This is a genomic window from Companilactobacillus keshanensis, assembly GCF_003946205.1.
Classification (GTDB): domain Bacteria; phylum Bacillota; class Bacilli; order Lactobacillales; family Lactobacillaceae; genus Companilactobacillus; species Companilactobacillus keshanensis.
The window spans coordinates 57672-115342 of the sequence record NZ_RHOS01000005.1; the positions used below are offsets into that span (position 1 = coordinate 57672).

Sequence of the window (57671 nt, forward strand, 5' to 3'; positions counted from 1 at the left end):
GGTGAAGCATTAAAACTCGATTTAGCACCAAAAAAACTCTACACGACCTTTATACTAATTGCCTTAAGTACTAAACACATATCAAAAGATCAACAACGCGCACTGAACACCTTAGATACAGCATCTATTTTGTATTACCGTCGTTTAAAACGGGAGACCAATTTTACATTACATAAGGAGCAAGATTAAATGAAAAATATTGCTGTATATTGCGGAGCCGCATCAGGTAACAGAGATATCTTCAAACAAAGTGCAATAGATTTAGGTCACTGGATCGTAAAAAATAATTATGGATTGACCTATGGTGGCGGTCATTTTGGCCTGATGGGCGTGATTGCCGATACAGTTTTGGAAGATAATGGTTATGTTCATGGAATCATCACCGAAACCCTGAATAATCGAGATCTGACGCATGAAAAACTATCTAAATTAGATATTGTTGACGGAATGGATACTAGAAAAACGCTCATGTTAAAAGACTCCGTTGCCAGCATTGCTTTGCCTGGTGGACCCGGGACTTTAGAGGAAATATCAGAGGCCTATTCCTGGTCTAGAATCGGTGACAATAACAACCCCTGTATCTTTTACAATGTTGCACATTATTATGATGCTCTGGAACATTTTTTTGATACTATGACTGATAATGGATTTTTAGATGCATACGCTAGAAAAGCATTACTATTTTCTGACTCATTAGACGAAATAGAAAAATTCATATCGGGCTATCAGGTACCACCAATTAGACGTTTTTAATTTGTTTAAACATATTATTTTACTTCTGAGACTAATGGTACTATATTAACAGTGTCAGATAGGATAAATGAATCTCTTATCTGACTGAATACTCCTTAAATATATATATCATTTAATTTCCCCCCTCGATTGTTAAATGATAAATCCCTCCCAATTTTAAGATTAATTTGTATAAATTTGAAATATCAATAAATTCCATCAATTCCCTGATAAATAAAAAACCACACCAGAATTTTTTCTGATGTGGCTTTTTTATTTAATAAAGGCTGTAATAATTCCGGCTACAACTACCAAGGCTAATCCTGACAGAACTGCAACCATTTCTTTTTTAGTTTTCTTTTCATGTAGTACGAATATACCACCCAAAGTAGCAATAATTACGCTCATCTGAGAAAGGGTAAATCCTGTGGCCAGTCCATTAACATCAGGACGAGCTGAGATCAAATATGTTAAAGCAGCTAAAGCAAAGAAGAAACCACTAATGATATTAGTGTATGAACTCTTCGTGGTAAATGGTTTGGAATCTCGATTGCTTTTTGTAGCTAAGGCAAAAATTGTGGCAACGACGGCCATGCCTAATGCCTGTGGTAGAAATGCTTGGAATCCGTCAACATCAATTGCTTGTGGAAAAGCTGAATATCCTAGATATCCTGCTTCAGCGAGCAAGACTAACAATAGTCCTTTAACAGCGCTAGATCCACTCTCTTTAGTTTTATTCTCACCATAAGTTGTTAGATACACACCTACAATAATCAATAAAATCGAAAGGAATCCGATCATCTTAGCACTGGGATTTGACCACTCTCCTAGAACCAATACACCCCAAAGTGATGCACCGATCAACTGAAATCCAGTTGAAATAGGCATTGTTCTTGAAACACCCATTTCGGTAAATGCATAAAAGACTAATATCTGTCCCAGCGACCAGCATGCTCCAGAGATAAAGGTAAATAGAAATTCTTTACCACCAATTAGAGGAGTTTGTTTAAAGACGGCTACAACAATGGCCATTATTAATGTTCCATATGTTGCCCCAAGGATTTGATTAATCGGCTTACCACCAAATTTACCGGTCGGAACTGGAAATAGTCCCCAACCGATCATTGGCACAAGACCAATTAAAATATTTAATGCATTCATTTAAAAACTCCCTTTTTCTTAAATAAAAACGCCAATAGAAAAACTGCTAGATTTCGAAAAAATCCAGCAGTTTTTGACGATAATTGTATTATACATACTCGAGATAACGTTTTCAAGAAAATAATCTCTAAATTCACAAATATTTTTAGTGATTTTTTGTATCTTTAATTTTCATGAAATAATTTGTAAAATTGGTTTTTAGAAGTTTTCATTCAATGGAGGAACAACTTGCTTCTTGCGTGATACTACGCCAGGTAATGAGGCCTTATTATTCTCAATTTTTGTATCAAGTGATTTTTCGAAAACCGAGATAGCGCTTTCATCGCCTAATACCAACCCAGTTGTGTCACTTGTAAGAATGTTTGTGATTAATAGAATGAAAAGATTGTAGCCTTCTTTTTCATTCTCAGCCTTAATATCAGCAGTAAATTCTGATTCACGTTTCAAAGTATCAGCGATATCAACAGTATTTACTTGAGCTATTCTTACACTCTTACCGTTCATATCAAAACTCTTAGCATCCATATCAATTAATTCTTTAGTTGACTTGCTATCAAGATTTGTACCAGCCTTCAACATATCAAGACCATATGATTCATAGTCGATACCAGCTGTTTCAGACAAGCTCTTCAAAGCTGCTTTATCTTCATCGGTTGTTGTAGGTGATTTTAATAGTAATGTATCTGAAATAATAGCGGAAGCCATCAAACCAGCTAAATTAGCGGGAACTTCAACATCTTCTTCTGCATACATTTCCCAAAGAATTGTACTTGTACATCCAACTGGTTGTGCACGATAAAATAGAGGATTTGCTGTATCAAAGTTTGCAATTCTGTGGTGATCAACAACGTGAGTAACTGTTAGATCTTCAATATCATCTAAGCTTTGTTGTCTTTCGTTATGGTCAACAAGCATAACTGATTTAACTTCACCATTGGCAGCTGAAATAACACGAGGATATTTAGCATCGAACTTGTCAAAAACATATTTTGTTTCTTCATTAGGTTCACCCAAAGCAACAGCCTCAGTATTGAAACCTAGTTGATTTTGTAAATACGAATATGAGATGGCTGCAACGACAGCATCCGTATCCGGATTTTTGTGTCCAAAAACTAATTCTTTTTCTTTAGTCATTTAAAATTTCCCCTTTTCTATTTTATCTTGAAGACTTCAGACGTTCGATATAACCTACTTTATCTAAGAAACTACTCCACTCTTCAAAAAATTCATTGATTCGTGGAATCTTTTCTTTATCTTCTCGATATACAAATGATAATTCACTTGATATGGCTGGTTCAAGTGGTGTTTGATAAAGTTTTATTAATGATTCATGAGCCAAACAAAAACTGAGTGGTAACCCAGTGTAAATATTATCCGATTCTTGAGCAAACTTCAATAATTGGTAAGGTGAAGAGAATCTGGCAATAACATTTGGAGTATCAACTAGAGCATCTCTAAAATGTTCCGTTAAAAGATTGGATAGATAATAATCTTCCAAATATGCTGCCCAAGGGCGTTCTACGGCATCTTTATATGTTGCCTTGCCCTTCTTATTGATTCGGTCACTATCGTGTATCAGCATAATATTATCGGTAATAATCTTCTTAGATTTATATATCTTCCAGTTTTTTATGTTCTCATCTGGTAAATACATAATTGCTAAGTCGATCCGATTATTTTGAATGTTTTCCCAAATATCTTTTCTTGTTAACGAATTTAACTCAATTTCTATACCGGGATTGTTCTTCTTATATTCAACAATAAAATCTTCTATAACCACTGATTCAGTAGTTGCCAGTAGTCCGATACTGATTTTCCCAGTTGTACTAGAAGATTCTTGTTGAATCGTATCAGTTACTGTATTGATCGTATTAAAGATGTCGTGTGTTGCCTCAAGTAGTGATGATCCGGCATCCGTTAAATAGATCTTCTTGCCCATGCTGTAAAACAACGGTGTGCCTACAACATGTTCAATTTTTTTGATCTGTTGTGTCAAAGCAGGTTGAGTAATGCCTAGCGATTGAGCTGTCTTTGTATAGCTCATATTCTTTGTTAATTCATCGAAGTAGTTCAACGCTTTTGAACTAAAAACTCTTCTTGACTTTTCATCCAGCAATCAGAAATCCTCCTAATTATTAATATAAACTAATAATACTATATAAGTTTAACTTATTGTTTATATAACAAATTATTTTTCAATTTCATCTTTGACAAAACGGCTAGGTATTCCATCACTATCAGGATCCATAATAAATGATCCATTCGAATATCTATCTGAAACAGGATGATTCTTTTGATCTATCTCGATAAGTTTGTTTTCAGAAGTCACAACAGACAATTTGATTCCTGACGTAACGTCAGTTACAAGTTGAATTCTGTGTGGCTCACGTTTCAATTCACGCAATGTAAGAACACCACGTTTGGCACGACTAGTTATTGGTATTTCTGAAAGTTTCATTTGTTTATATGCACCACGTTGCGTCAAAATGGCAACTTTATTACTTGAATCCGTTAGGAAGAATCCAGCTAATTCATCATCATCTTTTAAATTGACAAACTTTACCCCAATGGCACGATTACCAACGACTGGTACTTCATCCAGTTCAAATGAACAGGCATATGAATGTTTAGTAAACGCGTAGACGATTCGACTAATGTCATCCACGTAATAAACATCCAGAACTCGCGTTTGATCTGATTTTAATTTAGCAAAACAGCTTGCTCGTGACTTATAAGTTCGACCAGGCAAGAGGTCATTAAAGGAAACTTGCTTAATATAGTTCTCACTCGTAGCAATCAAGAAATTACCCGGTTGTTCTAGCTTATCAAAAACAAATGCTCTTAGGATAGTTTCATCGGATGCTAAACCGATCTCTTGTGACAAATGAGATCCTGTATCCTTCCAACGACTATCATCCAACTCAAAAATCTGACGATAGATCAAATTCCCCTTGTTAGTAAAGATAAATAAATGATCTAAAGTACTTACTTCTTGATCTAAGATTGGATAATCCTCGTCTTTTAGACCATTATCATCAGTATCTGATGCTTGATATGAACGCAGACTGCTTCGTTTGACGTATCCATCATGACTAACCAACAAGCGAACCGTTTCGTTGGCCACCAACACACTAGTATCAACCTCAATTTCAGCAACTTTAGCCTCGATCTTGGTTCGTCGCTTATCGGCATAGATCTTTTTAACGTCTAGCAACTCATCTTTAATAACATTCATCAAAGTAACATGATCGTTAATAATACCGTTTAAGTAATCGATAGTTGCGTGCAATTCTTTATCTTCTTTTTCTAATTCTGTCACATCAGTATTAGTTAAACGATAAAGTTGCAAAGATACAATGGCTTCAGCTTGTTTCTCAGTAAATTGATATTCTTTGATTAAATTATTTTTGGCATCGGATTTATTTTTACTGCCACGAATCGTTTTGATCACTTTATCAAGAATAGATAAAGCCTTTATCAAACCTTCAACAATATGCAATCTGCCCTTAGCCTTAGCTAAGTCAAATTTGCTACGTCTTAAAACAACTTCTTCTTGATGCTTAACATATTCCGTTAGAATTTGAACTAAGCCGACTTGTTGCGGACGCATATCAGCGATAGCAACCATATTGAAATTATATGAGATCTGCAAATCAGTATTCTTGAACAAATAATTCAAGATACCCTGTCCATCAACATCCCTCTTTAATTCAATAACGATTGATAAACCTTGTCTGTCACTTTCATCACGTACTTCCGCGATACCATCGACCTTCTTCATAACTCTGGCTTCGTCAATTTTTTTAACTAATACAGCCTTATTTACTTCATAAGGAATCTCTGTTACAACGATTTGTGATTTATGACCACGTAAATTTTCAATAGATGTCTTAGAACGTAAGAATACTTTCCCACGTCCTGTTTCATAGGCTTCACGAATACCTTTGGCACCTTGTAAGATACCGCCAGTTGGGAAATCCGGTCCTTTAACGATTTTCATCAGATCATCCAAAGAGGCATCTGGGTTATCGATCAATTTGATAGTTGCATCGATAACTTCGCCCAAATTATGTGGTGGGATCTCCGTAGCATAACCCGCTGAGATACCGGTTGAACCATTAACTAGTAGATTAGGAAATCTAGCGGGAAGAACCTTAGGTTCTTTTTCGGTATCATCAAAGTTCCATTCTTCATCAACGGTATCCTTATTGATATCACGTAGCATTTCTGCTGAGATCTTACTTAGTCTAGCCTCTGTATAACGCATGGCAGCTGGTGGGTCACCATCCATAGAACCATTATTACCATGCATCTCGATCAAAGGTGCTCGTAATTTCCAATCTTGCGACAATCGAACCATGGCCTCATAAATTGATGAATCACCGTGCGGATGAAAATTACCCATAACATTACCGACACCTTTGGCCGATTTTCTAAAACCTTTATCATAAGTATTTCCATCAAGATACATTGAGTAGAGAATTCTACGTTGAACGGGTTTTAATCCATCACGAATATCTGGTAAAGCCCGCTCTTGAATAATCGATTTAGAATATCTCTCAAAACGATCTCCCATAATCTTCTCTAAAGAAATATCTTGAATTTTAGGAGAATTATTAACCAAATTTTATCACCTATTCCTTATTCAATAAGTCATCAACGATATTTTGATCAATTGGATCAGTATCATCAATTTTCTCTAAGATAGTGTCGCCCTCTTCAGTACCGTTGAATTTAACATTCTTTTCGATCCAATCACGTCTTGGCTTTACTTTATCGCCCATCAATGTTGTTACACGGCGTTCTGCTAAGGCAGCGTCATCTATATTAACTCTAATTAAAATTCTAGACTCAGGATCCATAGTTGTCTTCCATAACTGATCGGCATTCATTTCACCTAAACCTTTGAATCGTTGTAATTCATAACCCTTACCCATTTTCTGAATTGAATCTTTCAACTCATCTGGAGTCCAGGCATATTTGATCTGAGTTTTGGCACCTTTACCTTTTTGTAGTTTATACAAAGGTGGTAAGGCAATATATACATGTCCTGAATCAACTAGTGGACGCATATAACGATAGAAGAAAGTCAGCAATAGGATCTGAATATGTGATCCATCATCATCGGCATCGGTCATAATAATAACCTTGTCATAATTACGATCATCTAGTTTAAAATCAGCACCAACTCCAGCACCGATCGTATAGATCATCGTATTGATTTCTTCATTTTTATAAATATCTTCTAGTTTAGCCTTTTGAGTATTTAGAACTTTCCCTCGTAAAGGTAAAATGGCCTGAAATTTACGATCACGGCCTTGTTTGGCAGAACCACCAGCAGAATCACCTTCGACTAAGAACAATTCGTTTTTAGTTGCATCCTTGGATTGTGCGGGGGTTAATTTACCAGACAACAGACCGTCATTTTTCTTATTCTTTTTGCCACTTCTAGTGCTCTCGCGTGCTTTTCTAGCAGCCTCACGTGCTTCACGAGCTCTCAGAGACTTCTTTACTAAAGTTTGGGCCTGTTCACCATTCTCCATCAAATAAAAGCTCATTTGCTCATAAACTAATTGATCAACGGCCGAGCGTGCCTGAGGTGTTCCTAATTTACCCTTAGTCTGACCTTCAAATTGTAAGATCTCTTCAGGGATACGCACCGAAATAATAGCTGATAATCCTTCACGGACATCGCTACCTTCAAGATTCTTACTGTTTTCTTTAAGAAGCCCGACCTTACGAGCATAGTCATTGAATGCTTTAGTTAAACCAGACTTCATTCCTGACTCATGCGTCCCACCATCGGCGGTTCTAACATTATTAACAAACGAAATAATATTTTCTGAATAACCATCGTTATATTGACCTGAAAATTCAATCTCAATATCAGAATTAGTTCCTTCGATATAGAAAATACCACCAATAGTATCCTTGTCTTCATTCAAATACTTAACAAATGATTGGATACCGTCTTCATAGTGGAAAATATCTTCTTGTGGTTCTTCACCACGATTATCAGTAATAGTGAACTTAACGCCTTTAAGTAAGAAGGCTGATTCACGCAATCGTTCTGCTAACGTATCATAGTTGAATTTAGTAGTCTGAAAAATACTAGCATCGGGTTTAAAGCTGATAGTAGTACCATTGCTCTCTTTAGATGTTCCAGTTTTTTTCAAGGTACCAACCGGATGCCCACCATTTTCAAAGCGTTCTTCATAGACTTTATTTTCACGAACAACACGAACTGTCATCCATTCAGACAAAGCATTAACGACAGATGAACCAACACCATGCAATCCACCAGAAGTTTTATAACTATTTTCGCTGAATTTACCACCAGCATGCAGAACGGTCAAAATAACTTCGATAGTTGGTTTACCAGATGCGTGCATACCTGTTGGCATCCCGCGTCCATGATCGACGACAGTAATACTACTGTCCTTATTAATTGTTACATTTATTTCTTTTCCAAATCCTGATAGCGCTTCATCGACAGCGTTGTCGACAATTTCGTAAACTAGATGATGTAATCCACGTGAATCCGTAGATCCAATGTACATACCTGGACGTTTACGAACTGCTTCCAGTCCTTCCAGAATTTGAATCGAAGAATCATCATACGATGATTTTGGCATGCAAATCATTCCTTTTTTGTAGAATCTAAGTTAACATTTTACTATTATATCACTAGATTAAGATATTTATCTCAAGGATTGAACATATGTTCGCTCCTTTCAATTCTAACAGATTTAGTAGATAATGTCTTAGTTAGTATTTTTTAAAAGTACCATAGAGTTACAATATACCAAAAAATAAAGCTAAGAGAGTGATTTTTAGAATGAAACTTCTCGTTTGTGCAATTTTAGCCTATCTAATTGGCTCGTTTCCGACCGCTTATATCGTCGGAAAAATCTTTTTCCATAAGAATATTTTTGAATACGGCAGTGGAAATGTTGGAACTACCAACGCCTATCGTGTCTTTGGACCATTTGCAGGTACTGTTGTCTTGGTAATAGATATTTTAAAGGGAACTTTAGGAGCATTGATGCCAGTTTTCTTTAATCTTGACCATCATTGGGTCTTGTTCATCGGAATTTTCGCCGTTATTGGACATGTCTTCTCGATCTTTTTGAAATTTCGAGGCGGAAAAGCTGTTGCCACCAGTGCCGGTATTTTACTAGCATATAATCCATTGTTATTCGTGATCTGCTTTATCTGTCTAGCAACGATCGTCTATGTAACTAGTATGGTCAGTGTTGCCAGTTTAACAACTGTTTTAGTATTCACGATTGCGACATTATTCATGCACGATTGGATATTAACTACGGTTGCCCTAATAGTGACTATTATCATCTATGTCAGACATATACCTAATATCAAACGTTTACTAAAGGGGAAAGAAAATCTCGTCCCCATCGGATTACAATACAAGAAGCAACAAAAAAACGACCATTAATTGGTCGTTTTTTTATTTGATTGAAATACTGTAATAGGCTTCAAATTGATCGTCAGGGGCTAATTTATTAATACCATATTTTGTCTTAAATTGATTATCAGTATCCGTCTTGTCGGCAATTCCCCACCAAGGTTCGATGCAAACAAAATTACCTTCTTTAGGATATGGTGACCAGATTCCAACAAATTTAGCATTACCAGTATCCACGGTCAACTTATGTTCTGATTTTTCACTCTCGATCGTCAAAACAGCTGGATCGTTCAAACGATAAATAATCGCATCCTGAGCAAATATATCATGTGTAAGCTCTAGGTCCTGGTTAGCTACTTTAAATTCCTTATTCAAGTCGATATTGCTACCAATTAATGGAATACTAGTTCTCAATTCACTTGGACTGATGCCAATTCTAAAATCTTCAAAAGTTGTATCTTTCTCAAATGGCACTGAAAACCCAGGATGTGCTCCGATTGAGAAATAGATATCGTCAGTTTCAAGATTTTTGACAAGATAGCTAACTTGAATACTATTTTTTACTAATTGATAAACTACTCTTAATTCAAAATGATATGGATATTTTTTAAGTAATTCGTCATTAGTCTTCAACAAGAATACTAATTTAGAGTCAGTTTGTGATTCTAAAGTGAACTCTTGATCCCTAGCAAATCCGTGTTGATTCAATTGATACTCTTGATCATCAATAAAATAATGATCGTCTTTTAAACGTCCCACGATTGGGAATAATACTGGCGCGTGACGGCCCCAAATATCTGGATCAGCTTGCCAGATAAACTCTGATTCTTCGTTATTTTTGACACTGACCATTTCAGCACCGGTAGATTTAACTTGCATAGTCAAATAATCATTTTTTAATTGAAATATCTCCATAAATTACACCACCCTATAGGATGTAACGAGAAAGATCCTTATCGGCAACGATCTTACCGACTTGTTCTTTAACGTACTCTCTCGTAATAGTAATATCACCCATCTGCATATCTGGTCCTTCAAATAAAATATCTGAAAGGATCTTCTCTAGAACAGTTGATAAACGTCTAGCTCCGATATTTTGATTAGCGTTATTAAGATCAAAAGCAACTTTAGCGATTTCTTCAACGGACTCTTTAGTGAAGGTCAAATTGATACCATCGGCCTTTGTTAAGGCAACATATTGCTTTGTTAAAGCATTATCAGGTTTAGTCAAGATTTGAATAAAGTCACTCTCAGTAAGATCATTCAATTCAACTCTGATAGGAAAACGTCCTTGTAATTCAGCAATCAAATCACTTGGTTTGCTCTCGGCAAAAGCTCCAGAAGCAATAAATAAAATGTGGTCTGTATTAACAGCACCATATTTAGTATTGATCTGTGATCCTTCAACAATAGGCAAGATATCACGTTGAACGCCTTCACGAGAAACTTCTCCTGAGCTCTTCTTATCACCAGCAGCAATCTTATCAAATTCATCAATAAAGATAATTCCATTGTCCTGAGTTCTTTCAATAGCTGATTGGTAAATTTCATCATGATCAACACGTTTTTGAGATTCCTGTTGAATCAAAACTTCACGTGCTTCTTTAACTGGAAGAGTTCTTGTGATCATCTTTTTAGGCATCAAAGAATCCATCATTCCGCTCATGTCGATACCCATTTGACCCATTTGGTCATTCATAGGACCTACTTTACGTGATTCTTCAACTTTGATCGTTATCTCACGGTCTTCTAGCAGACCTTGGTCAAGTTGTTCCTTAACTGATAGACGTTGATCACGGATTGAATCGGTAACCTCTGAATCGCTATCTGGATCATCATCATTTCCGTTCTGACCAAGGGCATCTTGTAAACCATTAGCAGATTGTAAATTGTTCAACATTGACATAAAGTCCATGTTATTTTCTTGACGGCGTTCCTTCTTGATTCCAGGAACTAGTAATTTGACCAATTTCTTATCAACGTCACGACTAACGTCTGGTCTGATCTCATTAAATTTTTCTTTTTCTTCCATTGATACGGCTACATCTACTAAGTCTCGAACCATTGATTCAACATCACGGCCAACATAACCAACTTCAGTAAATTTAGTTGCCTCAACCTTAACAAATGGGGCCTTAACTACTTTTGCTAGTCTTCTAGCAATTTCAGTTTTACCGACACCTGTAGGTCCGATCATCATTAAATTTTTAGGTGTTATCTCTTGTTGCATTTTCTTTGGCACTTGCATACGGCGATAACGATTGTATAGAGCAATAGCAACAGCTTTTTTAGCATCTTGCTGTCCAATAATATAATTATCTAATTGTGCAACGATTTGTTTTGGTGTTAATGTCTCCATTTATTGATCTCCATTTTTAAAATTTGTCTGAAATAATGTTTTCATTCGTAAAAATATCAATCCCTGAAGCTATTTTAATAGCCTCACGAGCAATTTCATCAGCAGTCATATCACTTGCATGTCTTTGCATTGCAATGGCAGCAGCCTGAGCAAAATTGCCACCTGAACCAATTGCAACAACATCTTCATCTGGTTCAATAACCTCACCACTACCTGAAATAAGTAATAGATTATCTTTATCCATTGCGATAAGCATAGCTTCAAGCTTTTGTAGAGTTGGATCTTTACGCCAATCTTGAGCTAATTCAACAGCTGAACGTTTTAGATTACCTGAGTAAGCCTTTAGTTTCTTCTCAAGCCAATCCTGCAAAGTAATGGCATCAGCAACACCACCGGCAAAACCAATGACAACTTGATCATCAAAGATTCTTCTGACTTTGTGTGCTGATCCCTTCATAATATATTTTTCGCCCAATGTTACTTGACCATCCCCCGCAATAGCAGTGTGACCATCATGTTTTACAGCAACGATTGTTGTCATTTAAATTACCATCCTATCTTGGAAAATATTTTTTATAGTCTTTTTGTAAATGTTCCATAGTTACGTGCGTATAAATTTGCGTGGTTGAGAGACTAGAATGACCTAATAGTTCCTGGACTGTTCTCAGATCAGCCCCATGATCAAGCATATGTGTAGCAAATGTATGCCGAATCATATGAGGATGAATATCTGCCGTCAGACTAGTTTTTTTAATTACTTGGTCAAGGATATATTCGATCCCACGACTAGTTAATTCTTTACCACGATTATTAACAAAAACATATTCATGCTCTTGATGATATTTATTCATCAATTCACTTCTACCGCCATGAATATATTCTTTTAGTGCATCCTGCGAATAACTACCAAAAGGAACGTAACGATCTTTATCACCTTTACCATGAATTAAAACAATTCCGTTAGTAAAATCCAATTGACCCAATGTCAAATTTGAACATTCACTGACACGCATACCCGTGGCATACAATAATTCCAAAATTGCCGAATTACGCTGTGACAGCGGATCATCGCCCCTTACAGCTTCAAATAACTGTTGCATCTCTTTTTCATAAAAGAAATGCGGTAATTTACGTCCTTTATGTCGCAATTGTACCAAATCAAAAGGGTTGGCTGATAGATACTTGTTCTTCACTAAAAAATTATAAAACGATCGCAAGGCAGATATTCTCCTAGCAATCGTCTCAGCAGCGTAATTCTTTTCATCCAAGTACGTCAAATAGGTTTCAACGTCTACCCGATTTACCTTCGTATAGCCGTTGAAACCCCCGTTCTGCTCCAAAAAGTTAACGAAGTTATTAATATCTTCTAAATATGATTCCTTAGTCTTCACCGAATAATGGTGATTGACTAACAGATAATCAACAAATTGATCAACTAATTTTTGTTCTAACATTTATTTTTGAATGTCCTCTTCGTAATCCCCATTAGGACAGATAATTTGACGTCCGCCTTTAACCTTCTTTTCAACTAAGTAGTGACCATCTTTTGGACAATCACGGCCAACAGGCTTATCCCATGATACAAAATCACAGTCTGGATATCTGGAACAACCGTAGAAAATACGATTCTTCTTAGATTTTCTTTCAATAACTTGTCCCTTCTTACACTTAGGACAAACTACACCGATCTCTTTAACGATAGGCTTTGTGTTACGACAATCTGGGAAACGTGAGCATGCATAAAACTTACCGTAGCGTCCCATCTTAATAACCATTGGTGCTCCACAGATATCACAATCCATACCTGCTGGTTCATCTTTGATTTGAACTTTTTCGATTTTAGTTTCAGCAGACTCAAGTTCCTTAGCAAACGGTTTGTAGTAACTATCAACAACTTTGACCCAGTTTTCTTTACCTTCTTCGATCTCATCAAGTTCATCTTCAAGATGAGCTGTAAAGTCGATATTAACGATATCTGGGAAGTAATCTTGAATTAAGTTATCAACGATCTCACCTAGTTCAGTAGGCTCAAAACTTTTACCATTTAATTTTACATAATAACGTCTTTGAATTGTATCAATTGTTGGAGCGTATGTAGATGGACGTCCAACACCATTTTCTTCCAAAGCCTTAACAAGTGAAGCTTCAGTGAATCTTGCGGGCGGCTGTGTGAAATGTTGTGCCGGATTATTAGCCTGCAACGTAGCCTGATCATTCTCAACCAATTCTGGCAAAATATTATCTTTTTTGTTTGATTCAGCAGTACTTTGGTAAACCTTACGATATCCAGCAAATTTCATTTTTGAACCGTTAGCTCTAAACTTAACTCCATTTTGAGTTAAATCAACTGCCATCGTATCGTAAACGGCTGGTGTCATTTGACTGGCAACAAAACGTGACCAGATCAATTCATATAAACGATATTGATCACGACTAAGGATATCTTTTAGTGACTTAGGTGTGCGAAAAACTGATGAAGGTCTGATGGCCTCATGAGCATCTTGTGCACCCTCCTGGTTCTTATCTTGACGCTTCTTTACAGCGGCGAATGGTTCGCCATATTCCTCATGGATGAAGTCAGATGCTTCAACTTGGGCTACTTTAGAAATACGTTTTGAATCAGTACGCATATAAGTTATCAGACCAACCGTTCCTTCTTTACGGCCTAAGTTGATTCCTTCATACAATTGTTGAGCAACCATCATGGTTTTTCTTGTCTTGTAATTCAAACGACGGTTAGCTTCTTGCTGAAGGGAACTAGTTGTGAATGGAGCAGCGGGTAAACGCTTACGTTCTTTCTTAGAAACCTTCTCAACAATAAAGTCTTCGTTTTTATCTACACGAGCTAAGACATCTTTAACTTGATCATTATTCTTTAATTCGAGCTTTTTACCATCAACACCATAGAAATTAGCATTGAAGACATCTTTACCATGCTTAAAAGTTGATTCGATCGACCAGTATTCTTCGGGAATAAATTTTTTGATCGACTTCTCTCGTTCGATAACTAGCTTCAAAGCAATAGACTGTACACGTCCGGCACTAAGTCCTTTTTTAACTTTTGCCCAAAGAATTGGGGAAATTGAATATCCAACGATTCTGTCCAGAACACGTCTAGCTTGCTGAGCATCAACCAAATTCATATCAATACTACGCGGTGACTTAAACGCCTGTTTAACAGTATCCTTAGTGATTTCGTTAAATACAACACGATTTTTATCTGCAGAATCAAGACCTAACAAATGAGAAACATGCCATGCAATGGCTTCTCCTTCACGATCCGGATCGGCTGCCAGATAAACTCTTTTGGCCTTTTTAGCCTCTTTCTTTAAATCTTTGATGACCGGACCTTTACCACGAATAGAAATATATTTTGGTGTATAGTCATGATCAAAATCGATTCCCATTTGACTCTTTGGTAGATCACGAACATGTCCCAAACTTGCTACAACGTGATAATTACGTCCTAAATACTTTTCAATTGTTTTTGCCTTTGACGGTGATTCTACGATCACCAGGTTCTTTTGTTTTGATGGCACGCAAAGTGCTCCTTTCTGAATGAATCAATTAGAAAACTGTCCAATATATTAAGTATAGATTCCTGATTTGTCAATTCAAATGATACATTTTATTATTCATTTAACAAAGATTATTTTAAAATATCAACATTTAAAAGTGGTATTGCTCCATCAAAGATCAATTGATTACAGCCATCTGAGAGTTCAGAATCCACTCTCCCAGGAACAGCATAAATCTCACGATTATTTTCTAAAGCAAGGCCCGCCGTTATCAAAGCTCCACTACGGATCTTAGCTTCAACGACAATTAACTTTTGACTTATACCTGCAATAATACGATTACGTTGCGGAAAATGCCAAGGATTTGCAAAACTATCTGGTGGATATTCGCTCAAAACTAATCCATAGTTGGCAATTTGTCTCTGTAATCCCTGATTATTACGAGGATAAAAACGATTTAATCCGGTGCCAATAACCGCAATAGTATTGCCGCCGTTGGCTACGGCACAGCGTTGAGACCGTCCATCGATCCCATTTGCTAAACCGCTCACAATAGTATAACGGTCAATTAAGTTTGGTACAAGACCATCAACACAGCTTATGCCATAATTACTAGCCGATCTTGATCCAACTATTGCAATCTTTTTAGTTTTCAAAAGTTCGATCCGACCTTGATAAAACAAAAGTGCTGGCGGATTATAAATCTCCCGTAAACTTTCAGGATATTCATCACTTAAATAATTTATTGCTCGAATATTTTTAGTATCCAGACTCTTAAATAATAGAAGGAACTGATCAAATTCTTTCGTTGACCGACTTTCTTTAATAACTTTAAGGGTATCCGATTCTAGATTAGCACTTTTTATAGATTTTTTTATAACTTTTAACATATCCTGATTTGAAACTAAATTAGTTAATCGAAACTTGATCAAAATTTTTGTCAATTTATCCATAATAAAAACACCGCTTTCTTAAAATAAATTACGAAAGCAGTGCTTAATAAATTTTATTAATCTGTTTTACCGGCGAAAAACTCAAACGATGGATCGGTGTACGACCATACTTTTCAAGTGCTAATAAGTGTTCTTTAGTCCCATATCCATCATTATGAACGAAATTAAATTCCGGATATATCCTTGCATACATATTCATTAAATGGTCACGAGCAACTTTCGCCACGATACTGGCAGCACCAATACTCAATGATTTAGAATCGCCCTTGTACAGCTTAGTTTGGCCAATTTCAACTGGTATAGTCATAGCATCGACAAGAATATGATCTGGTTTAACATACAAGCCATCAATAGCCCGTTTCATGACGAGTTCAGTCGCATGGTAAATATTCTCTCTATCGATCATCTCAGGACTACCAACACCAATACTGATATCAACCGCCTGCTCACAAATCTGACGATAGAGTTCTTCACGCTTTTTAGCAGATAATTTTTTTGAGTCATCGACTTCATAAAGTGTACTATCGGTCGGCAAAATAACCGCTGCTGTGACAACGGGACCAGCTAAGGGTCCTCTTCCCACTTCATCAACACCGGCTACTAATAAATCATGATCCCAAAAAGCTTTTTCGTACTGCTTTTTAGATTCAAACTTTGCGAGTAATTCTGACCTTTTGATTCTCCTTTTTTCGAACTGAATCAACAACTTCTGAACTCCAGCTCTGGAATCAGTTTGTAAGTCCTTTAGTTGTTTTGCGCTCACACCATCTTCAAGTAGTTCTTTAACATCTTTGATGGTCAAGCTATTCTTCATAGAACTCACCTGGAACATCAAAAGTGATTCGTCCAAATCTCAATTTTCTGACATCATTGATAATCTTGCGGGATGCCTTGTCGTAATCATCTTTGTAACCGAATTTCTTAGTCAAATTCATCAACAATTCAGGAGTTGTACTATTATACAGATCCGTTCGATCGATCTCATAGGCGTCCATCAATTCATCTATATAGTAAGTTTCCATGAAGTTCAAAGCATATATTGCAACGTCATCAGGAGAATAGATTTTATCCTTAATTGCACCTGATAAGGCAAGTTTCATACCAACTTTAGGATCATCAATCTTAGGCCAAAGAATACCTGGAGTATCCAATAGATCAATCCCTAAATCCGTCTTCAACCAATTTTGATTCTTAGTAACTCCTGGTCTATTCCCAGTGACGGCAACATTTTTGCCAACAATTCGATTCAAAATAGTTGATTTACCAACATTAGGAATTCCGATACACATTGCCTTGATTCGATAGTTTTTGACTCCATTTGCTTCATACTTTGCAATTTTATCTGATAATTCACCACGAATAAGGTCTTTTAATTTACCTAGACCTTTATTGTGTTTGGCATCTAGTTCAACTGACTTAGTACCCTCTTGTTCAAAATTAACTTTCCAATCTTTAGTTCTTTTAGGATCAGCCAGATCAGATTTATTTAAAATAATAATGTGCTTTTTCTGATCAATTATCTGTTCCAAAACAGGATTTCTAGAAGAAAATGGTAATCTTGCATCAACAATTTCCAACACAATATCGACCATTTTTAGACGATCTTGGACTTGATTTTTTGCTTTATTCATATGTCCCGGATACCACTGCATCACCATAAATATTCACCTATTTCCTATCTGTGTCTTGGTATTTAGCATAAACTTCATCAAAGATAGTCATGCTGGGCAAATAGCCCGCGTTTAATTCTAAATATTCAGAGATTTTCTCGTAATCCTGCTCCTGCTTAGGAAAGGATTGATCACGGAAAGCATTGTTAGCAAATTCTGCATCTGGTTCAACGCTTTCAGCATTCCTCTGAGTCATTAAAAATTCGTAAAAACTTCGCCTCATATTTTAGTCCTTTACTGATTTTTAGTTATTTCTTCATTCATAACTAAGAAAGATAATTTATCACGCTTTAAATCAATTTTCTTAGCTCTAATGCCATATCCATCTTTTGTTGTAAACTTAGTGAATTTTAATAGAATTGTCTTATCGCTACCATTAACACTGACCCAATCAGGGACCTTGAAACTGTTCTTAATATAATTCATAACAAAAGTTATTGGTAATGATAGGTCACCAATTTTTAATTTCTTAGCTTTTAGTAATACATCCCCATTAGTTTTAGCATAAGGCTGCATAACTAAATTAAAATGGATCTTTGAGCCCAAGAATGCAATGGCCCCAGTTAATTCGGCATCTTTTTTCAATTTCAATTGATACTGTGTTTTACCATCGTTTAATGTATTTTTCAAGTAATACTGTGCCATTTTGTTGGCCTCAGTCTTGTTCATATTAACAGTAAATACTCGATCACTTGAATCGATTTTTGAGGTTACCTTGTAAGTTTCATCAGGTGCACTCATAACCTTGGTTCCAATTATACCTAAACCTACTACTAAAATTGCTACTAAAGCAATAAATGCATATTTCCAGTAATTCTTTTTCATTATTTAATCAGCCAATCTTTCGTTGTTTTACTTACTTCATCGAAAACTTTTTCAGTCATCATATCATAACCGGTACCATTTGGATGGAAATGATCCTCCTTATAAAGGTATGGATTGATTCCGGTTTTTTTAGCTTTTTTATCAACTTCTTTAGTTTGATATAGATTATTAATATCAATGAAATAAGTCAATTTTTCTTCACTTGCCACCTGTGCTGAAGCCTTGTTCCAATTTATGAAAGCTGTTTTAGCATTTTTAACATTAGCAAGATAAATACTAAAAGGATTATAAATACCTATTAAGTAAATCGGTGCATCACTATTATAGTATCTCAAATCATCCAATAAATTTTTTAATCGAGCATCAAATTGTTGCTCTTCAGCCAGAATATCCGACTCAGTTAAATCAATTCCCTTTTTCTGCAATAGATGCATAAAATCATTACCACCAACAGTTACAGTAATTATGTCTGCTTTAGGCAAATCTTCATGCATTTTTTTATCCGATTTGATCCTTGAAATAATCTGAGTGCTTGTATCACCTGAAACTCCATAATTATATGCAGAAGTTTTCACCTTATATTTAGCAGCAATTTTTCCCTTCAAACGAGTAACATATCCGCCACCGACTGATTTAGAATCACCAACACCTTGTGTCAACGAATCACCAACCGCAACAATATTGATATGTGACTTGTTAGGATCAACTTTGACTTTCTTTTTTGCTTTTTTAAGTTTACCCTTTTTAATTACTTGTGCGGTTTCCTCACTATTTTGATTATTCAAAAAATAATAGCCTATTCCACCACCTATTAATAAAACGATTATTATTATTAATATCCAAATATTTCTTTTCTTCATATATAATCCATCTTTCAAAAAAGAGGGTAAGACAGAATTTATCTCTCACCCTCTTTGTATATAAATACGATCAAAGATCGTTATGTTTACTCTGTATAAAATTCAATGGCGAAAGCACCTGAACCAGCATGTGTGGCAATAACAGGACTTGTCACTCTAATTAGTAAAGGAACATCAGGAACGATTTCCTTGAGCTTTTCCTTCAATTCGTTAACATAGTCCAACTTATCAACATATGAAATACCGATAGCCTTAATATTTTCAAGACTTTTAATTTCTTCCATGACATTGTTCATGTATTTTTCGATTGTCTTTCTACCACGACCACGTTTAGCAATATCTAAACTATTATTCTTCAAAGTTAGAACAACATTAATATTTAATAGTGTTGATAGTGTGCTAGCAAAGCGGCTTAAACGTCCACCACGCAAGATGTTTTCGATACTTGTAACACCCATATATAAACGAGTATCGTCACGAACCTTTTGGATAGCGGCCTTGATTTCTTCGATCGACTTGCCTTCTTTTGACAATTGAGCAGCCTTGATAACTTGAAATGCCAAAGCACGATCAGTAAATTCTGAATCGACCACTTCCATATGTTTGTCAGTCATTTCAGCAACTTGTCTGGCGGCATTAACAGTTCCACTGATAGCTTCGGTCATATTGATGGAGAGAATGTCAGTATAATCTTCCGGTACCGCATCAATGACCTTCATAAAGGTACCAATTGATGGTTGCGAAGTTTTAGGCAATTCTTTTGAAGAATCCATTTCTCTAACAAACTCTTCACGCGTAATATCAACACCGTCAGTATAGGTGTTGTCATCGATATTAATCGTCAAAGGCACAACGCCAATGTCATACTTATCGATTTCCTCTGAAGTTATTTGAATTGATGAATCGGTGATGATTTTTACTTTACTCATTTTATCCCTCTTTCACGATATAGGGTTTCGCATTGTTTATTGGTTAAAGTATAACAGAAATTAATCAGAGTATTATACTGGTGCACCAAAGTTTTCAGCTATTTTATTTGTTAAAACATATTTTCTCAAATAAATATTAACATCACATATCATTATATTATACTTGCAACGAATATTGAAAATAAAAATAAGCTCTTAACCAAATTTTAGTTAAGAACTTAAAAATAATTTTTGTTAATTTATCTTGATTGGAACTTCTCTTTTGTTGAGTTTATGTCTATTAAGAATAATTGAAATAACTTTAAAAATAATTGAACGTCCAATATCCATAAAATAGCAAACCGTCATGATCCCTAGTACAGCTATAAATCCATAAAAATTCATCTTGATTAAATTCGTAGTATTGCTAAAGGTAAAATAATTCCACATTTTGGTTAAAACAAAGATATTTTCAGTTATCAGATAAACCGCGAACATATGCTTAGCTACTTGATTGATCACGCCATTGAAGTGTGCTTTAAATGTTATAAATATCAAAAATAATCCCAATGAACAGATCAGAGCAAAGAATCCTGTATAAATGTTTGTATAGCGATTTTTAGAGAAGACAATATCATAGTACATTTTCCCATAAATTATCGCCAAATTAACAACGAATAAAACTATTCCAATGAGATAATTCCAATTGGATTTTTTAACAAACTTACGAATATAGAGTCCCACTAGGTAAGCTGTTATTAGGATTCCTAACCCAACTGACTCTGAAGCAACATTATTGTTGATTAATGGGAAAATACTACATGAAGCAATCAAAATAACCAACAAATAGATAAATCTGCTTCGACTAAGATTTGCTACCGCTCTATTGATGTACGGTAAAAATAACATCAATAATATATACGCTGTAACAAACCAATAATGATTGAAGGTCAACGGCATAATTGATTTCCAAATACTATAATTCTCTTTCAATGGCATTTTTAGATAAATTGCTACAAGAAAAAATAATATGCTGTAAAAATAAAGTTGCGTATATATAGAAACCGCCTTCCTCAAAGTTCGTTTCTCATCATACTCCTTGCTTCCTAAGTAGTAGCCCGTGATCATTACGAATGCATAAACACCTATATCACCTAAAGGTAGATAGAAGAGTGAATAAAAAGCATCCGACAGCTGATTGTTAGCTATCAGAGCGTCGCTGCCCCCCCTTTGCTCCATAAGCTAAAGTGATGCAGCGTAATAAACAGCATGCTGACAATACGTAAAAATTCAATATTACTATTCCTCAAACGATTAGTATTCATCAATAATCCTCAATCTTTAAATTAAGAAAAACTTTATCATATTGAATACAGTAAAAATATTGACGGATTGACAAGCCATTTTTTTGAAATAAAAAGTATTTATATAATGATAAATCATACACAAAAAAAGTACTGTCATCTGAACAGTACTAATCTAGATTTTCCCAAAATCCCTCAATTGTTTCTTTTAACTGTGGTAACGATCGAATCTTCTTATAATTTTGCCAATGATCAGGAAACAATGTTGTATACCGAGTATTAGCGAATCTTTGGTCCAGCAATAAAATAATTCCGACATCTTTATTGCTTCGTATCAGTCGTCCTGCAGCTTGTAAAACATTATTCATCCCCGGCAACTGGTAAGCATATGCAAATCCCTGCCCGTTATCTTGATCATAATAATTACGGATCAAATTATTTTCTGAACTCAACCCTGGTAAGCCGACACTAACGATTCCAACACCAATAAGGCGGGTCCCGTTTAGGTCTATTCCTTCTGAAAATATCCCACCTAAAACGCAAAATCCCACTAGTGTTTCTTTAGGATCTACTCGAAATTGTTCAAGAAATTGCTGACGAGCAATCCCATCCATTTCATTTTGCTGTTCAATAATTCTTACATCTGGACAAGTCTTTTCAAAGGCATCCTCAATTTGTCGCAAATATCCATATGAAGGAAAGAAGAATAAATAATTGCCCGTTTTAGCTTCAATCATGGTTTTCAAACTAGATACGATGGAACTTTCACTGTATTTTCTTTGACTATAAGTTGTCTGAATATATTGTGTCACTAAAATATCTTGATTCTGTGGGGGAAATGGTGAAGGTAAACGATATGCCAAACTATTATCGATCCCGCCAAGAACGTTTTGATAATAATCCATTGGTGTCAAAGTTGCCGAAAAAAGAACTGCACCAGATCCCAATTTCATCGAATTATCCAAGAAATCACTGGGATCAAGGCACAATTGTTTCACTACCACAAGATTACCATCCAAAATGATTCTTGTATGATAAGTGTCATTGTACAAATTGCCAATTTTAACAAAGGTCAAACAATTAAAAAAATAGTCTTGAACTGCCTTGGTCAACTCGGAAGGTTTTTGCTGCTGCATCCAATCAGTAATGAATTCATCAAATTTTCGGAAGACTTTTAATAATTTTTCTGGTGCCTCATCAGTAATATACTCATCCTGATCTTCTAAATCATCTGTAATTTGCTTAAAACAGCGATTAACTTTTTTGAGTTGCTTCTGCAAATTTTCACTGGCCTGTGTTTTATCTTTTTTAGCCAGCCTTAATAAATTAGCAATCGGTTGATTACTGATTTCTGCAGAATACATATCACGAGATCGACTGACCAAATTATGTGCTTCATCGATCAAAAAGAAGTTATCAGGATCACTTTCGGTAAAGAAACGTTGTAAATAAACTAATGGATCAAATAAATAATTATAGTCGCAAATAATAACATCACAAAAAAGTGAAGTATCCAACGAAAATTCAAACGGATCAAGCGTATGTTTACGAGCATACCTTTCGATAACTGGTCGAGTTAAAACATCTTCATGTGTCAAAATATCTTTCAAGGCTGGTTTGAGTCGATCATAATATCCGATCATATAAGGATTCTCTTCCGGCAAAAGATCTTGTTCTTCAGCAAATTTAATCTGTTCCTTGGCGGTCAAAGTAATACTTTTTATATGCAGACCGTCTTCTTCCATCATCTGAATAGCCTCCTCAGCTACATGACGAGTACTTTGTTTAGCCGTCAGATAGAACAGTCGCTCGATCATATCTTTACCCATGGCCTTAACTGCTGGGAAAATAGTTGAAATAGTTTTACCAGTTCCAGTTGGTGCCTCAACAAACAATCTTTTCTGAAGATAAATGGTTTTATAAACCGCTCCGGCAAGTTCGTGCTGTCCAGTACGAAATTCTGAAAATGGAAAAGGCAGATTTTTAATAGATTCATTACGAGTCTTACGCATATCAGTGCGTAATTTTAACCAATACTCGTACTCATCGATCAACTTATTAAAAAACTTAGTTAATTGTGCTTTGCTAAAAGCCTTTTTGACTCTAGTTATTTTTTCGTTAGTAACCTGAAAATAGGTCAACTGTAAAGTTACTTCTTGATAATCCTCATCTTGCAACAATAGATAGCCATATACTTTGACCTGACCCCAGTATAAATCGTTAGTATTTTCGGTTAAGTCCTCGTATGATTGATCTGAAGTCTTGATCTCCTCGATCAAGGCCCCGTCATCAGAAGTTTGAATTCCATCCGCGCGACCAGAAATTACATATTCTTGATCGTTCATGGTAACAGCTTTTTTTAAATAAACTTCACTTTCATAGTCAGGTGGCCGGTGGCTTTGAAGTTTCCGGTGTATCCTAGCTCCGGCTAAGGCAGTATTTTGACTATTTTTGGTTTCAACTAGATCACCTTTTCGCAAAACAAATTCAACTAGTTGTCTAATTCCGATCTTAGTTGTCATACTGCTACCCTCCTACTTGAAATCATCATTTATCATTATAAAACACACGTTCGTAATTGTCTGTAAAAAAAGAGACTGTATTCTAAATCAGTTATTATCGATTTTTATGTATTATAATGTAATTAACTAATCTGAAAGTAGAGATCTTCAAATTGAGTAAAATTAAGAAAGCTTTCTCCAGAAGATATATCATCACCAATGAGGTATTCAGTGCAATCACGCACGGTATCGGTATTATTCTGGCTATCATTGGTGCAGTATTTTTATTGATCAAAGGATTTAAGAGCGGTGATGCTCTGACAATAACGGCTTATTTTATCTATGCGTTCACATTATTCTTCTTATACTTGAGTTCAACCTTATTTCACAGTTTGTACTTCACCAAAGCACAGCGAGTCTTCCAAATTTTTGACCACAGTTCAATTTTTCTATTGATTGCTGGCACGTATACTCCATACTGTTTATTAGCTCTTAGAGGTACAGTATTCGGTATTGTGATTCTATCGGTCATCTGGGTCTTAGCAATTTTTGGAATACTTTACAAAATCTTCAATGTTGGTAAGTTCAAATACTTCGAAACACTTCTATATGTTCTAATGGGTTGGGCCATTGTCGTTGCGATGAAGCCACTCTATCAATCCATTGGCGCAACTGGCATTTGGTTATTAGTATTTGGTGGCATCGCATTTACTTTAGGAGCCGGTGTCTACCTGTTAAAGAATCTCAAATATGTACATGTGATCTGGCATATTTTTGTGATGATCGGTACGACATTGATGTTCTTTTCAGTTTATCTATATGTCAATTAATTGAATAATTTAAAAAACCGTTCAGTCGAAGAATTTTCGATTGGACGGTTTTTTATTGAATCATTATTATTCATGAATTAGATCTCACTATTTTCGTTGATAAGTTTCAAAAACATATGGATACAAGTTCTTATCATCCACGGTACCAGATTTTTTTTCAATCAATTTAAACTGACTATAATCCAAATATATCATCTTAACATCCCCATCAAATTCATGATCGATCCGAGTAACATAAAGTCGATCAACGATATCCTTGAAGGTATTAAAAATTTTGCTACCACCAATAACAACTATTTCAGAATCATCTTCATACTTAGACAACTCCGAAACATCAGTTATCAAAACAGCCGGATCACTAACTTGATAATTAGGATTTCTCGACATCACAATATTTAAACGCTTTGGTAACGGTCCATTAGGAAAACTTTCATAAGTCCTGCGACCCATAACGATAGTTTTACCGATCGTCAATTCTTTAAAACGTTTCATATCATTTGGCAAAGTCCAAGGCAATTGACCTTTATAGCCAATAACGTGATTTTTATCTTCGGCCCACAAAAAGCTGATCATATCTATCTCTCCTTTAAACGGCGACGGGTGCCTTGATTGCTGGTGCTGGATCGTAACCGATCAGTTTAATATCTGTTGTATCAAGATCAAAAATACTCTTGTCGGAATTTATTTCCAGCTTGGGGCCTTTAACAGGTTGTCTCGACAATTGCAATTTAACTTGTTCAATATGATTTGAATAAATGTGCGCATCTCCAAGAGTATGAATGAATTCTCCTACTTCTAGTCCAGTCTCTCTGGCAATGATATGTGTCAGTAAAGCATAACTAGCAATATTAAATGGCACACCTAAGAATAGATCACCACTTCTTTGATAGAGTTGGCAGGATAACTTACCGTCATTTACATAAAATTGGAATAGCGTGTGACACGGAGGCAATGCCATTGTAGGAACATCTTCCGGATTCCATGCACTAACGATCAACCGACGTGAATCTGGTGTGGTCTTTATTTGTTCGATCACATTCTTGATTTGATCGATAAACCCACCCTCACGTGTTTGCCAATGACGCCACTGAGAACCATAGACAAATCCCAGATCACCATATTTCTTTGCAAAATCATCATCAGTTAGTATCTTTTGATCAAAGGATTTTTTTTCAACTTTATAATCTTTAGCAAATTCTATATCAACTAAACTACGATGGCCAAAGTCAGTCATGTCTGGGCCTTTATAGTCAGGACTCTCAATATATTTCTTAAAAGCCCATTCATCCCAAATATGATTTTTATGTTCAAGCAAATACCTAATATTCGTATCACCATGTAAAAACCAGAGTAATTCACTTTTGATCAATCCAAAAGGAACTTTTTTAGTCGTCAATAGTGGAAATGAGTCCTGCAGATCAAATCTCATCTGATATCCAAAAGTACTAATTGTTCCCGTACCTGTTCGATCGGATTTTTGATGACCCTTTTCTAAAACATATTTCAACAAGTCTAAATATTGCTGTTCATTGTTCATTTATTTTCTCCTAGGCAAATTGACCTAAATATTCCCAACGCTCCATTAGTTTATCAGCTTCGGCATTCTTTTCGTCCAATTCACGTTGATAATCCATTAATTTTTGATAGTCATTATTATCATCAGTTAATTGTTTCTTTAGGACAGTGATCTCGTCGTCCAATTTTTCTATCTTAGGTTCCAACTTATCAAATTCCATTTGTTCTGAATAAGTTAATTTAGTTTTTTCAGCTGATTTCTGCTCAGGTTGATCAGCCTTTTCTTCAGCTTTTTTTTCCTTAACCTCTTCATTCTTCTCTTGACTCATCTTTTTAACATACTCTGAATATGAGTCGTAACTTTCTTGAATATTACCGTTGCCTTTAAATATCAACAATTTATCGGCTACTTTATCTAGGAAGTAACGGTCATGGGATACAGCCATAACTGTCCCTTTGAAGTTCTCCAAGTAATTTTCAAGAATCGTCAAAGTACCAATATCCAAATTATTGGTTGGCTCATCCAAAAGCAAAACATTTGGTTGTTTGATCAAAATTGCTAACAGATACAACCGTCTCTTTTCACCACCAGATAGCTCACGAATATAAGCACCTTGCATCTTGTGATCGAACATAAAAGTATCAAGTAATTGTGAAGCTGACATTGACTCACCATCAGAATTTCTGACACCTTGTCCAATACCTTCGAGATAACGGATAACACGTTTTTCAGGGTCCATATCTTCAGTGTACTGAGTATAATATCCAATTTTAACTGTTTGTCCAGTTTTGATCTCACCTGAATCCAACGGAATCTTATTTACGATCGTATTCAAAAAGGTAGTTTTCCCAGAACCATTTGCCCCAGTAATACCGATTCTATCCCCTCTAGTAACTAAGTAATTAAAGTCATCAATGATAACTTGATTATCAAATTTGAGGCTAGCATCTTTGATATTGAAAACATCATTACCCAATCGTTGTTGAGCAATATCAATTGTCATATCCATTTTAGCTTCAGGTTTATTTTGAAGATCTTCTTTCAAATCCTGAAAACGATCTTTTCTAGCTTGTTGTTTTGTTCCACGAGCCTTAACACCAGCACGCATCCATTCCAGTTCTTGTTTGAACATTTGTGTCTTGTGATGTTGTTCAGAATTGTAGATCTCTTCATTTGTTGCTTTTTGCTGTAAGTATTTCTCATAGTTACCAGAATATTCGGTAATATTTTGATTTTCCAACTCAAAAATTCGAGTTGAAACTTTATTTAAGAAGTAACGATCATGGGTCACGAATAATACGGAGCCACGATATTTATTCAAATAACCTTCCAACCAGTCAATAGCCTCATAATCCAAGTGGTTAGTAGGCTCATCTAAAATCAATAGATCAGAGTCAGAGATCAAAGCCTGTGCTAAGGCTACACGTCTCTGTTGACCACCAGATAGTTCCTTAACTAATTTATCAAGTTCAGTTATGCCAAGCTTATTCAGGATCGATTTAACATCAGATTCCATTTGCCAAGCCTCAGCAGCATTCATTCTTTCTTGTAGCTTAAAGAATTCATCCTGAATTTTTTTATCAGTCGAATTATTGTTAAACTGCGCTAATGATTTTTCATATTGACGGATCAATTTAAATTGCTCACCATTACCTGCAAAAATAGCATCAATAACTGACAAATTTTCATCAAGCTCTGGTTGCTGTCTGAGATAAGTCATTTTATAGTCCTTGGGTTTTTCCATGTCGATCGTATTTAGTTCATTAGTATTAACGATCCCGTCAAGGAGTGTTGTTTTACCAGCACCATTCAAACCAAGCAGACCGATTCGATCTCCTTCATTAACTGTAAAGGTCACATCTTTAAAAAGGGTTCTTTCTCCAAAAGTTTTGGAGGCATTAGATATATTCAAAGTTTTCAAATAATTCACCACGTATTTTCTTAATTACTTAATATTCTAGTCGAACGAAGGCATTAAAAAAAGAGGTTGGGCTAATTAATAGCCCTACCTCTTAAATATTACAATTGGTTTCTGTACAAATCAAAAACTGTATGTGCAGGGTCAATTGTTAAATAAAGATTGCCATTCTTCTTTGAAATTGCAGATGATTGATAAATGTTATCTAAACCATCAACATCTTTCTTCTTGAATGGGAAGTAAATTTGTAATGGATCTTTATCTTCGTCATCTTCAAAAACAAGATCACATTTTTCAATATCTTGAAACTTCATGATACGGTTGAACATTCCATCGGCCATTGCAGCTGTAGAAACATCAGCATCTTTAATATAGTCAGCATCTGGAAGAATCTCGATTCTGAAGCGTTTACATGGATGGATCTCTTGCATTCTACCTCCTGCAATACGTCCATAACTAGTTGTAACACGGCTTAGCCAGACATCGCTCATTTCACTATGACTAACTGTCCAAGTATCATCGTTTCTAAAATAGAACTTCAATTCTTTAAATACATGCTTTGACATATTATCACCCTTTCAATACTTTATTAACTTAATGATACCACAGCATTAACGATTGCTTAACACATAAACTTTTAATTCATCAAAATAATTGGAAACGTTTTCTCTAACTACGGCTTTTTCGACATTTTTTAGCATTTTGCCTATTTCTGGACCTGGTTCAATACCCAAGATCTTGATCAAATCACTCCCGGTAATAGCCAAATCATGACTCGATTTAATCGGTATTTGTTCGACTGCTTCTGAAAGTTTATTATATTCAATTTTAATATCAAATAATTGACACAATGTGACTACCCGATCGAAATTGTCGATACCTAAACTATATATCTCCCAAGTATCAAAATTTTTATCAGCAAATAACTCCAACATTTCATAAGTCGACAAAGTAATCTCACGAGTTTTATTGGAAACCTTCCAAACCCGTAATAGTTTATTCAAATCTGGATCAGTTAAATGTAAAACAAATCCAATTGCGGCCCAGACGGCTTCTTCATCCATAAACTTAACCGGTTCTAATTCAGTTAACTTCACTAATGATGAACCATGCTTTTTCATGCCAGGAGCATAGTCACAGAGCTTGAAGGTTAAGAAATTGGCAAAACCTTTTCGCCATGCTTGACCGAGCATCATTTTAATGAATTCCTCGCGGGTTCGTTCAACGGCGATTTTTTCTAATAAGTGTGCATTTAAAGAAATTGCTTCAGCTGTCTTATCTTCGATCTTAAAATTCAATTGAGATTGAAATCTGACTGCACGCATCATTCGCAAAGCATCTTCATGGAAACGTTCTTCAGCTTTGCCAACGGCACGGATCAAATGATCATCAAGATCCCTTAATCCATCGAATTTATCGATAACATTGGCATTACGATCTAAAGCCAATGCATTAATAGTAAAATCACGTCGTTTGAGGTCATCTTCCAATGAACGAACAAATGTCACTTGATCAGGACGTCTGTAATCCTGATAACCCGACTCGGTTCTAAAAGTTGTGATCTCATACGATGATCCACTAAAAAGAACCGTCACAGTACCATGTTGAATTCCGGTATCGACGGTATGCTTAAAGATTTCTTTTATTTCTTCTGGATAGGCACTTGTGGCTATATCCACATCATGGATCGGTAATCCTAAGATATGATCACGTACACTTCCGCCAACAAAATAGGCCTCATATCCGGCCTGTTCAATTTCTTTTAAGACTGGCAGAGCTCTTTTAAAGTCTGCAGGAAGTTCTTTCATACGCATAAAAATACCTCACCTTTTTAAATCTGTTCTAATAGCTCTTGCATATCAATATCATCTGGAGAAAGTTTCAAGTACATTTGCAGAGCAACTTTTAAAACTTCTTTATTACCACTGCTACGTAAGATCTCGATTACATCTGATAGATAGTCCAAATTATCCTTAAATTCATCAAAGACCAGTAAAATATTATCTTGTGCAAGCTTTTGATTATCAGTTTCATAATATGATTTAGCCAAATTCCAAGTAAGTTTTGGATTATTACTCAAGTCCATACCATCTAAAAGATCAAGATTATTCTTGAAACGTCCACGAGTAATGTAGAAGTCACTTAATTTAACGATCAATGGTAGTGGATTTTCAACCTTTTTTATACCCGTTGACATCAGAGCTAATGCTTCATCCAAATTATCGGCAGTACCAGCTTCAAAGGCGATCATATAAAGATTTTCATCCAATTCATTCAAGTTCAATCCTAGTTGAGCATACTTAAATGCCTCATCATTTTTTTTCAAATTCAAATAATTATCTACCAAGATACTGTAAGCTGTTGGATAATCATGATTGATGTCCAATAATTGTTCCAAAACTTTAACAGACTTATTATAATCTTTTACTTGATTATATAAAAACCCTAATTGATATTGTGCATCTTCGTTTAATTCAATTGCATTCAACTGCTCAAATTCTGAGATGGCTTCTTCGTATTCACCAGAACCGGCCAATGAACTGGCCTTGCGCAAGTCGATTGAGATACCTGAATAGTTATCGATACCAGCATCTAACAAGATATTATAGTAAGTTAGTGCTTTATCAAATTTATTTTCGTCGAAATATAATTCAGCCAAAGCAAACTTGAAAACTTCTTCATCTTGAAAAGTTCTAATACCAGTTAACAGTTTTTGTTCACTTACTTCATATAATCCCTGAGATTGATAAATATCGGCCGAAACTAACAAACTTTCAGCATAAGAGTCATCATCAGGTTCGATTTTAGTAATGTAATCTAATGCTTTATCGGTATCACCATCTGATACGGCAATTTCAGCCAGTCTGGAGAGAATTTGCCCTTCATCTGGATAATGAACTAGCAATGCCTCATAAACGACTCTAGCTTGAACTGACAGTCCTCTGCTTAAAAGTGTTTCCGCTAAAGAAAATTGTGTTTGGTCGTCGTCTTGTTCAATTGATGACTGGATCAATCCATCTACGTCACTGAATTCTCCAGCATCAATATTTTCAATTACTTCATTTGCTTTACTCACAAATATACCTCCAAAAATTTAAACATAAAAAAGACGGTCAATTGACCGCCCCTAAAAAATCATTATTTAACTGAGTCTTTCAAAGCTTTACCTGGCTTGAATGCAGGAACCTTACTTGCAGGGATCTTAATTTCTTCACCTGTTTGTGGGTTACGACCTTTACGAGCAGCACGTTGACGTACTTCAAAGTTACCAAAGCCGATTAATTGAACTTTGTTACCTTCTGATAAGTTTTCTTGGATTGATTCAAAAACAGCATCTACTGCTGAAGTTGCATCTTTCTTTGTTAAACCAGTTTTACTTGCAACACTATCGATAAGTTCTGCTTTATTTGCCATACATAATACCTCCGGAGATTTGTATAAATAATTTAGAACACATGAACGACGACTGTGTTCATCATTCCAATATTCAAAATACCATAGCACCAAGGCTGTGGCAAGTTTTAACCCCTTAAAAAGCGTTAAAACTGCATTTATTTAAAATAATCGACCAAAATCGTCCAAATTGGCGTCAATTCGGTATTATTTACGCTTTCTAGGTAAGATCTTTATTGGTGTTCCTTCAAAGTCAAATGTGTCTCTCAATTGATTGATCAAGAATCGTTCATAAGAGAAATGCAACAATTCGTTGTCATTAACGAATACAACAAATGTTGGAGGTTGAACGGCCACCTGAGTCATGTAATAGATACGTAATCTCTTACCATTAACAACTGGTGTTGGAGCAATTGAAGTTGCACGCAACAATAAGTCGTTAAGGATAGCCGATTGGATTCTTCTTTGACGATTATCGTAAACTCGAGAAACTAATTCAGGAATCTGATCAAGTCTTTGGGCTTTTACAGCTGATGTAAATAGGATCGGTGCATAGGCCAAATATTGAAATTCTGTACGAATTTGGTTTTCAAAGTCCTTCATAGTATTGGTATCTTTTTTCAAAGCATCCCACTTGTTGACGACGATAATAACACCCTTACCGGCGTTATGAGCATATCCAGCCACACGTTTATCTTGTTCACGAATTCCTTCTTCGGCATTCAAAACAACGCAGACAACATCTGACTTATCGATCGCACTCAAAGCTCTCAAAACAGAATACTTTTCCGTGTTCTCGTAAACTTTACCACGTTTTCTGATACCGGCAGTATCAATGATCGTAAAGTCTTTATCCATTTTTTCATCGTGGTACTTGGTATCGACAGCATCACGGGTAGTACCTTCCATATTAGAAACGATAACACGTTCATCACCCAAAATGGCATTAACTAATGATGACTTACCAACATTAGGACGACCAATGAAACTGAATTTAACGGATTCATCTTCCTCGTGCTTAGCATCAGATGGAAAAGCATGAACGATTTCATCCAAAAGGTCCCCAATACCAGTACCTTGGGCACCAGAAATTGGATTTGGGTCACCGAATCCTAAAGTATAAAAGTCATATATATTTTGACGTTGTTCTGGGTTATCAGCCTTATTTACCGCCAAAACGATTGGTTTTTTGGTACGGTAAAGGATTTTGGCGACATCTTCATCTTCTTTTGTAACACCATTTTGACCATTAACAATAAAGACAATAACATCTGCTTCATCAATTGCAATTTCAGCTTGGTTTTTGATTTGAACAGTCAACGGTTCACCGCTCATATCAATACCACCTGTATCAATCAATCTAAATTCTTTTCCCAACCAGCTTGCTCGGGCATATATCCTATCTCTAGTAACACCCGGTGTATCCTCAACAATAGACAGACGTTCGTTGATAATTCGATTAAAAATCGTGGATTTACCAACGTTTGGGCGTCCAACTAATGCAACTACGGGAACAGCCATAAATCTACCTCCTCATATTCTTAAATATTATTTTTCATTAACAATTTCAGTTACACGTTTTACTACTTGTTCGATCGTCATGTCAGAAGTGTCAACTTCGATCGCATCGTCAGCCTTCTTTAATGGAGAAATTTCACGATGAGAGTCCTTATAGTCACGAGTTGATATTTCATCCTCTAATTGTGCTAATGGCACATCGATCCCACGTTCCTTATTATCTTTAAATCTACGTTTGGCACGTACTGAAACACTGGCAATCAAGAAAATTTTAACTTCAGCTTTAGGTAAAACTGTCGTACCGATGTCACGACCGTCCATAACAATATTAGTATTGTCGGCCATTTTACGTTGCATTTCAACCAATTCTGTTCTTACTTCTTTGATCGCAGAAACTTGTGAGACATTATTAGTAATTTCTTCAGTACGAATTACTTCTGAGACATCCTCATCATCTAAAAAGACGTGTTGACCATCTTCTTTGCTAACAAAATAAATTTTATGATCATGCATTAAATTTAAAATACCTGATTCATCACCATAATCTACTTGATTATTTTTTGCAAGTAAAGTTACTGTACGATACATGGCTCCCGTATCACAATAAACAAAATTTAAATTTTTAGCAATTAATTTGGCAATAGTACTTTTACCAGCTGAAGCTGGACCATCAATGGCAATTTGCATTACTTATTCTCTCCTTAACAAAAGGGCCTTTCGACAAATTAATGTCCAAGACCCTTCCTTAAACTTCTATTTCAATCTTAATGTTGTACCTGGTGTTAATGTAGATACTCCACCGTTTAAATTCTTCAATTGAGCTGTTGTCATATTGTTATTATAAGCAATTCTAAACCAGTTATCACCGGCCTTTACTGTATAAGATGAGGCAGCTGCTGAAGATGAATTACTATCGGTAGTATCTTGTGATTGTGATTGTGATGTATCAGTTGTTCCAGTTGACGTACTGTCGTTATTACTATTGGTAGTAGTTCCAGTGGTTGCCTGGTTAGCCGAATTATCAGTTGTCGCATTACTTTGAGTGTTGTCAGTTGATTGACTATTAGTATCATTAGAAGTATCAGCATCATTATTAGTAGTTGTTGATTTCTTCTTAGTAGCTTTTTTAGTTGACTTCTTCTTTGTTGCCTTCTTTTTCTTCGGAGTAGTCTTCTTTTTTGCACTCTTGTCTTTACTTTCAACTGATTTCTCAGATTGGGTACTATCAATATTACTTCCACTACTGTGCATTGCATTAATAACAACTGGAGCAAACATAATAATGATCAAAGCAATGACCAATGTAGTTACCAATGTATGATTACCACGCTGTTTTTTCTTACTTATAGTACGAGATACATGACCACTCTCATCATTATCGTTATCAAAGCTCTTTTCCCAAGGTTTAGCTTCATCTTCCGACTCAGTTTCCTCTGGTTGTTTGCTTTCAGCTGGTTCTGAATTCAAATCTTGTTCTTGACCTTGTTGTGGCCTCTCTTGATCAGAAACTGGTTGCTGTTGTTCCTCTGAAACCTCAGATTGACTCAAATGATCAGGTTCTGCTTGACTAGCATGCAAATGATCATCTTTATCAGCTGAAGACGTTGGAATAACTGGTGCTGCCGGTGTCTCAAAATCATTATTTGAACTTGGGGCATCATCTTGAACTGTTTCATTTTGTTCAGGTTGTGGTTCAGGTTCTTGATTTTGATTGTCTTGAATATTCTCATTATCATCAGATGGTATCAAATGATATTTTTTTAAATCTTCTTGACTGACTGATCCTTCTAATCCAGCAGTTGAATTTGGGATATTTTCACCAGAAGTGTTATTTTTGTTGTTATCGGCCATTAAAAACCAACCTCCTAATTTCTATCCCTTAAAGCATATCATAAAAATTGAATTTTTTTCTTTAAAGATTTCTAAAGAATCGCTAGTTTGCGGTTTTATTAATGAAATGACCCTTCAAGCGTGGGTAGACAACTAAAACACCCACAGAAATGATCAATGACTTAACAATATTAAATGGAATAACTCCGGTTGCTACGTATTTTGCCAAACTCATATTCAATTGCATCCCGATTACATTAATGTAAAGCGGCATAATGACAAAATAGTTTAAAACTGACATAACAACTGTCATATAAATTGTTCCTGTGATGATTGCCATAGTTTTGTTATTTCTCTTCCAAAAATAACCGAATGGCAATAATAAAGCAATCGCTCCAATTACGTTAGCGCCGTTACCTATAATTCCGGCAACTCCTGATCCTGTAACCAGCCAATGCACTAAAGCCTTGAGTAAGGCTATCAGGCTACCACCCACCGGTCCGAAAAAAATTGTTCCTATAATCGTGACAATGTCACTTAAGTCTACCTTCAAGAATGGGAACCATGGTAATACTGGGAACTCGAAAAACATAATGATTGCCGCGAACGCTGCAAAAATTGACACCGTTACCATTTCTTGAAATTTGTAAGTACTCTTTCCCATAAAATCAACCTTCCTTGCCGATTTCCAAAGAAAATAGGTCTGTTTTGGGCATACCAAAACAGACCTAATCTGTTTTCTTTCATCTAGACTTTACTATCGGTTTGGGAATTGAACCCAATCAACCAGGAAAACCTGGGTCGCGGACTATACCGCCGGTCGGGAATTTCACCCTGCCCTGAAAACCAACTTATTAAATTTTTAACAAACTTAATATAACAGATTATTTCTTTTCTTTCAACTTAGCAACTTCGATTCTGGATAAATCACGGTATTTACCAGAAACTAATCCATCTAAAGTCAAGAAACCATACTTTTCACGAGAAAGTTTATTTACGGGGTGACCAACACCTGCAAACATATTTTTAACTTGGTGATTGTGACCTTCATGGATAACCAATTTAACAATCGATGTACCTTTTTTAATATCTTTTGACATTACAGTCACTTTAGCTGGCGACGTCTTATAGTCTTTCAACTTCATCCCACGCTCAAGTCTTTTAATATCTTCAACAGCTAATATTCCTTGGATCTTAGCAATATAAGTTTTTTCAACATGATATTTTGGATGCATCAACTTGTTAGCAAAATCACCATCGTTAGTTAAAAGGATCAACCCTGAGGTATCATAGTCCAATCTACCGACTGGATAGACACGTTCTCTAAAGTCGTCTTCCAACAGGTCAGTAATAACCTTACGATTTTTGTCATCCTTAACGGCCGAAATAACACCACGAGGTTTGTACATTAAAATATAACGTTTTTTTTCATCATGGATCGGAACACCATCAACTTCGATTTTGTCATGATGATCAACTTTGATGCCCATTTCCTTAACAACTTTTCCATTAACTAAAACGTGACCACTGGCAATCAATTCCTCAGACTTACGTCTTGAAGCGATACCAGCATCAGCCATAGCTTTCTGTAATCTCATTTTTTCTGCTTCTGCCATTTATTATTCCTCTTTATAATCCTCAAATTTTTCAATCTTAGGAAGTTCTTCAATATTCTTAATTCCAAAGTAATCAAAAAATTCATCTGTTACGACATACAAATTCGGATGACCAATGACATCTTTTTTGCCATTTTCTTTGATTAATTTTCGAGCCAGTAAAGTATTTATGCTACCAGAGCTTTGGACTCCTCTGATCTCATCAACCTCTATTCTGGTTATTGGCTGACGATATGCCACAATTGACAACACTTCCAAAGCGGCCTGACTGAGTTTTGTTCCCAATCCGGTCTTGAAGTATTTTGTCAGTAATTCACTATATTCGCTCTTAGTTATCAACTTATAGGTCGAATTATACTGCGACAACATGATGCCAGATTCCTCATCATTTATCAATTTTATTTTCAATTGCTCTACATTTTGTCTCAGTGCAGCACGGTCTATTTCTAATAGATCCGCTAAATCTTTTTCTTTGATACCTTGATCCCCCGCTACAAAGAGTAAGGCCATGATTTTTGCTTGATACACTTTTAATTCCTCAATTCAATAAATAAATCACTTTGATAGTCACTCTGTACTGCAAGAACCTGTTGTTTTCTGACCATTTCTAAAACGGCCATAAAATTAGTCACAACTTCTTCAATATTATCATGAAGCTTTAAAAGTGATTGGAAATTAGTTTTTTTGATTTCTGTTAACTTTTGCAAAATATTCTCTTCAGCATCTTCGATCGACAATGTTTCATTTTGAATGATCTCTGTCTGTGGCTGACGATTACTTTGATTGATCAATAGATCCAGATAAGTTTCTTTTAAATCGTCCAGCGCTACTGAATCAGGTAGAAGAAATTTGTCGACTTTGATCTGTGAAACACTGATATCTTTATCAAACGACAGACGACGCATTTTTTCCTTTTCAGCAAAATACTCAGAAACACGTTTGAAGGTTTGATAAGTCAACAACTGAGAAACTAACTGATCTCTGGGATCTTCCATTTCTAAGTCATCGTCATCAAACTCATCTGGGGCTATCGGCAATAACATTCTACTTTTGATTGACATCAAAGTCGAAGCCATTACCAAATAGTCCCCTGCAATATCCAATTCCAAAACTTTCATCTTGTTTAGATAATCCAGATACTGCTGCGTGATCTGAGCAATGGGGATGTCATAAATATCAATTTTTGATTCTTTGATCAAATGTAATAACAAATCAATTGGACCTTCAAAATCGGTCAAAATTAAGTTCAATTTTTTCATTCTTTTTCAGACACTTCCTCAGCTTGCCTATTGTGCCAGCCTTTGATCAATTTTACAAGTTTGAAATTGCCGAGAATTGTTTGGTTAGGAAACCTTTGTTGTACTTCATCCAAAATTTTATACATGTTGCTCTGTGAACGATAAGAGGGATTCAATGAAATATATTCAACAAAAACGGTATGCTCAGAAAACGACAAGGCAACTATCCCTGAAAAATCTTCCAAATTACTCTTCCAAAGATATAATTGTCTATTTTCATCTTCTGCATAGAGTCGAAGTTCTTGTTCCATATTATCCATATCCTTTAAATCGGGGATATAAGATAAAAATCCCATGGCTATTTTCTTATTTTCATCACTATATTTATTTAGCATAAATCCTCCAATTAGGCACGCGGATGAGCCCTGTTATAAACCTGTTTCATTTGCGTCTTATTAATATGCGTATAAATTTGCGTTGTAGAAATATCCGAATGTCCTAATAATTCCTGTACCACACGAAGATCGGCACCATTCTCTAATAAATTAGTAGCAAAAGAATGTCTTAACGTATGGGGTGTTACATCCTTTTTAATACCAACTTTTTGAATATACTTCTTGATCATTCGCCAAATCGACTGACGAGATAATTTTTTCCCGCGAAAATTTAAAAATACTTCTTTTTGGTCTCCATATTTCTCGACCAAATGTATTCTAGTTTCAGCAAAATATTTGTTCAACCATTTAATCGCCGTATCACCAATTGGTAATAATCGTTCTTTATCACCCTTACCGAGGGTCTTTATTAAACCCAAGTCTAAATGAAGATCATCCATGGCCAAATTCACCAATTCGCTGACTCGCAAACCAGTGGCATACATTACCTCAAAGATAGCCCGATCCCTGACCCCTAATGTTGTCGAAACATCTGGAGATTCGATCAAAGAATTAACTTCTTCCATCGACAAAACAACCGGTAAATGAAATCCCTTTTTGGGCGCGTCTAACTCATTCATCGGATTACTTGGGATCTTATCGGTTAATTCTAACCATTGATAAAATTTTTTTAGAGACGAGAACATTCTCATCTGAGATGTCTTTGACTTACCTTGTTTATCTTGTTCAGCAAAAAAATTAGTTACCAAGAAATGATCCTTAGGGTAACTAGTTATTTTATGCTTTTCTAAATAATAACTGTATTCATACAGATCTTGATGATACGAAATGATCGTATTCTTTGATAAACCTCGATCTAATCGCAAGTATCGCGAATAGTCATTTAAAGCATCCAGCATAGCTTGATTCTTTAATGTTTTATCCAAATTATCACCTTACTTTAAAGATGTGTGACCGTCTTTTTGCTCAATTTTACCTTGTTTCATCAAATTACCTAGAGCACGTTTGAAACTACCTTTACTGATACCAAAATATTCACGAATTGAATCAGGATCACTCTTATCAGTATATGGAATTTTACCGTCAACAGCATGTTCTAAAACTGCCATGATCATTTGAGCATCTGGAGTAATTTCTTCAAAGGCACGTGGTTTCAATGAAAGGTTCAAACGTCTGTGGCTTGAACCAATAACACGAGCTGTTACATGTTGTCCAATGTGCATTGGACCATCTTGCTCATTTTGATGAATAAAACCTAGATAGTAATCTTCAGTGATCACAAAAGTACCAGAACTTCTAATTGCAATAACGGTACATTCCTTATCCTTATTTTTATCATCTAAACTAGCACTACGCATTAATTGCATATAAATATTTAAATCAGCTAATTTTCCCCATAAACGGCCCTTATGATCTATAACTAACATAACCATCAGTTTATCTCCCTTTTTAGGCCACTCGGAGTGCTCTAATGGAAGATCATCTAATGAAACGGCAATGTCTTTATCATCAAGTCCAATATCGACAAAGACACCAAGGTCTGTTCTAACCTCAGTTACTACAGCAAAATCCCAGACACCCTTTAAAACACCAGGGAGTTTAGTCGTCATGCGATTCTTGTGACCTTGGTTTTCATAAACAAAACCAGTAAGTTCATCCCCCAATTCGGGAACTTCATCTAATTCGCTTAATTTCATGGCAAAAGTATTACCCTCGATTTGAACGAAAGCATCATCATTATTTAAGTCTGTAACAGTACCAACAAGTACATTCCCATACATATCTTTTAGTTCCATAATTCACCATATTCTTTTTTTATTTGCTTCTCTATTCTACCAGTAATAGGAAGACTTTTCATAATTTTGGAAGTAGCAGGCAGTTTATTTTTAATGTCACACCTTAGTGACAATTCGCACATTAAACTTGTAATCGTTTTCACATACAATAGATTTTGAAATCAAATAGAAGAAACAGAGGAGTCAATACATATGAACATTTTTGAAATCAACCACATCAATATGAATCTAGAAGGTTCTACTCAACATGAAATAATGGAATCTTTAGCCGATTTAGCTTTTAACCTTAATATCATTAATGACAAGGCTGAATTAGTTAAAGACTACCTAGAACGTGAAGAAGAGTCAACAACTGGTTTTGGTAATGGAGTCGCTATTCCCCACGCACGTTCAAATAATATCAAAGGCGCTACGATTTTGTTTGGCCGCAGTAGTTCTGATATTGAATGGGATTCACTTGACGGAAAACCGGTAAATACTTTTATCAGTTTACTTGTTCCCGACGACCAAGCCGACGAACATCTAAAATTATTGGCTAAATTAAGTCGTAAATTAGTCCATAAAGATTTTGTTGAAATTTTAAAAACCGGTTCTGAAACAGAAGTATTCGATGCAATCAATAATATTGTAAACAATTAATGAGGTGATCTTATGACAAAGATAGTAGCAGTAACAAACTGTCCTGCCGGTATTGCTCATACATATATGGTGGCCGAGGCAATTGAAGAAAAAGCAAAATCGCTTGGCTATGAAGTCCATGTAGAAACTCAAGGTGCCAGCGGTGTTGAAAACAAATTAACAACTGAACAAATTGCCGAGGCAGATTATGTTATCTTGGCGATCGGAAAGGGCCTTACAGACCACGATAAAGAAAGATTTAATCAGAAAAAAGTCGTTGAATTGCCTGTATCTGAAGCATTAAAACATATCGATACTCTCTTTGATGACTTAGAAGCAAATTCTCACGTTCTTTCAAGTTCCAAAGTAAAACTTGGTGCTGACCAAGAAACAGTTACTGAAGGTGTAATGAGTTACCTAATGGCTGGTGTGTCTGCTGCATTGCCATTCGTTATCGGTGGTGGTCTTTTAATCGCCATTGGTAGTATGATGGTACAATTTGGAATGCCAAATACTCCACTAGGAAAAGGAACAGAACCTTCTCTGGCTTGGATCATCACTAGCATTGGTAATTTAGGATTCCAATTCATGATTCCTATCATGGGTGCTTACATTGCTTATGCAATTTCTGATAAACCTGCTTTTGCTCCAGCCTTCTTAGTTACATTTTTAGCAAATGACAATCAATTATTAGGAACTGATTCAGGTGCTGGTTTCTTAGGTGCCATTGTTATCGGTCTCTCAATAGGTTACTTTGTTAAATACTTCAAGAAACTTAAATTGGGTAAGAATTTCCAATCAGTCCTAGGATATATGATTATCCCGTTTGTAACATTATTAGTCTTTGGTTTACTAACATACTTCTTACTCGGTCCAGCAATGGCCTGGCTAATGAGTGTCATGCTTAGTTTCTTACAAAATATCCCTACATCAATGAAAATCGTTGGCGGATTCATCGTCGGAGCAATGTTAGCTTTCGATATGGGTGGTCCGATCAACAAAACAGCTTGGTTCTTTAGCTTTTCACTACTTAGCTCACACGTATTCAACTGGTACGGTATTGTTGGTGTTGTAACTTTACTTCCACCAATGGCCGCTGCTATAGCAACTTGGATCAAACCATCAATCTTCTCAAAACAAGAAAGAGCCGCATCTTGGTCAGCTTTCTTAGTTGGTATGACCGTTGCCACAGAACCCGCTATCCCATATGCACTAGCCGCCCCACTTCCAATGATTACAGCTAACACTTTGGCTGGAGGTATCACAGGTGCTTTAACAATCTTCTTAAACGTTGAAAGAACGGCTCCTGGTATTGGTATCTTTGATCCACTAATAGGTCTAGAATCACCATGGTATTGGTTCTACTTATGTGTTGCCGTTGGATTGGCCCTAAACGTACTATTCATTATTACTTTCAAGAGTCACTGGCTTAAAAAACAAGCCGAAAAAGAAGCAAAAGCCGCTTAAAATTGAAGGGATGGGATAATTATCCCATCCCTTTTTTGAAAGGAAAAACTTATGAAATATAATTTTAATAATGTTATCAACCGTAAAAACACTTACAGTACACAATGGGACTATATTGCTGATCGTTTTGGCAGAAATGATATTCTTCCATTCTCAATTTCCGATACCGATTTTCCCGTTCCAGAATCAGTTCAAAACGCCCTAAAGGAACGGATAGAACATCCCATTTATGGTTACTCACGCTGGAATCATAGTGATTATAAGAATAGTATCGTTTATTGGTATCAAGAACGAGACCAATCAGAAATCGATCCAGAATGGATCGTATACAGCCCTAGTGTTATATTCAGCGTAGCCACATTTATTCGTTTACTCTCAGAAGAAAATGAAGCCGTAGCAACTTTTACTCCAATGTATGATGCCTTTTATAAAGTTATCGAGCAAAATAATCGCCTATTAATCCCCATCCGTTTGGGTAGTGCTCAGACTGGATATCAAATTGATTGGGATTCTTTGGAAGCTGTTTTATCACAAAAGCAAACTAAAATTTTTCTATTGACTAATCCCCATAATCCGACAGGAAAAGTCTTCACCAGAGAAGAATTGGAACGAATCACTCAACTTTGTGAAAAATATCAGGTATTTATCATTTCTGATGATATTCATAAAGACATCGTTTATCCCGGATCAAAGTACATTCCAATAACTAATATCACCCAAAAAAATGTCGTTATCTGTTCATCCGGATCTAAAACATTTAATACTCCTGGTTTGATCGGATCATATACCTTTACTCCTGATACTAAGTTAAGAGATGCTTTTTTAATCGAATTAAAAGATAAAAATGCCTTATCCTCAGTTAGCATCTTAGGTATGTATGCACAAATGGCTGCATACAGTGACAAAGGAGTCGAATATTTAGATCAATTGGTCCCCTATCTTCAAAATAACTTTATGATAATAGATAACTTTTTAAAAGAAAAGCTTCCTATGTTAAACTTTCAAATACCACAGGCAACATATCTGGCCTGGATAGATGTCTCTGGTTTAAATATTCCAATGAAAGAATTACAAAATAAACTGATCAACCAAGGTAAAGTTGGAATTATGCCAGGTACAACTTATGGAGATAGTAATTATTTAAGAATGAATATTGCCTGTCCTAAATCAAAATTAGAGGAGGGTTTGAAGCGAATGGAGTTTGGCATTCGCAATTAATATGTTAAACGTTCGTCAAATACAAATTTTAATATTACTTTGGAATGATGATTACACCGGAACTGAACTCGCGGAAAGAGTCAATAGTTCCAGAAGAACCATTATTCGTGATATTAACGAAATTAATCAATACCTAATCGAGAGATCCATTGCCCAAATAAATTCTAGTAGCAAATACCACATGGTAATTAAAAATTATCGAGAATTTCAAGCACTAATTGAACAATTTGAAATTGACGACCAAACTTTCCTATTCAAACTATTAATTTTAAAAAATAAGAGTATCGATAATCTGATGGCCGAAACATACCTTTCAAAAAAGGAAGTCGCCAATACCGTAGAAAGACTAAATAATCGATACCAGGGGTTTGTAGAAATAACTTCTAAAATAGGTAAGGGCTATCAAGTCGATTTTCAAAGAATAACAAAAGTAGATTTATTAGCATATTTGATTTTCAATAATCCAAAATTAATTCAAAATGTTCCAAATTTAAATATGCCTAAAATCAATAATCTTATAAAAGAAGATAAACAGTATATCCCGCCTGAAATTAATAAGTATTTAGTTTCAAAACAAATTACGGCACAATTTCTCGCTTTAAATATCTGCCAAATTGACGATGCTAAGAAATTTTATTTGGAAAAAATTCAAATTCTAAACAAATTAAATACAGCATCAATTAAAAAAATACTACGACAAATAACTGACAAATATGAATTACAAATCGAAGAAACAAGTTTAGTAACTGACATTACTGAACATTTATGTCGAAACAACCTCTTCCCAACCTTTATCTCTGCCTCCTTAACTAAACAGATAAAAGATATAAAGATTAAAAATCCCTTTGCCTTTGATTTAGCAAATGATTTTAGTCAAGCTGCTAAAGAGGAAATCAAAGATATTATTATCAACGATGAATACATTGGTCTATATGTCGTTAGAGCGATAGATATTATATCTGAAGACAAGAATATCAAAATTCTAATGTATACATACCAACGTTCAATCGCCAATATCAATGAGAATATTCTTTTAGAGAATATCAATAATATCAATCTAAAAAGCGTTTATTCAAAAGATGAATTTGATAATCTTTTACGTGATAATAGTTATGATATCAGTATTATGAATGGCCCAAGCAGCGATAATTCAGGTAAATTTGATATTTCAATTAATGGAATAATCAACCAACAACACATATCTTATTTAAAGAGGATCACTAGTAATTACTATATTAATAAAAATCTGGGAAATATTTTTACACCTAGTAATTATCTTAATTTAGATAATCAAAATGGTAGTTACCTTGATAATCTAAGAATTGGTCTATCGGAATTTAAGAGTAGAGATTTATTAGGTGATGATCTAATTAGAACATTGATAAATCGTGAGGAAGCCGGAAATCAATTAATAATTGATAGTATAATTGCTGTCCCACACGCATCATCCCGTATAAAATTCGGAAGTATCTTTGCAATTAAATTGGAAAATCCAGTGATCTTAAATAACAATTCAATTAATTTAATTCTCAATGTTGTTATTGATGATCAAGAAGAAGCATCACGTCAAATATTCAGTTATCTATACAAAATATTTCACAATACATCTAAGGAAAAAATAAAACAGATCTCAAGTTACGAAGATTTATTCAAAATATTAAATAATCCAGAATAGATTGTATTTTTGATACAGTCTATTTTTTACGACATATGTCATACTAAGTCATGACATATCTCACTATCCCTTTTTTGATTTCGAATTAGTAACCAGTATTTTATCCGCAGTAAAGAATCCATTAACAGATGAAGAGATGAATATGCTAATCTTTAAATAATAAAATAATCGAGGAGTTATTCTAATGATAAAATTATTTGCTACTGATATGGATGGTACTTTCCTGCGTAACGATATGACTTACGATGAAGATAGATTTTCTGATCTTCACAGAAAAATGGACGCCAAGAATATCCAATGGGTAGTTGCAAGCGGTAATCAATATTTCCAACTAAAATCATTTTTTGAAAAATATCCCGACACTATTTATGTAGCTGAAAATGGTGCATATATTCGTGATTTAAATAAAATCTATGCCGTACATTCTTTTGATAAGATAACCGCGAAAAAAATTATTTCAAAATTGCAGAATATCCCACAACTTCAAATTTTGGTATGTGGTGTTAAAAGTGCATATATATTAAATAGCGAACCAATAGATTATATTAATAATGTCAAAAAATATTACCACGAATTAGTAACTTTAGATAATTTTAATGAGATTAACGATAAAATTTTAAAATTTGCTTTATCTTGTCCTCCATCTGAAACAAAAAATTTAGTGAAAGAGCTAAAATCTGAATTATTGGAATTGGCCGAACCCACAAGCAGTGGTCACGGAGATATTGATATTATTCAACCTGGTAGAAATAAAGCGGCTGGTCTAGCAGAGCTTGGAAAAGATTTGAATATCTCTTTAGAAGAAATGTGTGCTTTTGGTGATGGAGGTAATGACTTAGAAATGATTCAAGAGGTTGGTTTAGGTGTGGCAATGGATAATGCCCAAGATCACGTAAAAATGGTATCTAATAAACAAACAACTGATAATCAGAATCAAGGAGTTTTAGATTTTATATCTGAATTTATCTAAGACACAAAAAAAGCTAATCTACTGTGAGGTATTCCTCCTTAGTAGATTAGCTTTTTAATTTATTTCATTTAATTAATGATATGTATTATAGAGAACGTGAAGCGCCCTTGTATACAACACCACGTCTTGAATCAACTGTTACTGTTTCACCATCATTGATAAGTGAAGTAGCATCCTTTGCGCCAACAACAACTGGTAGACCCATAGCAATACCAACAACGGCTGCATGTGATGTCAAACCACCGTTTTCAACAACAACAGCACTTGCTTTTTCAAGAGCTGGAAGATAATCTTTGTCTGTCATTTCTGTAACAAGGATATCTCCTTCTTTAACTTTATCATTTGCTTCTTTAGCAGTATGAGCAACAACTGTATTACCAACAATTGATTCTTCACCAACACCTTGGCCCTTAACAAGCTTTGAACCAATTAGTTGTACCTTCATCAAGTTAGTTGTACCACTTTCACCAACGGGAACACCGGCAACAACAAGGATTAGATCTCCTTCTTTAGCAAAACCAAGTTCTTGAGCTTTCTTTGCAGCAAGATCGAACATTTCATCAGTGTTTGATGGTTTTTCAGCAATAATAGGATCAACACCCCAGTTAACTGTCAAACCACGTTGTGTTCTTTCGTCAAATGTAATAGCAAGGATATCAGCACTTGGACGATATTTAGAAATCATACGTGCAGTATAACCTGACTTAGTAGCAGTAACGATTGTCTTGATACTTAGTTCCTCAGCAGTTCTAACAACTGATTCACCAATTGATTCTGTAACGTTTGAACCCTTGTATTCTTCGAATCTTTGGATTGCAAGTTGGTTACTCTTGTCTAATTGATGTTCTGTACGTTCATTGATTAGGCTCATAGCAGCAACAGCTTCTACAGGATAGTCACCGTTAGCACTTTCACCTGAAAGCATTGTAGCATCTGTACCATCAAGAACAGAGTTAGCAACATCAGTAACTTCGGCACGTGTAGGACGTGGGTTTTCTTGCATCGAATCAAGCATTTGTGTAGCTGTGATAACTGGTTTACCAAGAGCATTACATTTCTTGATCAAGCTCTTTTGAACGAATGGTACGTTTTCAAATGGAATTTCAACACCCATGTCACCACGAGCAACCATCAAACCATCAGAAACCTTTAAGATTGAATCGATATTGTCGATACCTTCTTGTGATTCGATCTTAGGGAAGATTTGTACATCTTCACAGTGTTTTTCTTCAAGAATTTCACGAATGTCAAGAACATCTTGAGCTTTACGAACAAATGAAGCTGAGATGAAGTTGATTCCGTTGTCACATCCAAAACGAATATCATCAGAATCCTTTTCAGTAATACCAGGAAGGCGAATTTCAACGCCAGGTGCATTAACACCCTTTCTTGAACCGATCATACCTTCGTTTTGTACTGATGTTACTAATTCACGGTGTTCATCATCTTTTTCAGTGATCTTCAAATCAACAAGACCATCATCGATCAATACGTGTCCACCAACATGTGTGTCATCAAAAAGACCTGGGTATGTAACAGCAATTTTTTCAGGATTACCAGTTAATGAATCATCCATAGAAATACGGATAACGTCGCCAATCTTAGCTTCGAACTTTCCGCCTTCTTGAACAGTTGTACGGATTTCAGCACCCTTAGTATCAAGAACGATACCAACAGTCTTACCAGTAATTTTTTCTGCTTCATGAACCATCTTCATACGTGAAAGGTGTTCTTCATGATCACCATGTGAGAAGTTAAAGCGAAAAACATTTGCTCCAGCTTCAATTAATTTAGTAATTGTTTCAATATCATTACTTGCAGGACCAAGTGTACTTACAATTTTTGTTCTTTTCATCGAGAAACCCCTTTTCTTTTGTTGGATCCATTGTATCAAATTATCTGCTTAATGATTTATTTAAATCATATAAGTCTAAATCAGGTTTGTGCTTTCCATCGAATAAATCAAGCATGCTATGATATGTCAACTTGTTGTCTTCAGTACCAATAGCTATTCCACCCTTACCATCTTCAAGAAGGTCAACGGCATAAGCACCCATCTTACTTGCTAGAACACGATCTCTAACAGTTGGTGAACCACCACGTTGCACATGACCTAGAACAGTACTACGTACTTGGAAGTCACCGAATTCATTTAATTTATCTGTGAATTCTTGAGCATGCATAACACCTTCGGCAAGAATGACAAGCATGTGCTTCTTACCTTTTTCGCGACCCTTTTTGATACGGTTTGCAATTTCTGCAATATCAAAGTCACGTTCTGGAACGACAATTTCTTCAGCACCACCAGCGACACCAGCCCAAAGGGCGATATCACCAGCACCTCTACCCATAACTTCGATAACAAAAGTTCTTTCATGGGAAGTGGCTGTATCTCTGATCTTATCGATTGATTCGATAACAGTACTTACGGCTGTATCAAATCCAATTGTAAAGTCTGTGTAAGGAATATCGTTATCAATAGTTCCTGGTAAACCAATTGCATTATATCCATGTTCTGTTAGACGTAATGCACCATGGTAGGAACCATCTCCACCAATAACAACCAATGCTTCGATACCGAATTTCTTAAGTTGTTCAATACCCTTCAATTGGCCTTCTTCTTTGGCGAATTCTGGGTATCTTGCTGAATACAAGAAAGTACCACCGCGTTGAATACGATCAGATACATCAGAAGCAGCTAATGGGAAAATGTCCCCAGCAACTAAACCAGCATATCCATAATTAATGCCATACACTTCTAAGCCTTTATCCAAAGCTCTACGTGTGACTGCTCTAATAGCAGCGTTCATACCAGGGGCATCTCCACCACTGGTTAAAATACCTATACGCTTCATTATTCACACTCCAAATTTATTTGTTTCAAAAACAAAACCTTATAAAATATAACATTTTTTTCACATTCTTTGTAGAGCTGAAAACGTTTTAAGTTGAAATTAATGCTATTTTTTTAAATAGACATTTCTTTCTCCCAACATTTTTACAAGTTCTGTCTTCATATATTCATTAAAACGCACCCAGCGATTACGTTTCAATAATAATGCCTGCTTATTCTTTTCAAAATAGAGAATCACAGGAACTTGACCAGTATCTTTTTCGATCAACTGATAAAGTTCCCTTAGTTTCTGATCTGAAAAATTGGCTGGGATCTTTAGATAAAGTTTTTCTTCTGGTAACTGGACTGAATATTGCTTTGGATCATTTATCTTATCTGCAATAAACTCAAGATCTCCTCGGCGGCCATCTTCAGCATGTCCAACAATCAAGAATATCTTATTATTTAAATCTTCTTCTGAAAACTTTTGAAATAATCTTGGAAAAACTGTGATCGATACTTTTCCAGTTTCGTCTTCTAAACTAAGAAAACACATTTGCTGCCCTTTCTTAGTTCTAATGACGTGAGCATCTTTGACTAATCCTAAAATATTCACCGTCTGAGTTTTAACCTGGTTCAGCTGACCTATTTTAAACGTCTGAGTATTCAATAATTTCTGTCTGATTTTTTCAACTGGGTGGCCTGAAACATAGATACCTAAATACTTCTTCTCTTGATTCAATTTTTCAGTCAAGGTAAAGTCATTAATTTCATGCTTTTTGGGGTCTAAAACATCGAATAAAGATAAATTGGAACCTGCCAGTTGAATACTCTCAATCAGATCTCGAAAATCTAATAAAAGTTCACGACGATTTTTATTAAAACTATCAAATGCACCGGATAAAATTAGTGGTTCTAAATATTCGCTTTTAACAAATCGCTTATCGATCCTCTGCAGGAAATTCTTGGCATCGACATACTTACCATTATTCTGCCGTTCATTTAAAATATCCTGTGCCATATCTCGACGAACACCTTTGATATTCAAAAGCCCGAATTGAATCGATTCATTATCAAAAATGAAACTAACCTGGCTTTGATTTATATCAACATTTTTTATTTTAAGATGGCTATCTTTGGCATTCTGAATATACATTGAGAGTTTAACTTCATTATTCAAATTAGAATTCAATAAGCAAGTATAAAACACCCCTGGAAAATGTACTTTAATGTAAGCTAACCAAAAAGCAATCATTGAATATGCTACTGAATGGGACTTATTAAATCCATAATTACCAAAAGTTTCAATATAGTGGTAAACATTCTCAGCTGATTCCTTAGCAACGCCTTTATTTACAGCACCATTAACGAATTTTTGATGATTTTCTTGCATCAAAATCTCATTTTTTTTGCTGATAGCACGACGCAAGATATCGGCGTCTGCCAATGAGAATCCGGCCATTTCAGACGATACTTGCATAACCTGTTCTTGGTATACCAAAATACCATAAGTCGGCCGTAATATTTCTTTTAAAGAATCATCAGGATATGTTACTGGTTCATCACCATGTTTTCTAGCAATAAATGTCGGAATGTTTTGCATAGGCCCTGGGCGATAAAGGGCATTTGTAGCCACCACATCATCAAATGAAGTCGGTTTAAGCCGTCTGAGAACACTTTTTATTCCGTCGGATTCGAACTGAAAGACACCATCTGTTTGTCCACGTTGAAATAATTCCAAAGTTTTTAGATCATTCAGTGGAATTTTTTCTGGTAAAAACTCACGTCCATATTGTTTAGAGATCATTTGGATCGCCGAATCAAGGATTGTTAAATTTCTCAATCCTAGAAAATCCATCTTCAACAAACCAACGCTTTCAACATTATTCTTAGTCTGCTGCGTCAGATTTATGCCGTCATCTTCCAGTTGAACTGCCACAATATCAGTCATTGGCTTTTTACTTAAAACAATCCCTGCAGCATGAGTTGAGTAATGTCTAGGAATACCTTCGATCCTTTTAGCAACCTTAAAAATAAGCTGGTTTTCTTTAGATTCGGCAACTAAACCCTTTAACTCACTAGACTCTTCGTATGATTCTTTTAAGGTAATATTTAGTTTACGTGGTATCGAATCTGACCATTTACTTAATTGAAATTGTGTTTGGCCAAATGTTCTGGAAATATCTCTTAAAGCCATTTTAGCAGCTAATGTTCCAAAGGTAATTATTTGTGCCATATGATCAGAACCGTACTGATCATGCATATATTCGACCATCTCGTCACGACGGTCATCTGGCAGGTCCAAATCAATATCTGGCATATTTACACGTTGAGGATTTAAAAATCGCTCAAACAGCAAATCATACTTGATTGGGTCTACTTGTGTGATGCCTAAGGTATATGAAACCAGTGACCCAGCCGCTGAACCACGACCAGGACCAGTCTTTATCCCAACTTGATGTGCATGCTTTATGACATCCCAAACGATCAAGAAATAATCTGAGAATCCCATTTTTTCAATGACCCGCAATTCGTAATCCAATCGTTTTTGATAATTATCTGGAATATTGTTATTAAGACGACGTTTTAGTCCTTTGGAAGCTAAATTTTTCAGATATTCGGCTGAACTGACATCCCCTGTCTCAAATTTTGGTAATTCAGTTTCTTGAAATTCTATCTCTACGTTACAATTATCTGCAATCAGCTCAGAATTATTGACCGCTTGATCTAAATCATACTCATTATATATAGAAGAAAAATCATTAAATGAATGCAAATAATGATCCCCATGTTCAACTACTTGGTCTAGATTATCAAATTTATCACCGGTTCTGACAAAATTTAAAACCTGATAGGCCAAATGGTCATCTTCATTGATATAGCGGACATCCCCTAAAGCAACGATTGGTAACTTTTGACGTTCTGCCACTTGACGGATATCTTTCACATTATTAATTTGTTCTGAGTAAAGACCAATTCCTAAATATAATGAATCACTATCAACTAATGAATTTAAAATATCAAAATACTCCTGATGATCGTTTATACTCATAATTTCAGGTTCAATAGAAGGTGTTATAACAAATAGATCTGATAAGAATTGTTTAATATCTGTTATTTGTACTTTATCTTTAGCTGACATAACCAATGAAGAAATTTTTATCAAATTTTTATAACCTTGATTGTTTTTTGCCAATAAAATTAATTTATAATCGTTATTAACATCAATTATCCCTTGGGTCTCAATTACTAGCCCAATTATAGGTTTAACACCTTGTTTTTTAGCATATTTATAAAAATCTATCGAGCCGTATAAATTATTCAGATCTGTTAAAGCAACTGCTTGATAGCCTTGTTCCTTGGCTCTATCAATCAGTTCAGTCAACTTCAACGGACTATGTAATAAACTATAACTACTCATTACTTGGAGTTGTGCTTGCAATTGACTACCCCCTTTGGTTAAAATTATATCAAAGTGTTTATGAACATTATTGGGCAAAGCTCATTTTTGTGCTAAACTACTGAAGAAAGTGAGATGGAAGAAATGAGATATTTCGATGTATTGCTTTGGTCGATCATTTTGGGTCAAGTTGCTGGCTTCATTGGTGGTGCCTTAAACCAACAAGCTTATAATTTCCAAAGCTCTGTTATTGTCAGTGCTGTTTTCGCAATTATCTTCTTTATAATTCCAGTTATTTTAGATAAAAGCGACAATCGCGCCAAATAGGCGTGATTTTATTTTTCTTCATACAAAAAACGAGACCCCGGCTTAATGCCCAGTCTCGTTTTTTATTTGGTTACATAAAGATAAAAGTCTTTTGTAGTCAAATTAATATTGAAATTAACACCCTTAGAAGTGATTTGTTTCATTGTTGTCGTTCCACCATCAGCATCTTTGATCTGTTTTGAAAGATCCTTTAGAACTGCTTTACCATCAGCTCCCACTAATTGGGAAACCATTGCTAAATCAGTTGCAAAATTTTTCATACCGGTCTTAGATTTCATCGATTTATACGACAAATTCATCGCAATACCCATTAACTGATTATCCTGAACATTCAACACCAACTTAGTCCCACTGGCGGTTTTATGCTTCAAAATACCATTATTGTTGGCAATTAACTTTAATTGATCATTTTGCTTACCCAAAGTTAAGTTAGCGTAATTGTATTTTTGAGCAAAAGTTGTATAACCAGTCAAAGCCCTAGTTTTCTTTACTTTAACTATTTCGGTCTTCGACTTATCTCCTTTAGTCGCCTTTATCCTGACATTCTTGTCACGTGTAGCAACTGGAACAGAGATCGCAAAATTGCCATCATTTAGTTTCACATTCTTAGTCTTGCCACTGACAGTAGCTGTAACTTTATCAGCATCAGTTGCTTTACCCTTAACAACGGCTACTAAACCATCGGCCTTGTACGTATCCTTAGTAGTTTTCAAAGAAAGCTTTGAGCAACCTGTCAAAAGTAACAAGAATAACGGAACGATCACTAAAAATAAATATTTAATTTTTTTCATGAGAATTTTCCCCACTTATTAAAAAAAAGCCAAGCATAATTTACTTGGCTTTTAATTAAGCTTCTTTTTTAGTGTCAACTACTTGATCACCTTTATACATACCTGATGGTGATACATGATGACTTAAACGATATTCACCTGTAGCAACGTCAAATTGCATGTTTGGTGTATTCAACTTAATGTGTCCACGTCTTTGACGTTTTCTTTGTTTTGATGTTTTTCTCTTTGGAACAGCCATATTTAAAAACTCCTTTAATTTATATTAACTTAATCGAATCTAACGTTTAATATAATACTATCATAAAAACATTAGAGCAAGCAATATTCCTATTTTGTTTGTTTTTTTCCTTTATTTTCCTTTAATGCATCAACAATTTGGTTATCATTTGAAACTTTTAAATTAGAAAATTGCTTTTGTGCAGTTCGAGACAACTTCTTGTCATCCTTCTTATTACCACTATTTGATAATAACATAGTAATAATCGCTCCCAATAACAAAGTCACAATGATCAATACGATCAAAGGTAACTTAATTCGTGTAAAACCAAAGCTAATTGTCACAGGATCAACGTTTAAAATCGCAAAAATTACAACAACTAACGTAATTAATAAACCAATAACAAATCTTGCTTGCTTACTTTTCATACCTATCTCCCCTTACTTACGATTACCCAATGTACTTGCAAGTAAATCACCTACACTTGGTGCCAACTTGTAAAGAACGGCCGCCAATGCCATATATCTTGGACGGTTGATCTCACGTTTATTAGTATTGAATGAATTAACAATATCCCATGCTAATTTATTTGGATCAAGGACAAACAGTTTAACTGAATCTAAATAATTGCCACCATGATCGGCCACATCGAAGAAGTTTGTGGCTACAGGTCCAGGATTGACCGTTGTAACGTGTATTTTGAATGGTTTGAGTTCTAGTCTCAATCCATCTGAAAATGCAATAACAGCTGCTTTAGTTGCCGAATAGGCCGCTGATTTAGGCGTGGTGATTTTTCCAGCAACCGAACCAATATTAATAATGTGTCCGTTACCTTGTCCGATCATTTCGCCAGCAACTAATCTTGTCATTAGCATCAATCCTAAAACATTAACTCTAAACATCTTTTCAACTGTAGAAAAATCTGTATCGAGATAGTTGGAGAAATCCCCGAAACCAGCTGCATTGACCAAAATATCGATCTTATCAGTCAAACTATTGATCGTTGCAACGCTGTCAGAAATTTGCTTGGGATCTGACATATCAACACTTAAATACTCGTGACGAGCACTTTCAGCACCAACTCTAATACATTCATTCTTAACAGCCAATAATTTTTCTTCATTTCTTGCCAATAAAATAACATTAGCACCCAATTTAGCCGAGTTTATCGCCACATCTTTTCCAATTCCAGAAGATGCACCGGTAATGACAACAGTTTGATTTAGTAAATCAGTCATAATTATCCTCTCTTTTCCGTAAAAGGTACCTCATAGATATCAAAATCATTAACTACTCTAGTATTCTTAAAAATCTTTTGTGCTTCTTTTTGAAGTGTTAAAGCATTCTTACCTGTATACCTCGCCGAAATATGCGTCAATAACAGACCTTTGGCATTTGCTTTACTTGCTACTTCGGCTGCCTGTGTAGCCGTCGAATGGAAGTAATTATATGCCATCTTTTTATCAGAATTAGAAAATGTAGATTCATGCACGATAACATCAGCATCTTTCGAAAGAGTATCGATCTCAGGTGTATAGCGTGTATCAGAAATAACCGTAACTACTTTGCTAGGTTTATCTGGACCAATAAAATCTTTACCGTCCAAAGTTGTTCCATCTTCAAGTGTAACAACCTTTCCAGACTTCAACTGACCAAAAATTGGACCATTAGGAATATTATATTCTTTCAACTTGTCGACCTGTAATTCACCAATACGAGGTTTTTCAGTTACTCTATATCCAAAACAAGTCACACGATGTTTTAATTTTCCCGCGGTAACACTAAAAGTCTTATCGTTAAAGATTTCTCCGCCATTTTTTAATTCAATATATTTAATATGATAATTTGGTCTACTGCCAGTCACATTCAAAGATGTTTCAACAAAATCCCTGATACCAACTGGTCCGTATATTTCTAGAGGTGTCTGTCCACCTTGATTCGAACGACTGGACAACAGTCCAGGCAAACCAAAAATATGATCGCCATGCAGATGCGAGATAAATATTTTAGTGATTTTCCTCGGTCTGATAGCTGTTTTTAAAATTTGATGCTGCGTAGCTTCGCCAACATCAAAAAGCCAAACTTCATTTCTTTCATCAAGCATCTTTAAAGCAACACTTGATACGTTACGACTTTTAGATGGGACGCCAGCTCCTGTTCCTAAAAATTCTAATTCCATACAAAAATCCTATCTATTTTTTATCTAATTGTTTAAGTATCTGTTTTACAACAAATGATGAGTAATACATTGATCCATCAGGATTTGGGTGAACATTATCGTCATAGAACCAGTCAGTATGTCCATCAGAATAACCGTTCCAATCGATAATCGTCAGGTTCTTATATTTCTTACTTGATTCATCCAAGACACCGTTGACAGTCTTTTCCCATGGTCTCGTTGGTACATGGACATTGATCCAGAAGACATGTCTTTGTGGACCAACCAATCTCATAACTTGATCAACCTGATCATTATTGAAAGGTCCATTTGTTCCTAAACCTATTAATACATTTGGAGCCAAAACACCTTGATCTTTATACTTTTGCAAAATATCAAGACTTGAATCCAATTGACGACTTACGGCAGCATCAACGATTACTTTCTTATCATCAAATAGTTTCAAGAAATTATCTGATCCATCGGCCATAACTGAATCACCAACGGCAGTTAACGGAATATCCTTTAATCTTTGCAGATCAATTTGAGATAAACCGTACTTTTCAAAGTCTTTGTTTACCGGATGGTCTTTAGCAGCCTTCTTATATTTAGCTAAATCAGCTGCGCTTAATTTACCATTCTTATTCTTAGCCTTAGATTTTTTTAAGTTCTCAATAGCTTGTTGTTTCTTTTTCTTATTGTTCTTCTCATTCTTATTGATCTTAGTGGCCAATTGACTGTGATTTACATTAGGCTTTGGTGCCCCAACTGCTTGAACCACACCGTAACAACCAGTAATACTGATCACAGCTACAATAATCGCCAAAGCTCTTTGTAGAGTTGTTGACAATTTGAAGAAGTTTTTAATACTTTGCCAATTAGCATGTGCCAATGGTTGTTCAACAAATCTAAATGAGAATTCAGTTACTAAGAAAATCAAAACAACTTCAATAACTGGATAAAGAATTGGGTGATCCGCTACATTCTTGAATCGAGATTCAAAAAAGATCATTACTGGAAATTGATACAAGTATAGACCATAACTTCTGCTTCCAACATAGTGGAATAGTTTATTAGATAATACACGATTCCAAAAAGCATCCGGATGGGCCACAACAGCGATGAAGATACATGTAACAATTGAGAAAATAAACATTCCACCACGATACAAGAATGCTGACGAATCCTTCATCGTGAAGATCATCAAAATCATTAATACAATTGATAATCCTCCGATAAGATTCAACTTGATCTTGTCAGACTTAGCCAAGCCATTCCTGAGCTTTTCAGCTGGCCAGACAATAGCCAAACCACATCCCAAAAGAATCGAGAATAATCTCGTGTCAGTACCATAGTACAAACGACTAGGATCGACACCCGGTTTAAATAGAATTGCCATCCAAACAGCGGAAATCACTGATACAATCATTGCAAATCCGAATATCCTACTCTTTTTAACTCCGAATTTAATAAACAGCAACAATAACAAAGGCCAAATTATATAAAATTGACCTTCAATTGAAAGTGTCCATAAATGTGTGAATGGTGATTCATTATTAGCAAATCTTTCAAAATACGATTGCCCATTAAATATTTGCCACCAATTATAAACATTCAAAATATTAGTAATAAAAATCTGATCTAAATGATATAAGAGATCTTTCATGAAGAAGACTATATATGCACTAGACGCCAACAACACAAATAACATTCCTGGATATAGTCGCTTG

The 57671-nt window shown here is 35.4% G+C and carries 55 protein-coding genes and 1 riboswitch (2 of these 56 cut by a window edge); of the genes, 10 read left to right on the top strand and 45 right to left on the bottom strand.

Annotated elements, in window-relative coordinates:
- Both EKM64_RS04300 and EKM64_RS04305 read left to right on the top strand, forming a co-directional pair.
- A protein-coding gene (locus EKM64_RS04300) for a phage integrase N-terminal SAM-like domain-containing protein (RefSeq protein ID WP_125675956.1) crosses the window boundary here: on the top strand, positions 1 to 189 show its 3' end. It extends 654 nt beyond the left edge of the window; 189 of the gene's 843 nt are visible here — the last part of the coding sequence; its start codon lies beyond the left edge, outside the window; its stop codon occupies positions 187 to 189.
- Positions 190 to 753, top strand: coding sequence for an LOG family protein (locus EKM64_RS04305; RefSeq protein ID WP_125675958.1), 564 nt, complete (start codon positions 190 to 192; stop codon positions 751 to 753). It abuts the gene before it with no gap.
- Between the two features lie 252 nt (positions 754 to 1005).
- Here the strand turns inward: EKM64_RS04305 and rbsU are convergent, their stop codons facing one another.
- The 5 genes from rbsU to parE form a co-directional block, all read right to left on the bottom strand.
- Positions 1006 to 1893: a ribose/proton symporter RbsU gene (gene rbsU, locus EKM64_RS04310; RefSeq protein WP_125675960.1), complete on the bottom strand. Its 888-nt coding sequence runs from the start codon at positions 1891 to 1893 to the stop codon at positions 1006 to 1008.
- A gap of 198 nt (positions 1894 to 2091) precedes the next feature.
- The gene (locus EKM64_RS04315; protein ID WP_125675962.1) at positions 2092 to 3027 is read right to left on the bottom strand and encodes a manganese-dependent inorganic pyrophosphatase; all 936 of its coding nucleotides are present in this window, start codon (positions 3025 to 3027) and stop codon (positions 2092 to 2094) included.
- 22 nt (positions 3028 to 3049) lie between these two features.
- A complete protein-coding gene (locus EKM64_RS04320; protein WP_125675964.1) occupies positions 3050 to 4009 on the bottom strand; it encodes a LysR family transcriptional regulator in 960 nt (319 codons plus the stop codon).
- Between the two features lie 72 nt (positions 4010 to 4081).
- The gene (gene parC, locus EKM64_RS04325; RefSeq protein ID WP_125675966.1) at positions 4082 to 6517 is read right to left on the bottom strand and encodes a DNA topoisomerase IV subunit A; all 2436 of its coding nucleotides are present in this window, start codon (positions 6515 to 6517) and stop codon (positions 4082 to 4084) included.
- A 10-nt stretch (positions 6518 to 6527) separates the two neighbouring features.
- Entirely contained in the window at positions 6528 to 8528 is a 2001-nt protein-coding gene (parE, locus tag EKM64_RS04330) for a DNA topoisomerase IV subunit B (protein ID WP_125675968.1), read from the bottom strand.
- Between the two features lie 203 nt (positions 8529 to 8731).
- On the opposite strand from parE, the gene plsY reads away from it, so the two are divergent.
- Entirely contained in the window at positions 8732 to 9349 is a 618-nt protein-coding gene (plsY, locus tag EKM64_RS04335) for a glycerol-3-phosphate 1-O-acyltransferase PlsY (protein ID WP_125675970.1), read from the top strand.
- Positions 9350 to 9361: 12 nt separating this feature from the next.
- On the opposite strand, the gene EKM64_RS04340 is transcribed toward plsY, so the two are convergent.
- From EKM64_RS04340 to EKM64_RS04405, 14 genes are all read right to left on the bottom strand, one after another.
- Positions 9362 to 10234, bottom strand: a complete 873-nt coding sequence (locus EKM64_RS04340) for an aldose 1-epimerase family protein (protein ID WP_125675972.1) — start codon at positions 10232 to 10234, stop codon at positions 9362 to 9364.
- Positions 10235 to 10247: 13 nt separating this feature from the next.
- Positions 10248 to 11678, bottom strand: coding sequence for an ATP-dependent protease ATPase subunit HslU (gene hslU / locus EKM64_RS04345; protein WP_125675974.1), 1431 nt, complete (start codon positions 11676 to 11678; stop codon positions 10248 to 10250).
- Between the two features lie 16 nt (positions 11679 to 11694).
- Positions 11695 to 12219 carry an HslVU peptidase proteolytic subunit gene (gene hslV / locus EKM64_RS04350; protein ID WP_125592060.1) on the bottom strand — a complete coding sequence of 175 codons (525 nt, stop codon included), beginning with the start codon at positions 12217 to 12219 and terminating at the stop codon, positions 11695 to 11697.
- A 13-nt stretch (positions 12220 to 12232) separates the two neighbouring features.
- Positions 12233 to 13132: a tyrosine recombinase XerC gene (xerC, locus tag EKM64_RS04355; protein WP_125675976.1), complete on the bottom strand. Its 900-nt coding sequence runs from the start codon at positions 13130 to 13132 to the stop codon at positions 12233 to 12235.
- Positions 13133 to 15217 (bottom strand): type I DNA topoisomerase, encoded by a 2085-nt coding sequence (topA, locus tag EKM64_RS04360; protein ID WP_125675978.1) that lies wholly within the window; start codon positions 15215 to 15217, stop codon positions 13133 to 13135.
- Between the two features lie 110 nt (positions 15218 to 15327).
- Positions 15328 to 16149, bottom strand: coding sequence for a DNA-processing protein DprA (gene dprA, locus EKM64_RS04365; RefSeq protein ID WP_125675980.1), 822 nt, complete (start codon positions 16147 to 16149; stop codon positions 15328 to 15330).
- A 43-nt stretch (positions 16150 to 16192) separates the two neighbouring features.
- Positions 16193 to 16951, bottom strand: a complete 759-nt coding sequence (locus tag EKM64_RS04370; protein ID WP_164505300.1) for a ribonuclease HII — start codon at positions 16949 to 16951, stop codon at positions 16193 to 16195.
- Between the two features lies 1 nt (position 16952).
- Positions 16953 to 17807, bottom strand: coding sequence for a ribosome biogenesis GTPase YlqF (gene ylqF / locus EKM64_RS04375; protein ID WP_125675984.1), 855 nt, complete (start codon positions 17805 to 17807; stop codon positions 16953 to 16955).
- A gap of 10 nt (positions 17808 to 17817) precedes the next feature.
- Positions 17818 to 18042 carry a YozE family protein gene (locus EKM64_RS04380; RefSeq protein ID WP_125675986.1) on the bottom strand — a complete coding sequence of 75 codons (225 nt, stop codon included), beginning with the start codon at positions 18040 to 18042 and terminating at the stop codon, positions 17818 to 17820.
- Between the two features lie 11 nt (positions 18043 to 18053).
- Positions 18054 to 18644, bottom strand: coding sequence for a YpmS family protein (locus EKM64_RS04385; RefSeq protein WP_225420953.1), 591 nt, complete (start codon positions 18642 to 18644; stop codon positions 18054 to 18056).
- Positions 18644 to 19504, bottom strand: a complete 861-nt coding sequence (locus EKM64_RS04390; protein WP_125675990.1) for an SGNH/GDSL hydrolase family protein — start codon at positions 19502 to 19504, stop codon at positions 18644 to 18646. Before EKM64_RS04390 ends, EKM64_RS04385 begins: the two co-directional genes overlap by 1 nt.
- Positions 19505 to 19590: 86 nt before the next feature.
- Entirely contained in the window at positions 19591 to 20433 is an 843-nt protein-coding gene (locus tag EKM64_RS04395; protein ID WP_125675992.1) for a DegV family protein, read from the bottom strand.
- 234 nt (positions 20434 to 20667) lie between these two features.
- Positions 20668 to 21651 carry an acyltransferase family protein gene (locus EKM64_RS04400; protein WP_125675994.1) on the bottom strand — a complete coding sequence of 328 codons (984 nt, stop codon included), beginning with the start codon at positions 21649 to 21651 and terminating at the stop codon, positions 20668 to 20670.
- A gap of 235 nt (positions 21652 to 21886) precedes the next feature.
- Positions 21887 to 24238 (bottom strand): helicase C-terminal domain-containing protein, encoded by a 2352-nt coding sequence (locus tag EKM64_RS04405; protein ID WP_125675996.1) that lies wholly within the window; start codon positions 24236 to 24238, stop codon positions 21887 to 21889.
- A 152-nt stretch (positions 24239 to 24390) separates the two neighbouring features.
- On the opposite strand from EKM64_RS04405, the gene trhA reads away from it, so the two are divergent.
- Positions 24391 to 25047, top strand: coding sequence for a PAQR family membrane homeostasis protein TrhA (gene trhA, locus EKM64_RS04410; RefSeq protein ID WP_125675998.1), 657 nt, complete (start codon positions 24391 to 24393; stop codon positions 25045 to 25047).
- Positions 25048 to 25134: 87 nt separating this feature from the next.
- Here the strand turns inward: trhA and EKM64_RS04415 are convergent, their stop codons facing one another.
- From EKM64_RS04415 to EKM64_RS04495, 17 genes are all read right to left on the bottom strand, one after another.
- Entirely contained in the window at positions 25135 to 25620 is a 486-nt protein-coding gene (locus tag EKM64_RS04415; protein ID WP_125676000.1) for a dihydrofolate reductase, read from the bottom strand.
- 13 nt (positions 25621 to 25633) lie between these two features.
- On the bottom strand, positions 25634 to 26584 hold the full coding sequence (locus EKM64_RS04420) for a thymidylate synthase (protein ID WP_125676002.1): 951 nt from the start codon (positions 26582 to 26584) through the stop codon (positions 25634 to 25636).
- A gap of 10 nt (positions 26585 to 26594) precedes the next feature.
- A complete protein-coding gene (locus EKM64_RS04425) occupies positions 26595 to 28484 on the bottom strand; it encodes an ABC-F family ATP-binding cassette domain-containing protein (protein WP_125676004.1) in 1890 nt (629 codons plus the stop codon).
- A 98-nt stretch (positions 28485 to 28582) separates the two neighbouring features.
- Positions 28583 to 29047 (bottom strand): hypothetical protein, encoded by a 465-nt coding sequence (locus tag EKM64_RS04430; protein WP_125676006.1) that lies wholly within the window; start codon positions 29045 to 29047, stop codon positions 28583 to 28585.
- A gap of 45 nt (positions 29048 to 29092) precedes the next feature.
- Entirely contained in the window at positions 29093 to 30295 is a 1203-nt protein-coding gene (locus EKM64_RS04435; RefSeq protein ID WP_125676008.1) for a CCA tRNA nucleotidyltransferase, read from the bottom strand.
- A 17-nt stretch (positions 30296 to 30312) separates the two neighbouring features.
- Positions 30313 to 31557 carry a tetratricopeptide repeat protein gene (locus tag EKM64_RS04440; protein WP_125676009.1) on the bottom strand — a complete coding sequence of 415 codons (1245 nt, stop codon included), beginning with the start codon at positions 31555 to 31557 and terminating at the stop codon, positions 30313 to 30315.
- A gap of 62 nt (positions 31558 to 31619) precedes the next feature.
- Positions 31620 to 31895, bottom strand: a complete 276-nt coding sequence (locus tag EKM64_RS04445) for an HU family DNA-binding protein (RefSeq protein ID WP_010623460.1) — start codon at positions 31893 to 31895, stop codon at positions 31620 to 31622.
- A 186-nt stretch (positions 31896 to 32081) separates the two neighbouring features.
- Positions 32082 to 33395: a ribosome biogenesis GTPase Der gene (der, locus tag EKM64_RS04450; RefSeq protein WP_125676011.1), complete on the bottom strand. Its 1314-nt coding sequence runs from the start codon at positions 33393 to 33395 to the stop codon at positions 32082 to 32084.
- Positions 33396 to 33422: 27 nt separating this feature from the next.
- Positions 33423 to 34079, bottom strand: coding sequence for a (d)CMP kinase (gene cmk / locus EKM64_RS04455; protein ID WP_125676013.1), 657 nt, complete (start codon positions 34077 to 34079; stop codon positions 33423 to 33425).
- A 66-nt stretch (positions 34080 to 34145) separates the two neighbouring features.
- Positions 34146 to 35243, bottom strand: a complete 1098-nt coding sequence (locus EKM64_RS04460; protein ID WP_125676015.1) for a LysM peptidoglycan-binding domain-containing protein — start codon at positions 35241 to 35243, stop codon at positions 34146 to 34148.
- A gap of 82 nt (positions 35244 to 35325) precedes the next feature.
- Entirely contained in the window at positions 35326 to 35886 is a 561-nt protein-coding gene (locus EKM64_RS04465; protein WP_125676017.1) for an ECF transporter S component, read from the bottom strand.
- 67 nt (positions 35887 to 35953) lie between these two features.
- Positions 35954 to 36073: riboswitch (FMN riboswitch) on the bottom strand.
- Positions 36074 to 36106: 33 nt separating this feature from the next.
- Positions 36107 to 36838 carry a pseudouridine synthase gene (locus EKM64_RS04470; RefSeq protein WP_125676019.1) on the bottom strand — a complete coding sequence of 244 codons (732 nt, stop codon included), beginning with the start codon at positions 36836 to 36838 and terminating at the stop codon, positions 36107 to 36109.
- A 3-nt stretch (positions 36839 to 36841) separates the two neighbouring features.
- Positions 36842 to 37366 carry an SMC-Scp complex subunit ScpB gene (gene scpB / locus EKM64_RS04475; RefSeq protein WP_225420954.1) on the bottom strand — a complete coding sequence of 175 codons (525 nt, stop codon included), beginning with the start codon at positions 37364 to 37366 and terminating at the stop codon, positions 36842 to 36844.
- Positions 37367 to 37368: 2 nt separating this feature from the next.
- On the bottom strand, positions 37369 to 38097 hold the full coding sequence (locus tag EKM64_RS04480) for a segregation and condensation protein A (protein ID WP_125676021.1): 729 nt from the start codon (positions 38095 to 38097) through the stop codon (positions 37369 to 37371).
- Positions 38094 to 38471: a RibT protein gene (locus EKM64_RS04485; RefSeq protein ID WP_125676023.1), complete on the bottom strand. Its 378-nt coding sequence runs from the start codon at positions 38469 to 38471 to the stop codon at positions 38094 to 38096. The genes EKM64_RS04480 and EKM64_RS04485 overlap by 4 nt, the downstream gene beginning before the upstream one ends.
- A gap of 11 nt (positions 38472 to 38482) precedes the next feature.
- Positions 38483 to 39370 carry a site-specific tyrosine recombinase XerD gene (gene xerD, locus EKM64_RS04490; protein WP_125676098.1) on the bottom strand — a complete coding sequence of 296 codons (888 nt, stop codon included), beginning with the start codon at positions 39368 to 39370 and terminating at the stop codon, positions 38483 to 38485.
- A gap of 36 nt (positions 39371 to 39406) precedes the next feature.
- Positions 39407 to 40267: a CvfB family protein gene (locus EKM64_RS04495; protein ID WP_125676025.1), complete on the bottom strand. Its 861-nt coding sequence runs from the start codon at positions 40265 to 40267 to the stop codon at positions 39407 to 39409.
- Positions 40268 to 40459: 192 nt separating this feature from the next.
- On the opposite strand from EKM64_RS04495, the gene EKM64_RS04500 reads away from it, so the two are divergent.
- The 5 genes from EKM64_RS04500 to EKM64_RS04520 all read left to right on the top strand — a co-directional run bounded on the left by EKM64_RS04500 (position 40460) and on the right by EKM64_RS04520 (position 46215).
- On the top strand, positions 40460 to 40906 hold the full coding sequence (locus EKM64_RS04500; RefSeq protein ID WP_125676027.1) for a PTS fructose transporter subunit IIA: 447 nt from the start codon (positions 40460 to 40462) through the stop codon (positions 40904 to 40906).
- Positions 40907 to 40918: 12 nt separating this feature from the next.
- Positions 40919 to 42352 (top strand): PTS fructose-like transporter subunit IIBC, encoded by a 1434-nt coding sequence (locus EKM64_RS04505; RefSeq protein WP_125676029.1) that lies wholly within the window; start codon positions 40919 to 40921, stop codon positions 42350 to 42352.
- A gap of 51 nt (positions 42353 to 42403) precedes the next feature.
- A complete protein-coding gene (locus EKM64_RS04510; protein WP_125676031.1) occupies positions 42404 to 43570 on the top strand; it encodes a MalY/PatB family protein in 1167 nt (388 codons plus the stop codon).
- Between the two features lies 1 nt (position 43571).
- Positions 43572 to 45245, top strand: coding sequence for an HTH domain-containing protein (locus EKM64_RS04515; protein ID WP_164505296.1), 1674 nt, complete (start codon positions 43572 to 43574; stop codon positions 45243 to 45245).
- 184 nt (positions 45246 to 45429) lie between these two features.
- Positions 45430 to 46215 (top strand): Cof-type HAD-IIB family hydrolase, encoded by a 786-nt coding sequence (locus tag EKM64_RS04520; RefSeq protein WP_125676035.1) that lies wholly within the window; start codon positions 45430 to 45432, stop codon positions 46213 to 46215.
- 85 nt (positions 46216 to 46300) lie between these two features.
- Here EKM64_RS04520 and pyk read toward each other — a convergent pair whose 3' ends face one another.
- From pyk to dnaE, 3 genes are all read right to left on the bottom strand, one after another.
- Positions 46301 to 48070, bottom strand: coding sequence for a pyruvate kinase (gene pyk, locus EKM64_RS04525; protein WP_125676037.1), 1770 nt, complete (start codon positions 48068 to 48070; stop codon positions 46301 to 46303).
- Positions 48071 to 48110: 40 nt separating this feature from the next.
- Positions 48111 to 49070, bottom strand: a complete 960-nt coding sequence (gene pfkA, locus EKM64_RS04530; protein WP_125676039.1) for a 6-phosphofructokinase — start codon at positions 49068 to 49070, stop codon at positions 48111 to 48113.
- Positions 49071 to 49175: 105 nt separating this feature from the next.
- The gene (dnaE, locus tag EKM64_RS04535) at positions 49176 to 52490 is read right to left on the bottom strand and encodes a DNA polymerase III subunit alpha (RefSeq protein WP_125676041.1); all 3315 of its coding nucleotides are present in this window, start codon (positions 52488 to 52490) and stop codon (positions 49176 to 49178) included.
- A gap of 102 nt (positions 52491 to 52592) precedes the next feature.
- Here dnaE and EKM64_RS04540 point away from each other — a divergent pair, with 102 nt between their 5' ends.
- Positions 52593 to 52775 carry a YjzD family protein gene (locus EKM64_RS04540; RefSeq protein WP_125676100.1) on the top strand — a complete coding sequence of 61 codons (183 nt, stop codon included), beginning with the start codon at positions 52593 to 52595 and terminating at the stop codon, positions 52773 to 52775.
- A 62-nt stretch (positions 52776 to 52837) separates the two neighbouring features.
- Here EKM64_RS04540 and EKM64_RS04545 read toward each other — a convergent pair whose 3' ends face one another.
- The 6 genes from EKM64_RS04545 to EKM64_RS04570 all read right to left on the bottom strand — a co-directional run.
- Positions 52838 to 53566 carry a hypothetical protein gene (locus tag EKM64_RS04545; protein ID WP_125676043.1) on the bottom strand — a complete coding sequence of 243 codons (729 nt, stop codon included), beginning with the start codon at positions 53564 to 53566 and terminating at the stop codon, positions 52838 to 52840.
- 55 nt (positions 53567 to 53621) lie between these two features.
- Positions 53622 to 53804, bottom strand: coding sequence for a 50S ribosomal protein L32 (gene rpmF, locus EKM64_RS04550; RefSeq protein WP_057764109.1), 183 nt, complete (start codon positions 53802 to 53804; stop codon positions 53622 to 53624).
- 89 nt (positions 53805 to 53893) lie between these two features.
- Complete coding sequence (locus EKM64_RS04555) at positions 53894 to 54211, bottom strand: LapA family protein (RefSeq protein ID WP_125676045.1); 318 nt, start codon at positions 54209 to 54211, stop codon at positions 53894 to 53896.
- A 12-nt stretch (positions 54212 to 54223) separates the two neighbouring features.
- The gene (locus tag EKM64_RS04560) at positions 54224 to 55021 is read right to left on the bottom strand and encodes an SDR family NAD(P)-dependent oxidoreductase (protein WP_125676047.1); all 798 of its coding nucleotides are present in this window, start codon (positions 55019 to 55021) and stop codon (positions 54224 to 54226) included.
- Between the two features lie 2 nt (positions 55022 to 55023).
- Complete coding sequence (gene rnz, locus EKM64_RS04565) at positions 55024 to 55962, bottom strand: ribonuclease Z (RefSeq protein ID WP_125676049.1); 939 nt, start codon at positions 55960 to 55962, stop codon at positions 55024 to 55026.
- A 13-nt stretch (positions 55963 to 55975) separates the two neighbouring features.
- On the bottom strand, positions 55976 to 57671 hold the 3' portion of the coding sequence (locus EKM64_RS04570) for an acyltransferase family protein (protein ID WP_125676051.1). The gene runs 227 nt beyond the window's last position; only the last 1696 of its 1923 coding nucleotides appear in the window; its start codon lies beyond the right edge, outside the window; its stop codon occupies positions 55976 to 55978.

What these genes read in the sequence shown, in the direction of transcription:
- EKM64_RS04305 (WP_125675958.1), top strand. Translation starts at nt 190, where the DNA reads ATGAAAAATATTGCTGTATATTGCGGAGCCGCATCAGGTAACAGAGAT.
- rbsU (WP_125675960.1), bottom strand. Translation starts at nt 1,893, where the DNA reads ATGAATGCATTAAATATTTTAATTGGTCTTGTGCCAATGATCGGTTGG.
- EKM64_RS04315 (WP_125675962.1), bottom strand. Translation starts at nt 3,027, where the DNA reads ATGACTAAAGAAAAAGAATTAGTTTTTGGACACAAAAATCCGGATACG.
- parE (WP_125675968.1), bottom strand. Translation starts at nt 8,528, where the DNA reads ATGCCAAAATCATCGTATGATGATTCTTCGATTCAAATTCTGGAAGGA.
- plsY (WP_125675970.1), top strand. Translation starts at nt 8,732, where the DNA reads ATGAAACTTCTCGTTTGTGCAATTTTAGCCTATCTAATTGGCTCGTTT.
- EKM64_RS04340 (WP_125675972.1), bottom strand. Translation starts at nt 10,234, where the DNA reads ATGGAGATATTTCAATTAAAAAATGATTATTTGACTATGCAAGTTAAA.
- hslU (WP_125675974.1), bottom strand. Translation starts at nt 11,678, where the DNA reads ATGGAGACATTAACACCAAAACAAATCGTTGCACAATTAGATAATTAT.
- hslV (WP_125592060.1), bottom strand. Translation starts at nt 12,219, where the DNA reads ATGACAACAATCGTTGCTGTAAAACATGATGGTCACACTGCTATTGCG.
- xerC (WP_125675976.1), bottom strand. Translation starts at nt 13,132, where the DNA reads ATGTTAGAACAAAAATTAGTTGATCAATTTGTTGATTATCTGTTAGTC.
- dprA (WP_125675980.1), bottom strand. Translation starts at nt 16,149, where the DNA reads ATGGATAAATTGACAAAAATTTTGATCAAGTTTCGATTAACTAATTTA.
- ylqF (WP_125675984.1), bottom strand. Translation starts at nt 17,807, where the DNA reads ATGGTGATGCAGTGGTATCCGGGACATATGAATAAAGCAAAAAATCAA.
- EKM64_RS04380 (WP_125675986.1), bottom strand. Translation starts at nt 18,042, where the DNA reads ATGAGGCGAAGTTTTTACGAATTTTTAATGACTCAGAGGAATGCTGAA.
- EKM64_RS04385 (WP_225420953.1), bottom strand. Translation starts at nt 18,644, where the DNA reads ATGAAAAAGAATTACTGGAAATATGCATTTATTGCTTTAGTAGCAATT.
- EKM64_RS04390 (WP_125675990.1), bottom strand. Translation starts at nt 19,504, where the DNA reads ATGAAGAAAAGAAATATTTGGATATTAATAATAATAATCGTTTTATTA.
- EKM64_RS04395 (WP_125675992.1), bottom strand. Translation starts at nt 20,433, where the DNA reads ATGAGTAAAGTAAAAATCATCACCGATTCATCAATTCAAATAACTTCA.
- EKM64_RS04400 (WP_125675994.1), bottom strand. Translation starts at nt 21,651, where the DNA reads ATGGAGCAAAGGGGGGGCAGCGACGCTCTGATAGCTAACAATCAGCTG.
- EKM64_RS04405 (WP_125675996.1), bottom strand. Translation starts at nt 24,238, where the DNA reads ATGACAACTAAGATCGGAATTAGACAACTAGTTGAATTTGTTTTGCGA.
- EKM64_RS04415 (WP_125676000.1), bottom strand. Translation starts at nt 25,620, where the DNA reads ATGATCAGCTTTTTGTGGGCCGAAGATAAAAATCACGTTATTGGCTAT.
- EKM64_RS04420 (WP_125676002.1), bottom strand. Translation starts at nt 26,584, where the DNA reads ATGAACAATGAACAGCAATATTTAGACTTGTTGAAATATGTTTTAGAA.
- EKM64_RS04430 (WP_125676006.1), bottom strand. Translation starts at nt 29,047, where the DNA reads ATGTCAAAGCATGTATTTAAAGAATTGAAGTTCTATTTTAGAAACGAT.
- EKM64_RS04435 (WP_125676008.1), bottom strand. Translation starts at nt 30,295, where the DNA reads ATGCGTATGAAAGAACTTCCTGCAGACTTTAAAAGAGCTCTGCCAGTC.
- EKM64_RS04445 (WP_010623460.1), bottom strand. Translation starts at nt 31,895, where the DNA reads ATGGCAAATAAAGCAGAACTTATCGATAGTGTTGCAAGTAAAACTGGT.
- der (WP_125676011.1), bottom strand. Translation starts at nt 33,395, where the DNA reads ATGGCTGTTCCCGTAGTTGCATTAGTTGGACGCCCAAACGTTGGTAAA.
- cmk (WP_125676013.1), bottom strand. Translation starts at nt 34,079, where the DNA reads ATGCAAATTGCCATTGATGGTCCAGCTTCAGCTGGTAAAAGTACTATT.
- EKM64_RS04460 (WP_125676015.1), bottom strand. Translation starts at nt 35,243, where the DNA reads ATGGCCGATAACAACAAAAATAACACTTCTGGTGAAAATATCCCAAAT.
- EKM64_RS04465 (WP_125676017.1), bottom strand. Translation starts at nt 35,886, where the DNA reads ATGGGAAAGAGTACTTACAAATTTCAAGAAATGGTAACGGTGTCAATT.
- EKM64_RS04470 (WP_125676019.1), bottom strand. Translation starts at nt 36,838, where the DNA reads ATGGCAGAAGCAGAAAAAATGAGATTACAGAAAGCTATGGCTGATGCT.
- EKM64_RS04480 (WP_125676021.1), bottom strand. Translation starts at nt 38,097, where the DNA reads ATGAAAAAATTGAACTTAATTTTGACCGATTTTGAAGGTCCAATTGAT.
- EKM64_RS04485 (WP_125676023.1), bottom strand. Translation starts at nt 38,471, where the DNA reads ATGCTAAATAAATATAGTGATGAAAATAAGAAAATAGCCATGGGATTT.
- xerD (WP_125676098.1), bottom strand. Translation starts at nt 39,370, where the DNA reads ATGCTGGATGCTTTAAATGACTATTCGCGATACTTGCGATTAGATCGA.
- EKM64_RS04495 (WP_125676025.1), bottom strand. Translation starts at nt 40,267, where the DNA reads ATGGAACTAAAAGATATGTATGGGAATGTACTTGTTGGTACTGTTACA.
- EKM64_RS04500 (WP_125676027.1), top strand. Translation starts at nt 40,460, where the DNA reads ATGAACATTTTTGAAATCAACCACATCAATATGAATCTAGAAGGTTCT.
- EKM64_RS04505 (WP_125676029.1), top strand. Translation starts at nt 40,919, where the DNA reads ATGACAAAGATAGTAGCAGTAACAAACTGTCCTGCCGGTATTGCTCAT.
- EKM64_RS04510 (WP_125676031.1), top strand. Translation starts at nt 42,404, where the DNA reads ATGAAATATAATTTTAATAATGTTATCAACCGTAAAAACACTTACAGT.
- EKM64_RS04515 (WP_164505296.1), top strand. Translation starts at nt 43,572, where the DNA reads ATGTTAAACGTTCGTCAAATACAAATTTTAATATTACTTTGGAATGAT.
- EKM64_RS04520 (WP_125676035.1), top strand. Translation starts at nt 45,430, where the DNA reads ATGATAAAATTATTTGCTACTGATATGGATGGTACTTTCCTGCGTAAC.
- pyk (WP_125676037.1), bottom strand. Translation starts at nt 48,070, where the DNA reads ATGAAAAGAACAAAAATTGTAAGTACACTTGGTCCTGCAAGTAATGAT.
- pfkA (WP_125676039.1), bottom strand. Translation starts at nt 49,070, where the DNA reads ATGAAGCGTATAGGTATTTTAACCAGTGGTGGAGATGCCCCTGGTATG.
- EKM64_RS04540 (WP_125676100.1), top strand. Translation starts at nt 52,593, where the DNA reads ATGAGATATTTCGATGTATTGCTTTGGTCGATCATTTTGGGTCAAGTT.
- EKM64_RS04545 (WP_125676043.1), bottom strand. Translation starts at nt 53,566, where the DNA reads ATGAAAAAAATTAAATATTTATTTTTAGTGATCGTTCCGTTATTCTTG.
- rpmF (WP_057764109.1), bottom strand. Translation starts at nt 53,804, where the DNA reads ATGGCTGTTCCAAAGAGAAAAACATCAAAACAAAGAAAACGTCAAAGA.
- EKM64_RS04555 (WP_125676045.1), bottom strand. Translation starts at nt 54,211, where the DNA reads ATGAAAAGTAAGCAAGCAAGATTTGTTATTGGTTTATTAATTACGTTA.
- EKM64_RS04560 (WP_125676047.1), bottom strand. Translation starts at nt 55,021, where the DNA reads ATGACTGATTTACTAAATCAAACTGTTGTCATTACCGGTGCATCTTCT.
- rnz (WP_125676049.1), bottom strand. Translation starts at nt 55,962, where the DNA reads ATGGAATTAGAATTTTTAGGAACAGGAGCTGGCGTCCCATCTAAAAGT.